The 57,671-nt window shown below is 48.7% G+C and carries 50 protein-coding genes, 2 tRNA genes and 1 other RNA gene (2 of these 53 running past the window's edge); 16 read left to right on the top strand and 37 right to left on the bottom strand.

The window, feature by feature from the left end; translation table 11 throughout:
* From MUB35_RS13470 to MUB35_RS13430, 9 genes are all read right to left on the bottom strand, one after another.
* A tRNA-Thr gene (locus tag MUB35_RS13470) sits at positions 1-54 on the bottom strand; it reaches 19 nt to the left of the window's first position.
* A gap of 46 nt (positions 55-100) precedes the next feature.
* Entirely contained in the window at positions 101-508 is a 408-nt protein-coding gene (locus MUB35_RS13465; RefSeq protein WP_033143478.1) for a Zn-finger containing protein, read from the bottom strand.
* A gap of 5 nt (positions 509-513) precedes the next feature.
* On the bottom strand, positions 514-1,038 hold the full coding sequence (gene bilS / locus MUB35_RS13460) for a flavodoxin family protein BilS (RefSeq protein WP_227210077.1): 525 nt from the start codon (positions 1,036-1,038) through the stop codon (positions 514-516).
* 82 nt (positions 1,039-1,120) lie between these two features.
* A complete protein-coding gene (locus MUB35_RS13455) occupies positions 1,121-2,209 on the bottom strand; it encodes an oxidoreductase (protein ID WP_033143480.1) in 1,089 nt (362 codons plus the stop codon).
* A 65-nt stretch (positions 2,210-2,274) separates the two neighbouring features.
* A complete protein-coding gene (locus MUB35_RS13450) occupies positions 2,275-2,973 on the bottom strand; it encodes a GerMN domain-containing protein (protein ID WP_244806367.1) in 699 nt (232 codons plus the stop codon).
* Complete coding sequence (locus MUB35_RS13445) at positions 2,970-3,857, bottom strand: mechanosensitive ion channel family protein (protein WP_103731890.1); 888 nt, start codon at positions 3,855-3,857, stop codon at positions 2,970-2,972. The genes MUB35_RS13450 and MUB35_RS13445 overlap by 4 nt, the downstream gene beginning before the upstream one ends.
* Positions 3,858-3,868: 11 nt before the next feature.
* Positions 3,869-7,093, bottom strand: a complete 3,225-nt coding sequence (gene glgB, locus MUB35_RS13440) for a 1,4-alpha-glucan branching protein GlgB (RefSeq protein WP_244806366.1) — start codon at positions 7,091-7,093, stop codon at positions 3,869-3,871.
* A gap of 150 nt (positions 7,094-7,243) precedes the next feature.
* A complete protein-coding gene (locus tag MUB35_RS13435) occupies positions 7,244-8,737 on the bottom strand; it encodes an IMP dehydrogenase (RefSeq protein WP_054352366.1) in 1,494 nt (497 codons plus the stop codon).
* A 277-nt stretch (positions 8,738-9,014) separates the two neighbouring features.
* Positions 9,015-9,596, bottom strand: a complete 582-nt coding sequence (locus MUB35_RS13430) for a LysE family transporter (RefSeq protein ID WP_054352365.1) — start codon at positions 9,594-9,596, stop codon at positions 9,015-9,017.
* Positions 9,597-9,851: 255 nt separating this feature from the next.
* Between MUB35_RS13430 and MUB35_RS13425 the strand changes: the two genes are divergently transcribed.
* The 4 genes from MUB35_RS13425 to MUB35_RS13410 all read left to right on the top strand — a co-directional run bounded on the left by MUB35_RS13425 (position 9,852) and on the right by MUB35_RS13410 (position 14,740).
* Positions 9,852-10,403 (top strand): helix-turn-helix domain-containing protein, encoded by a 552-nt coding sequence (locus tag MUB35_RS13425; RefSeq protein ID WP_033143486.1) that lies wholly within the window; start codon positions 9,852-9,854, stop codon positions 10,401-10,403.
* Positions 10,404-10,688: 285 nt separating this feature from the next.
* Positions 10,689-11,168, top strand: a complete 480-nt coding sequence (locus MUB35_RS13420) for an NADH-quinone oxidoreductase subunit NuoE family protein (protein ID WP_033143487.1) — start codon at positions 10,689-10,691, stop codon at positions 11,166-11,168.
* Entirely contained in the window at positions 11,165-13,039 is a 1,875-nt protein-coding gene (locus MUB35_RS13415) for an NADH-ubiquinone oxidoreductase-F iron-sulfur binding region domain-containing protein (protein ID WP_103731467.1), read from the top strand. Before MUB35_RS13420 ends, MUB35_RS13415 begins: the two co-directional genes overlap by 4 nt.
* A gap of 12 nt (positions 13,040-13,051) precedes the next feature.
* Positions 13,052-14,740 (top strand): [FeFe] hydrogenase, group A, encoded by a 1,689-nt coding sequence (locus tag MUB35_RS13410; protein ID WP_033143489.1) that lies wholly within the window; start codon positions 13,052-13,054, stop codon positions 14,738-14,740.
* Positions 14,741-14,858: 118 nt separating this feature from the next.
* Here MUB35_RS13410 and MUB35_RS13405 read toward each other — a convergent pair whose 3' ends face one another.
* From MUB35_RS13405 to leuB, 12 genes are all read right to left on the bottom strand, one after another.
* Positions 14,859-15,953, bottom strand: a complete 1,095-nt coding sequence (locus MUB35_RS13405) for an alkaline phosphatase family protein (protein ID WP_244806365.1) — start codon at positions 15,951-15,953, stop codon at positions 14,859-14,861.
* A 40-nt stretch (positions 15,954-15,993) separates the two neighbouring features.
* Entirely contained in the window at positions 15,994-16,485 is a 492-nt protein-coding gene (locus MUB35_RS13400) for a GNAT family N-acetyltransferase (RefSeq protein WP_033143491.1), read from the bottom strand.
* Positions 16,486-16,512: 27 nt separating this feature from the next.
* On the bottom strand, positions 16,513-17,697 hold the full coding sequence (gene hydF / locus MUB35_RS13395; protein WP_033143492.1) for a [FeFe] hydrogenase H-cluster maturation GTPase HydF: 1,185 nt from the start codon (positions 17,695-17,697) through the stop codon (positions 16,513-16,515).
* A 13-nt stretch (positions 17,698-17,710) separates the two neighbouring features.
* On the bottom strand, positions 17,711-19,132 hold the full coding sequence (hydG, locus tag MUB35_RS13390; protein WP_148392939.1) for a [FeFe] hydrogenase H-cluster radical SAM maturase HydG: 1,422 nt from the start codon (positions 19,130-19,132) through the stop codon (positions 17,711-17,713).
* 21 nt (positions 19,133-19,153) lie between these two features.
* Positions 19,154-20,212, bottom strand: coding sequence for a [FeFe] hydrogenase H-cluster radical SAM maturase HydE (gene hydE, locus MUB35_RS13385; protein ID WP_244806364.1), 1,059 nt, complete (start codon positions 20,210-20,212; stop codon positions 19,154-19,156).
* A 3-nt stretch (positions 20,213-20,215) separates the two neighbouring features.
* A complete protein-coding gene (locus tag MUB35_RS13380; RefSeq protein WP_244806363.1) occupies positions 20,216-21,451 on the bottom strand; it encodes a DUF1015 domain-containing protein in 1,236 nt (411 codons plus the stop codon).
* A gap of 13 nt (positions 21,452-21,464) precedes the next feature.
* A complete protein-coding gene (locus tag MUB35_RS13375) occupies positions 21,465-21,632 on the bottom strand; it encodes a hypothetical protein (RefSeq protein WP_156120899.1) in 168 nt (55 codons plus the stop codon).
* Between the two features lie 320 nt (positions 21,633-21,952).
* Positions 21,953-23,116 carry a phosphoglycerate dehydrogenase gene (locus MUB35_RS13370; protein WP_033143496.1) on the bottom strand — a complete coding sequence of 388 codons (1,164 nt, stop codon included), beginning with the start codon at positions 23,114-23,116 and terminating at the stop codon, positions 21,953-21,955.
* Between the two features lie 2 nt (positions 23,117-23,118).
* A complete protein-coding gene (gene serC, locus MUB35_RS13365) occupies positions 23,119-24,201 on the bottom strand; it encodes a 3-phosphoserine/phosphohydroxythreonine transaminase (RefSeq protein WP_103731469.1) in 1,083 nt (360 codons plus the stop codon).
* A gap of 153 nt (positions 24,202-24,354) precedes the next feature.
* Positions 24,355-26,040, bottom strand: coding sequence for a biosynthetic-type acetolactate synthase large subunit (gene ilvB / locus MUB35_RS13360; protein WP_033143498.1), 1,686 nt, complete (start codon positions 26,038-26,040; stop codon positions 24,355-24,357).
* 38 nt (positions 26,041-26,078) lie between these two features.
* Entirely contained in the window at positions 26,079-27,746 is a 1,668-nt protein-coding gene (gene ilvD / locus MUB35_RS13355) for a dihydroxy-acid dehydratase (RefSeq protein ID WP_244806362.1), read from the bottom strand.
* Between the two features lie 47 nt (positions 27,747-27,793).
* Positions 27,794-28,876 carry a 3-isopropylmalate dehydrogenase gene (gene leuB, locus MUB35_RS13350; protein WP_244806361.1) on the bottom strand — a complete coding sequence of 361 codons (1,083 nt, stop codon included), beginning with the start codon at positions 28,874-28,876 and terminating at the stop codon, positions 27,794-27,796.
* 320 nt (positions 28,877-29,196) lie between these two features.
* Between leuB and MUB35_RS13345 the strand changes: the two genes are divergently transcribed.
* Both MUB35_RS13345 and MUB35_RS13340 read left to right on the top strand, forming a co-directional pair.
* A tRNA-Gly gene (locus tag MUB35_RS13345) sits at positions 29,197-29,267 on the top strand.
* Positions 29,268-29,508: 241 nt separating this feature from the next.
* Complete coding sequence (locus MUB35_RS13340) at positions 29,509-30,039, top strand: ferritin-like domain-containing protein (protein WP_054352362.1); 531 nt, start codon at positions 29,509-29,511, stop codon at positions 30,037-30,039.
* 54 nt (positions 30,040-30,093) lie between these two features.
* On the opposite strand, the gene MUB35_RS13335 is transcribed toward MUB35_RS13340, so the two are convergent.
* From MUB35_RS13335 to tgt, 8 genes are all read right to left on the bottom strand, one after another.
* The gene (locus tag MUB35_RS13335) at positions 30,094-30,240 is read right to left on the bottom strand and encodes a hypothetical protein (RefSeq protein WP_181014583.1); all 147 of its coding nucleotides are present in this window, start codon (positions 30,238-30,240) and stop codon (positions 30,094-30,096) included.
* Positions 30,241-30,331: 91 nt separating this feature from the next.
* Positions 30,332-32,080 carry an NADH-dependent [FeFe] hydrogenase, group A6 gene (locus tag MUB35_RS13330; protein WP_118594048.1) on the bottom strand — a complete coding sequence of 583 codons (1,749 nt, stop codon included), beginning with the start codon at positions 32,078-32,080 and terminating at the stop codon, positions 30,332-30,334.
* On the bottom strand, positions 32,074-33,912 hold the full coding sequence (locus tag MUB35_RS13325; protein WP_148392947.1) for an NAD(P)-binding protein: 1,839 nt from the start codon (positions 33,910-33,912) through the stop codon (positions 32,074-32,076). The genes MUB35_RS13330 and MUB35_RS13325 overlap by 7 nt, the downstream gene beginning before the upstream one ends.
* A 287-nt stretch (positions 33,913-34,199) precedes the next feature.
* Positions 34,200-35,051, bottom strand: coding sequence for an AraC family transcriptional regulator (locus tag MUB35_RS13320; protein WP_244806360.1), 852 nt, complete (start codon positions 35,049-35,051; stop codon positions 34,200-34,202).
* A gap of 79 nt (positions 35,052-35,130) precedes the next feature.
* Entirely contained in the window at positions 35,131-36,006 is an 876-nt protein-coding gene (gene sdaAA / locus MUB35_RS13315; protein WP_244806359.1) for an L-serine ammonia-lyase, iron-sulfur-dependent, subunit alpha, read from the bottom strand.
* Between the two features lie 9 nt (positions 36,007-36,015).
* Entirely contained in the window at positions 36,016-36,684 is a 669-nt protein-coding gene (sdaAB, locus tag MUB35_RS13310) for an L-serine ammonia-lyase, iron-sulfur-dependent subunit beta (RefSeq protein ID WP_033141125.1), read from the bottom strand.
* 156 nt (positions 36,685-36,840) lie between these two features.
* A complete protein-coding gene (gene yajC / locus MUB35_RS13305) occupies positions 36,841-37,164 on the bottom strand; it encodes a preprotein translocase subunit YajC (RefSeq protein ID WP_033141126.1) in 324 nt (107 codons plus the stop codon).
* 210 nt (positions 37,165-37,374) lie between these two features.
* The gene (gene tgt, locus MUB35_RS13300) at positions 37,375-38,511 is read right to left on the bottom strand and encodes a tRNA guanosine(34) transglycosylase Tgt (protein WP_033141127.1); all 1,137 of its coding nucleotides are present in this window, start codon (positions 38,509-38,511) and stop codon (positions 37,375-37,377) included.
* A 281-nt stretch (positions 38,512-38,792) separates the two neighbouring features.
* On the opposite strand from tgt, the gene MUB35_RS13295 reads away from it, so the two are divergent.
* Positions 38,793-43,037: a 2-hydroxyacyl-CoA dehydratase gene (locus MUB35_RS13295; protein WP_103731377.1), complete on the top strand. Its 4,245-nt coding sequence runs from the start codon at positions 38,793-38,795 to the stop codon at positions 43,035-43,037.
* 84 nt (positions 43,038-43,121) lie between these two features.
* On the opposite strand, the gene MUB35_RS13290 is transcribed toward MUB35_RS13295, so the two are convergent.
* The 5 genes from MUB35_RS13290 to MUB35_RS13270 all read right to left on the bottom strand — a co-directional run bounded on the left by MUB35_RS13290 (position 43,122) and on the right by MUB35_RS13270 (position 48,586).
* The gene (locus MUB35_RS13290) at positions 43,122-44,756 is read right to left on the bottom strand and encodes a putative polysaccharide biosynthesis protein (protein WP_033141129.1); all 1,635 of its coding nucleotides are present in this window, start codon (positions 44,754-44,756) and stop codon (positions 43,122-43,124) included.
* Positions 44,757-44,770: 14 nt separating this feature from the next.
* A complete protein-coding gene (gene ung, locus MUB35_RS13285; protein WP_033141130.1) occupies positions 44,771-45,445 on the bottom strand; it encodes a uracil-DNA glycosylase in 675 nt (224 codons plus the stop codon).
* An 86-nt stretch (positions 45,446-45,531) separates the two neighbouring features.
* Positions 45,532-47,001, bottom strand: coding sequence for a sensor histidine kinase (locus MUB35_RS13280; RefSeq protein ID WP_033141131.1), 1,470 nt, complete (start codon positions 46,999-47,001; stop codon positions 45,532-45,534).
* A 3-nt stretch (positions 47,002-47,004) separates the two neighbouring features.
* On the bottom strand, positions 47,005-47,679 hold the full coding sequence (locus tag MUB35_RS13275) for a response regulator transcription factor (RefSeq protein ID WP_054352361.1): 675 nt from the start codon (positions 47,677-47,679) through the stop codon (positions 47,005-47,007).
* A gap of 145 nt (positions 47,680-47,824) precedes the next feature.
* Positions 47,825-48,586, bottom strand: coding sequence for a Tim44 domain-containing protein (locus MUB35_RS13270; RefSeq protein ID WP_052099416.1), 762 nt, complete (start codon positions 48,584-48,586; stop codon positions 47,825-47,827).
* A 210-nt stretch (positions 48,587-48,796) separates the two neighbouring features.
* Here MUB35_RS13270 and ssrA point away from each other — a divergent pair.
* The 9 genes from ssrA (at position 48,797) to MUB35_RS13225 (ending at position 54,970) form a co-directional block, all read left to right on the top strand.
* Positions 48,797-49,148: a transfer-messenger RNA gene (gene ssrA / locus MUB35_RS13265) on the top strand.
* A gap of 244 nt (positions 49,149-49,392) precedes the next feature.
* Complete coding sequence (locus MUB35_RS13260; protein ID WP_033141133.1) at positions 49,393-49,716, top strand: sporulation initiation factor Spo0A C-terminal domain-containing protein; 324 nt, start codon at positions 49,393-49,395, stop codon at positions 49,714-49,716.
* 89 nt (positions 49,717-49,805) lie between these two features.
* Positions 49,806-49,961 carry a hypothetical protein gene (locus tag MUB35_RS13255; RefSeq protein WP_156120842.1) on the top strand — a complete coding sequence of 52 codons (156 nt, stop codon included), beginning with the start codon at positions 49,806-49,808 and terminating at the stop codon, positions 49,959-49,961.
* Positions 49,962-50,115: 154 nt separating this feature from the next.
* Positions 50,116-50,781, top strand: coding sequence for a response regulator transcription factor (locus tag MUB35_RS13250; protein WP_054352358.1), 666 nt, complete (start codon positions 50,116-50,118; stop codon positions 50,779-50,781).
* Positions 50,782-50,783: 2 nt separating this feature from the next.
* Positions 50,784-51,863: a HAMP domain-containing sensor histidine kinase gene (locus tag MUB35_RS13245; protein WP_331477498.1), complete on the top strand. Its 1,080-nt coding sequence runs from the start codon at positions 50,784-50,786 to the stop codon at positions 51,861-51,863.
* Between the two features lie 117 nt (positions 51,864-51,980).
* Positions 51,981-52,133, top strand: a complete 153-nt coding sequence (locus MUB35_RS13240) for a hypothetical protein (RefSeq protein WP_181014410.1) — start codon at positions 51,981-51,983, stop codon at positions 52,131-52,133.
* Positions 52,130-52,978, top strand: coding sequence for an ABC transporter ATP-binding protein (locus MUB35_RS13235; protein WP_244806357.1), 849 nt, complete (start codon positions 52,130-52,132; stop codon positions 52,976-52,978). The genes MUB35_RS13240 and MUB35_RS13235 overlap by 4 nt, the downstream gene beginning before the upstream one ends.
* Entirely contained in the window at positions 52,975-53,967 is a 993-nt protein-coding gene (locus MUB35_RS13230; protein ID WP_244806356.1) for an ABC transporter permease, read from the top strand. The genes MUB35_RS13235 and MUB35_RS13230 overlap by 4 nt, the downstream gene beginning before the upstream one ends.
* Position 53,968: 1 nt before the next feature.
* A complete protein-coding gene (locus tag MUB35_RS13225; RefSeq protein ID WP_033141138.1) occupies positions 53,969-54,970 on the top strand; it encodes an ABC transporter permease in 1,002 nt (333 codons plus the stop codon).
* A 57-nt stretch (positions 54,971-55,027) separates the two neighbouring features.
* Here MUB35_RS13225 and MUB35_RS13220 read toward each other — a convergent pair whose 3' ends face one another.
* The 3 genes in view from MUB35_RS13220 to rnr are tightly spaced (at most 42 nt apart) and all read right to left on the bottom strand, a layout consistent with a single transcriptional unit that may run on beyond the window.
* Complete coding sequence (locus MUB35_RS13220) at positions 55,028-56,707, bottom strand: M3 family oligoendopeptidase (RefSeq protein WP_244806355.1); 1,680 nt, start codon at positions 56,705-56,707, stop codon at positions 55,028-55,030.
* A 42-nt stretch (positions 56,708-56,749) separates the two neighbouring features.
* The gene (gene smpB, locus MUB35_RS13215; RefSeq protein ID WP_033141140.1) at positions 56,750-57,217 is read right to left on the bottom strand and encodes an SsrA-binding protein SmpB; all 468 of its coding nucleotides are present in this window, start codon (positions 57,215-57,217) and stop codon (positions 56,750-56,752) included.
* Positions 57,218-57,221: 4 nt separating this feature from the next.
* Positions 57,222-57,671: the 3' portion of a ribonuclease R gene (rnr, locus tag MUB35_RS13210; protein WP_103731384.1), read on the bottom strand. 1,743 nt of this gene lie beyond the right edge of the window; only the last 450 of its 2,193 coding nucleotides appear in the window; its start codon lies beyond the right edge, outside the window — the gene reads right to left on this strand; the stop codon is at positions 57,222-57,224.

Genomic DNA, 57,671 nt, shown 5'->3' with positions numbered 1-57,671 from the left:
ACTCACGACCCCTTCATTACGAGTGAAGTGCTCTACCGACTGAGCTATTCCAGCTTGTGTTTCACACACAAGTGATATTATACACGATTTTGAGAAAATTTCAACTATTTTTTACAAATTCTGTCCCACATTTTGGACAGCGCACGCTTACCTTGCCTTTTCCCTTCGGAATACGAATCTTCTGCTTGCAGTTTGGGCAGGAATAAATGTGGTAATCCTTTCTCTGCTGCTGGATATATTTTTTCTGTCCGAAAAAATGGCGTACCTTGTTCTCCACAGCCAGATACTTCTGATTCTCAGCATAACGTTTCGTGAGATTTCTTGAAAACATTCTGATGTAAATAAAAACGATCAGCAGAATCTCCCAGGAAGTCAGCAGCATGGAAACATATCCATTTCTGATGAACATATTGATGACAGCACAGACCAGAAGTACGATCAGCATAAACTGGTTCAGCCTGTCTGTGCCGTAGCGTCCTGCCATAAACCTTGCAAATTTTTCTTTCATGATTCTTAATTCCCATCCTTCTCTAATGATTCATATATTTTGCTCACAAACTGTGCCGCATGCTCCAGATCATCCATATCAGGATGCAGCATGGCCATATCAAAATTCCGTATCATGGTGTCAATCTGCCTGTCATTATCCCCGTTTCTCATACGGTTGTATTTTTCCCTGACCTGAATCGGCATCTTGCCCTGGCAGATAAATGCGCCCAGATATTCATTGTCATCCTCTATGAAAACCCGGATGTTCTCCTCAATCTTCTTAAAATACTCCTGACTTTCTCCCATTCCGCAGGTGCCGAACAATGCGATCTTCTTTCCCTGCAGGGAGCCCAGATAATCCAGCACTTCTACGCTGGCGCTTCCTCTGTCTGTCCAGAAACCGATAAAATAAATGTCCGCCATATCATAGTCTGTCTGCCCGTCCAGCCGGGCAATGTCCTTATCCGAGCCCGGAACTGCTGCAAATATGGCCTTTGCCAGCTTTTCCGTGTTGCCCGTTCTGCTCTTATACAATACCTGCGTCTTCATGTGGTATCATCCTCTCTCATTTTTACGATATATTAATAATAGCACGATGACAGACAAATAGATATTTCCTGACTCTTAAAAATTATAAATTGTCTATAAATTCCTTTTTTCTTCTCAGATTTTTCTTAAGGACTTTTCTGCCGGCACAGGTTTCCGGATTCTCGCACCACAGACAGCGCCTGCAGTGCAGACATTTCCCTGTATCCCGGCCTTCTATGGCATCTTTAGCCCAATTATAATTCACAATGATCCCCCGCGCAATGTCGATCATATCCACATCGGTGCGCTCCAATACGTCCTGGGCCATCTGTGGGCTTGTGATACCATTTACCGCAAATACAGGAACGGACACGGCACGCTTGATCTCCGCTGCCGCGTAGATACATTTTTCATATGGAAAATCTACCGGTGCTTTCGGGTCATCTTCACCGGAAAAGCCATAGGACACATCAATAAAATCTATGCCCTCCTTTTCCAGTATCCTGGCATGCCGGATTCCGTCCTCCAGCCTTGGCTCAAATCCGCCCAGACGGATTCCCACCACAAAATCCTCCGGCACCCTTTCCCTAATGGCCCGCAGGATTTCCACTGCGAACCGTTCTCCGTGTTCCCCGTATGCGTCCTGCCTGCGGTTCACCCAGCGGTTAAAAAATTCACACATCAGGTACTGATGGCATCCGTGCAGTTCCACACCGTCATAGCCTGCTTTCCAGGCACGGACTGCCGCGTCTGTAAATTCCTGCTGAATCTTATGTATTTCCTCGGTTGTCAGTTCTTTTCCTGTTTTTTTGACCCCATCTTTATAGAAGCTGTAGTCACTGGGACAGGCAAGCTCCCCATCCAGACCTGAGACACCGGCATGATGGATCTGGATAAAGATGGGGCATCCTTCCCCGTGTACTGCGTCCACGATCCGGGAAAGTCCCTGGATCTGGCCGTCCTCCCAGATGCCCAGCTGATTTTCGGCAAGCTTTCCGTTCTTATCCACACAGGTAGCCTCCTGTATGATCAGGCCGGTCTGTCCTTTTGCCACATTTCTGTAATGTTCCACATTTTCCGGTGACACATAGCCGTCCCGGGAGCCCCAGGCATAGCATACCACCGGCGGAAAACAAATTCTGTTTTTTATCTGCACATTTTTTATCTGTAATGGTTCAAATAGTTTTTTCATAGCCAACCACTCCCATCCAATCTGAAAATGCAGCAGCCGGAATATCCCCGGCGCTGCACCTGTAGTTACTGATAATCCATATGTGTCATATAGCCCTCATAAACCTCGTGGCCTGTCTCCAGTGTACCACCGTCCACGGTAATCTGGATTGCTTCCGCCTGAAAGGTGTCCAGAAAAGAATTGACCACTGCACCAATGGTAAGAATCTCTCCGGCAGTCCCCATGGAACGGACACTGTCTTTAAAATTGGAGGACAGATCCAGTTTCAGGACATACTGCCCCTCCTCCTCTGTCTCCTCAAAATTCTGGACTGTAATGCTGTCCGTCAGAACGCCGGCGCCCACAAGCTGGCCAATCAGGGCATCTGCTGTCACCTGTGCAATCTCTACCTGATTGACATTCCAGCCCTCCGCATTGTCATCGGGAACATAGATAAAAGCCTGGCCTGCCTGGACCGGGGTGTTCTCCTCCTCAGGTTCCTGTGCATCAGCACTGTTCTTATCCGCATCTTTTTCTGTGTCTTTCTTTGCTGTCTCATCCGGATTCTCTTTTGCTTCCGTATTTTCTTTCTTATCTGTCTTGGTGTCCTCTTTTTTTGACTCCTTATCTGAGGTTTCTTTGTTTTCCTGGCCGCTGTCCTTTTGCTCTTCTTTTGCCTCTGTCTGGGTTTTCGCGTCTGTATCCTCGGCATTGCTGCATCCGGCCGCGCCAAATATCAGGACAGCGCCCAGCAGGATGGCAAGACATAATTTTCTGTGTTTCATAGGCTGCGCTCCTCTCTGCCGAAAGTTTCCGGCAATCCGGACTTGATATGCACATCAAGCTGCGGATATGGAATATCAATGTCTTCCTCGTCAAATGTCAGTTTAATCTCCTCGTTCAGCCTCCATTTTGCAGGCCAGTAGTCTTCTGTCTTCACCCATGCCCGGAGTCCCAGGATCACACCGTCATCTGCCAGTTCATCCACAAATACCAACATCTCCTGCTCCGACATAATGGCAGGATCTGCATGGAGCAGCGTTTCCAGTATTCCTTTAGCCTTTTTCAGATCCGACTGGTAGCCGATCATCACCTTGATCTCCAGTTTCCGCTTGTCCTGAGATGTCACATTCACAATGCTGGAATTGGTAATGTTTCCGTTTGGTATGGTAATCCTTCTGTTGTCCACGGTAGAGAGTGTGGTATAAAACAGATCAATTTTCACCACGGTCCCTTCCTGGCTGTTGGTGTTCTCTATAATGTAGTCTCCCACTGTAAAGGGCCTTAGAAGCATAATGATCACTCCGCCTGCCAGGTTTGACAGACCGCCCTGCAGTGCCAGACCAATCGCTACACCTCCGGATGCCAGTAATGCCGCAATGGAGGATTCCTTAATTCCAAAACGGACCGCAATACTTACGATCAGCAGGAAATACAGGGCCGTTTTTACAAAAGAAGTCAAAAACTGGATTACGCCGGTGTCTGCACCTGCTTTGTTCATGGCTGCCCGTATAAAGGCACATATCTTGACGATCACCTTGCTGGCTATAAAATAGATGACGATCGCCAGGATCACTTTCCATGCGAAAGCTTCCACAGCGGGAATCTGGGCACTGATGTGGTTCCAGATTTTTTCTAGGTTAATGCTTTTTGCCAAAATTCCTGTCATTTAGTTCATCCTTATTTTTTTCCGGTCGTCTTTCTCGTTGTTCCCTTTTTGGAAGCTGTTTTGCCGGCTTCCGGTTTTGCTGCTATTTTCTCGGCCTCTGGTTTTGCTGCTATCTTTTCAGCTTCCGGCTTGGCTTCTATCTTCTCCGCTTCCGGTTTTGCTGCTATCTTTTCAGCTTCCGGCTTCGCTTCTATCTTCTCTGCATCCGGCTTTGCCGCTATCTTTTTAGCTTCCGGCTTCGCTTCTATCTTCTCCGCGTCCGGCTTTGCCTCTATCTTTTTAGCTTCCGGCCTCGCTTCTATCTTCTCCGCGTCCGGCTTTGCCTCTATCTTTTTAGCGTCTGGCTTTGCCTCTATTTTTTCAGCTTCCGGCTTTGCTGCTATCTTTTTAGCATCTGGCTTTGCCTCTATCTTTTCAGCTTCCGGCTTTGCCTCTATCTTTTTAGCGTCTGGCTTTGCCGCTATCTTTTTAGCATCCGGCTTTGCCTCTATCTTCTCATTCTCCGGCTTAGCCATGGTTTTTTCAGCTTCCGCTTTCACTTCTACTTTCTCAGCCGCTGTCCCGGCTGCAGCTTTTTTAGCCTTAGCCCCGGCTGCCTTCTCTGTTCCCGTTTTGGCTGCCGCCTTTTTTGCTCTTGTTCCTGCTGTCTTCTTGGATGCTGTTTTTTTAGCTCCGGCTTTTGCTGTCAGCGCCTTGTCGTTCTTTCCTGCCTCAGCCTTACTGCTCTTTGCATTCGTCCCGATGTTTTCCGCCTCGGCGCCTATTCCTGTCTCCTTTTTGGATACCGCATCCGCTTTGACAGCCTCTGCTGCCGCCGCGATACTCAGCGCCTGCTGCTCCAGCTCCTTTTTACGCTCTTCTTCGATCTTCTGTTCTAACTCTGCCCGGACTTTTGAAACTGCAGGATTTTCCCGGCTCTCAGCAGCCTTTTCTGCTCTGGCAGCCCTGGTTTTACCCTTTTCCGCAGATTTTGCAGACGTTGTCTCCTTCACGGTTTTCTTTGCACCGGTCTTTGCTGTCGTCTTTTTCTCCTCTTTTATGTAGGAGAATATCTGTACAGACAACGGCGCAACATCAATAACGATAGAATTCTTTCTCTCGTCATGCTCTGCCCGTTTGGAGGATTTTGCTCTGGCATTTCTCACGCCGGTTCCGCCGAATTCTGCTGCATCACTGTTGAAGATTTCTTTATATTTGCCCGGATACGGAACGCCCATCTGGTATTTTTCGTACGAAAGAGGTGAGAAATTGCACACGATCACCAGCAACTCCTCTTTCTTTTTCGTCTTCCTGATAAAGGTCAGCATATTTTTCTCGGATTCCATGTGGTTGATCCACTCAAATCCCTCTGTATCGTAATCCATCTCATACAGAGCCGGCTGTTCCTTATAGAAGTTCCAGAGTGCCTTCACATAATTTTTAAACTGCTGATGATCCGGCTGTTCCAGAAGCTCCCAGTCAAGGCTTCTCTCCTCAGACCACTCTCTCTCCTGGGCAAACTCCTGTCCCATGAACAACAGCTTCTTGCCGGGATGAACAGCCATAAATCCATAGGCAGCACGGAGATTCGCGAACTTCTGCTCCTTGTCACCCGGCATTTTCATAAGAAGGGAGCCTTTTAAATGCACCACCTCATCGTGTGACAGACTTAAAAGGAACTTTTCACTGTAGGCATACACCATACTGAATGTAAGCTCATCGTGGGCACCGCCTCTGAACAGCGGATCCTTTTTCATATAGTCAATAAAGTCATTCATCCAGCCCATATTCCACTTCATATCAAAGCCCAGGCCGTCATCCTCAATGCTGCCCGTGATCTTAGGCCATGCCGTGGATTCCTCTGCTATGAGAAGTGCATCCGGATGTCTCTTCTTAAAAATGGAATTCAAATGTTTTAAAAATTCTATGGCTTCCAGATTCTCATTGCCGCCGTAAATGTTTGGAACCCATTCCCCGTCATTCTTTCCGTAATCCAGATACAGCATGGAAGCCACCGCGTCCATACGGATACCATCTGCATGGAATTTCTCTACCCAGAAAAGTGCATTGGAAATAAGGAAATTTCTAACCTGCGGCCTTCCGTAATTGTAGATCAGTGTTCCCCAATGGGGATGCATACCCTGTCTCGGGTCTAAATGCTCATACAGACAGGTGCCGTCAAAATTCGGAAGTCCCGGGGTATCTTTCGGAAAATGTGCCGGTACCCAGTCAAGGATCACACCGATGCCCTGCTGATGCAGATAATCCATGAAATACATAAAATCCTCACAGGTGCCGTATCTGCTGGTAGGCGCATAATATCCTGTCACCTGATATCCCCAGGAGGCGTCAAAGGGATGTTCCATAACCGGCATAAGCTCCACATGTGTGTAACCCATATCCTTTAAATACTCAGCAAGCTTTGGCGCGATATCCCGGTAATTACAGAACAGTTTTCCCTCTTCCTCAGGTTTTATCCAGGAACCGAGATGCATCTCATAGACCAGCATGGGCTTCTTCTCGTCATTGACACGTTTCCTGTCTTTTAACCACTGGTCATCCTGCCAACGGTAATGGTTCAGATCTGCTACTATGGAGGCTGTTTTCGGACGCAGCTCCGCCTGGTTTCCGTAGGGATCTGCCTTTAAGTATACCAGGGAACCTTTTGCCTTGATCTCATATTTATATAAGGCGCCCGGTTTGATCCCGGGTATAAATATCTCAAAAATCCCTGACACAGCCAGGCGGTTCATCTGATGCGCCCTGCCATCCCAGTGGTTAAAATCACCAACCACGGAAACACGAATCGCATTCGGTGCCCAGACTGCAAAATACACACCGGACACACCATTGATCGTCATGGTATGCGCGCCCAGTTTTTCATAGATATCATAACAGATGCCTGCACAGAACTGCTGTTCCTCGTCAAGGCTGATTTTAGATGTAAAAGCATAGGGATCATAAAACTGTTTTTTGTTTCCTTCCCCATCCTGGATTTCCACTTTATATTTCGGTATTTTATTTCCCGGAATCAGCACAGCGAAAAAGCCTGCCTCATCCTCCATGACCATATCGTAAGTCTCTTTTTCCTTTGTGAGCAGAATTCTTGCCTGCACAGCGCCCGGCACAAAACACTGGATCAAAATACCGTCTTCTGTCACTCTCGGTCCCAAAATACGGCGCGGTTCGCTTTCCTCAGAATATACAACAGCCTCTATTTCCGGCCAATCCATCAATTCATATAATTTGTCAGACATAAAACACCCTCCTTTTGTTACATTTTATCATTAAAGCGTTAAAAAGTAAACCTTGGATGAAAACGGCGCGCGATACCAGAAAAAAACAGATTCCGCAAAAGCAGGTTCCGTCATCAGAACCCCCTCTTTTACAGAATCTGTCTCATAAATTTATCTCTGATCCCGCAGCAACACATCATGTGCGCCGCCCTCAACAATACTTGTAGCGGAAACCAGTGTGATCTTAGCTTTTTCCTGAAGCTCCGGAATGGTGAGCGCTCCGCAGTTGCACATAGTAGAGCGGACCTTGCTCAGAGTCAGGTTTACATTATCCTTCAGACTTCCTGCATAGGGTACCAGAGAATCCACACCTTCCTCAAAAGAAAGTTTTTTCTCGCCTCCCATATCATACCGCTGCCAGTTTCTGGCCCGCGCGCTGCCCTCACCCCAGTATTCCTTCATATAGCTGCCGTTGATATTAACCTTCTTGGTAGGGCTTTCGTCAAATCTGGCAAAATACCTTCCCAGCATAATAAAGTCAGCACCCATAGCCAGCGCCAGGGTAATATGATAATCGTGGACGATTCCGCCGTCAGAGCAGATGGGAATATAGATTCCCGTCTCTTCAAAATACGCATCCCTGGCCTTTGCCACCTCGATCAATGCAGTGGCCTGTCCTCTGCCGATGCCTTTCTGTTCGCGGGTAATACAGATAGCACCGCCGCCGATTCCCACCTTGACAAAGTCAGCCCCTGCCTCAGCCAGGAAGCGGAATCCTTCCGCGTCCACCACATTTCCGGCACCTACCTTTACATCATTTCCATAATTTTTCCTGATATAGTCAATCGTGATCTTCTGCCACTCTGAAAAGCCTTCCGAGCTGTCAATACACAGAATATCGGCTCCCGCCCCGATCAGTGCCGGAACACGCGTCTCGTAATCCCTGGTGTTGATTCCTGCCCCTACCATGTAGCGCTTATGGCTGTCAATCAGTTCATTTTCATTTTTCTTGTGTGTATCGTAATCCTTCCTGAAAACAAGATACACCAGTTCCCGGTTCTTATTCACAAGAGGCAGACAGTTTATCTTGTGCTCCCAGATGATATCATTGGCCTCCTTCAGAGTCGTCTCCTCGTCTGCATATACAAGGTCGTCCAGTTTTGTCATAAATTCTTTTACCTTTAAGTCCAGGTTCATGCGGCTTACCCGGTAATCCTTATTGGTGACAATGCCGAGCAGCTTTCCCCCCGGTGAACCATCCTCCGTGACAGCTATGGTAGAGTGGCCCGTCTGTTCCGTAAGACGAAGCACATCCTGAAGGGTCATCTCCGGCGACACGTTAGAGTCACTGACCACGAAACCGGCACGGTAACGTTTTACCTTTTCCACCATCTCCGCCTGCTTTTCAACCGGCTGGGAACCGTAGATAAAGGAAATACCGCCCTCCTGGGCAAGGGCTACGGCCAGATTGTCATCTGAGACAGACTGCATGATTGCAGAGACCATGGGAATGTTGATAGTCAGTGCCGGTTCCTCCCCTTTTTTGTATTTCACCAGAGGTGTTTTCAGATCCACTTTGGACGGCACACAATGTGTGGACGAATACCCCGGAATCAGAAGATATTCGCTAAATGTTCTGGACGGCTCCTCATAATAAAATGCCATGTCAATTCTCCTTTTCTGACTGCTGGTTTTCCGACTGCAATTCGTATTTCGTTACCTTTTCAAAAATCCTGCGGCTTCCCGGCGCCTGGGAATGCCCAAAGGGTAACTGGTTATGTTTGATACTAGCACAGGCAGTTCTTCTTTGTCAATGAAAACAGGCGCACTCTTTTCCCTCCGTCCGGTGCCCCTGCCACACTGCATTTTGCCGCTCCGTTTTAACCTTTTCGCATCTCTTCCTCTTCACGGATATTTGCTCATCGGGACCACGGACAAAGGATCAAAGAAACAAAGAAACAGCGCAGTAAATAAGTAAAAGAGCCATAACAGCGTTTACCAGCTTCGTATGTCTGGAGAAGAATTTACAAAATGCCGCCCCGAAAAGCGCCCATATAAAAGAACCGGAAGCACCGATCAGAGACAGTACGGCAGTAAATCCGGCCAGTGCCGTGCCGGAATGATAAACCGGCAGGATATAAAGCGACATTGCCGTGATTGCGTAAATGTAAATTTTAGGATTGATAAATTGCAGTACCATGCCGGAAATAAAACCAGCCTCCTTCCCGCCTTCCGTATTTACCTCCGCAGAACTCTTCCAGACCTTCCATGCAAGGTACAGCATATAAGCAGCGCCCAGGATCTGCATGACCATCTTTACCTTAGGAAGAAAGGAATAGAGTGTTGCGCTGAAGACGGTGCAAACAGACATAACGACTGCAAATCCGGCCAGTATGCCCAAGTTAAAGCGAATGCTTCGGCGAAATCCCAGCCGTATGGCATTACTCATGGAAAGCAGATTGTTGGCACCCGGTGTGTAAGCCGTAATAAAACAATAAATCAGAAAATCGTATAAACGGAACATAATGCATCCTTTCTATTGCTCATTTCTACCGTATGTCCGCAGAAGAACCTCACAGCATTTTGAGCAGTCACCTTTGTTGTATTCTTTGAACATTTCACCTTCTTCTTCAAGATTTAGAATCATAGACATATCTCCTTTCCTCTTTACAAGCCCAAGCTGAAATCGTATAATGATACAAAACAGTTATTATATCGCACTAGTACGATATAATAATACATCATGTGCATTATATTGTCAAGAGAGGAGAACCATATCATGGATTCAATGAATACAATAGTTGCTAAAAATATTAAACGATTGCGTGAAGAAAAGAAATTAAGCATGGACGAGCTTGCAAAATTAAGCGGTGTCAGTAAGAGTATGCTTGCGCAGATCGAACGCGGTGACGGAAACCCGACGCTTTCTACATTATGGAAAATTTCAAATGGAATGAAAGTACCATTTGACGCATTGACCGTTCGCCCAAAGAGTCCATATGAGATCGTAAAAACATCTGAAGTGCAGCCATTGCTTGAAGATGACGGAAAAGTAAAAAACTACTCCCTTTTCCCGGATAACGAGAACCGTAGATTTGCAGTCTATTATCTGGAATTAGACCAGGGGAGTTATTGGGAATCCGAACCGCACTTAAAGGGAACCACTGAATTTATCACTGTCTTCTCGGGCAAAATCGAAATTCATGCTGACAGCCAGAGATTTATGGTCGAAAAGGGCGAAAGCATACGATTTAGGGCCGATACTGTCCATTCCTATAAAAATACCGGCAATGAGACCGCAATACTGCATATGATCCTTTTTAATCCCTGACGGAGCAGCCTGAAAGACATTCCGTATTTGGATCATCCGAACATCCTGCCGCTGCAAAATATAAAATATGCGCTGACGCGGATATTACCATTAACCAATTTGTATATTTCCGTGTTTTTTTCAAAATATTTATTGTGTATTTCCTCCCGGCATTATATAATTAGGGGAACAGGTATATGTGCAAAAATACCCAAAGCACATGCGGAAGTGTACTGTAGGCAACAGAAATCACCTGCGGTGAATTTACTGTTGTCATGAATGATTAAATCTAAAGGAGGTATCTGAATGCTTGACAAGAGCTACTACCAGAAGACGGACGAAATCATCAGCCATTACGGCCGCAAGCCAAGTGCACTGATTCCCATCATGCAGGACATTCAGGCAGAATACCGTTATCTGCCAGGCGAACTACTGACCTACGTGGCAAAAGAGATTGGGGTAAAAGAGGCCAAAGCCTACAGTGTTGCCACATTTTACGAAAACTTTTCCTTTGAACCCAAGGGAAAATACATTATCAAAGTCTGTGACGGAACTGCCTGCCATGTCCGCAAATCCATGCCCATTCTGGAAGCCCTTCAAAAAGAGCTGGGCCTGAGCAAGAAAAAACATACCACAGACGATATGCTTTTCACTGTGGAGACTGTTTCCTGCCTGGGTGCCTGCGGGCTGGCTCCTACACTCACCGTGAACAATGAAGTACACCCCACTATGACGCCGGAAAAAGCATTGGAATTACTCACAGAATTGAGAGGTGATAGCGTATGATTATCGAAAACAGAGAGGCTCTGAAAAGAGAGCAGGAGGCTGCACAAAAACAGATTGATTCTTATGAATGCCGTATCCTGATCTGCGCCGGAACCGGCTGTGTTGCTACCGGCTCACAGAAAATCTACGAAAAAATGCAGGAACTCTGTAAAGACATGCCCGGTGTTTCCGTAGAATTTGACGGCCATGTTCCTCACATCGGAGTTGTGAAGACAGGCTGCCAGGGTATCTGCGAACTGGGACCCCTGATGAGAATCGAGCCCCTGCATTATCAATATGTAAAGGTTCAGATGGACGACTGTGAAGAGATCTTCAAACGCACAGTCCTGAACAAAGAACCTGTGGAACGCCTGTTCTACAAAAAAGGCGAGGACTCCTTCCCCACACCGGATGACATCCCCTTCATTGCAAAGCAGACCAGGATCACTCTGGAAAACTGCGGACGTTTTGACGCGGAGTCTCTGGACGAATACATAGCATCCGGCGGTTACAGTGCCCTGTCAAAAGCCATCTTTGACATGTCTCCGAGAGATGTCATCGACGAAGTGGACAAATCCGGCCTGCGCGGAAGAGGCGGCGGCGGATTCCCCACCGGAAAGAAATGGAAACAGGTAGCTGCCCACACAGATGTAAAAGAACACTATGTTGTCTGTAACGGCGACGAGGGTGACCCGGGCGCATTCATGGATGGAAGCGTTATGGAAGGTGACCCCTACCGTCTGATCGAAGGTATGACCATAGCCGCCTATGCAGTGAATGCACAGGACGGTTATATCTATGTACGTGCGGAATACCCCCTCTCTGTAGAGCGGCTCACCCACGCCATTGCACAGGCTGAGGAAAAGGGCCTGCTCGGAGATAATATTCTGGGAACAGATTTCTGCTTCCATATGCATATCAACCGCGGTGCCGGTGCATTCGTCTGCGGTGAAGGTTCTGCCCTGACCGCTTCCATCGAAGGTGACAGAGGTATGCCCCGTGTTAAACCGCCAAGAACTGTAGACCAGGGACTCTGGGCCAAACCCACAGTCCTGAACAATGTGGAGACCTTCGCCAATGTGCCCGGTATCGTCATGAAGGGTGCTGACTGGTTCCGCACCATCGGAACAGAGGGAAGTCCCGGAACAAAGACCTTTTCCATCACCGGCTCCATTGAGAACACAGGCCTCATTGAGGTTCCCATGGGAACTACCCTGCGCGAGATGATCTATGATATCGGCGGCGGCATCAAGGGAGGCGGAGAATTCAAAGCCGTACAGATCGGCGGTCCCTCCGGCGGATGTCTTACGGCGGAGCATCTGGATGTAGGTCTGGATTTTGACAGTGTAAAAAAATACGATGCCATCATGGGTTCCGGCGGACTGGTTGTCATGGACGAAAACACCTGTATGGTAGAGGTTGCCCGTTTCTTCATGAGCTTTACCCAGAGGGAATCCTGCGGAAAGTGTGTTCCCTGCCGTGAAGGAACCAAACGTATGCTGGAGATCCTGGAACGCATCGTAGACGGCAAAGGCGTCATCGAGGATCTGGATACCCTGGAAGAGCTGGCAGCCATGGTTAAGAATATGGCTCTGTGCGGACTCGGAAAGAGTGCTCCGCTTCCTGTTATCAGCACATTAAAGACCTTCCGAAATGAGTATGAGGAGCACATTTTAGACCACAAATGCGCTGCCAAATGCTGTACTGCTATGCGCCGCTTTGTCATCAATCCTGAGTTCTGTAAAGGCTGCGGTAAATGTGCCAAGAACTGCCCGGTTGGTGCCATCACCGGTGTGCGCAAGCAAGCTTATAATATTGACAACGAATTGTGTATCAAGTGCGGTGCCTGCAAAGACAACTGTGCCTTTGATGCCATTTACGTGGAAGCATAGGAGGGTTTTAATATGGGATTTATGACGATTGACGGTAGAAAAGTTGAATTTACCGACGAAAAAAATGTGCTTTCCGTCATCCGGAAAGCCGGGATCAATCTTCCGACACTCTGCTATCACTCTGAGGTTTCCACCTTCGGCGCCTGCCGGCTCTGTACTGTGGAGGATGACAGGGGACGTACCTTTGCCTCCTGCTCAGAGGTTCCCAGAGATGGAATGGTCATCTATACCAATTCCGGAAGGATCAAAAAATACAGAAAACTGATTGTGGAGCTTCTGCTCTCCGCCCACTGCCGTGACTGTACCACCTGTGTAAAGAGCGGCGAGTGCGTACTGCAGGATCTGGCCCACAGAATGAATATTACGGATGTGCGTTTCCAGAACACAAGGGAAATCCGTCCGCTGGATACCAGCTCTCCCTCCATTGTCAGGGACCCCAACAAATGTATTCTCTGCGGCGACTGTGTGCGTGCCTGTTCCGAGATTCAGGGACTGGGCGTCTTAGGCTTCGCGTTCCGAGGAACAGACGCCATGGCAATGCCGGCCTTTAACAAGACTCTGGCAGAGACCGACTGCGTAAGCTGCGGTCAGTGCCGTATTTACTGTCCTACCGGCGCGATCAGCATCAAGACCCATATGGACGAAGTATGGGAAGCGATTGCTGATCCGAATACAAGAGTTGTGGCTCAGGTAGCGCCTGCCGTACGTGTGGCAGTCGGCGATGCCTTTGGCCTGGACAAGGGAAACAGTGTTATGGGCAAACTGGTAGCCGTTCTGCACCGCATGGGATTTGATGAAGTTTACGATACCGCGTTCAGTGCGGACTTAACCATCATGGAAGAATCCAAGGAATTCCTGGAGCGTCTGGGAGACAGTTCCAAGCTTCCTCTTTTCACCTCCTGCTGTCCGGCATGGGTGAAATTCCTCTGTGACCAGTATCCGGAATACAAAGACAATCTTTCTACCTGCCGTTCTCCTCAGGAAATGTTCTCCGCAGTCATCAAGGAATACTACAGGGGATATGAGAAAAACCAGGGCAAGAAGACCGTTGTTGTGTCCATCATGCCGTGTACAGCCAAGAAGATGGAGGCCATCCGTCCAAACAGCTTTACCCACGGAGAGCAGAACACGGATATTGTCATCACAACAACAGAATTGATCCGTATGATCAAAAACTCCGGCATTGAGTTCCCGACTCTGATTCCGGAAGCCTGCGACATGCCATTCGGCTTTGGTTCCGGCGCCGGTGTTATCTTCGGCGTAACCGGCGGTGTGACAGAAGCCATGCTCCGCCGTTTTGCAGACAAACACGACAAGGCAACCATGGATACCGTAGCTGAGACAGGTGCCCGCGGGGAAGAGGGCATCAAGGAATTCTCTGTCACCTACAAAGGTATTCCGCTGAATGTATGTGTTGCCAGCGGCCTGGCCAATGCACAGAAGGTTATGGAGAAGATCAAGAGCGGCGAAGCCCACTACCACATTGTGGAGATCATGGCATGCCGCCGCGGATGTATCATGGGAGGCGGACAGCCGCCGAGAGCCGGAGACCGCACAAAAGCGGCCAGAAAAGACGGCCTCTACAAAGCAGACAATGTGACCAGTATCCGCAAGGCGGATGAGAACCCGCTGGTTATGTCTCTGTATGATACCCTGTTAAAAGGAAAAGAGCACGAACTGCTGCACAATGACAGCTATTAAAGCTGCTGTATAAAAATGGCTGCTGTGAGATCCGGAAAGGTTTCACAGCAGCAAAAAAAGGACATGCTGACAACGTTTTTGGGTCATCAGCATGTCCTTTTTCCTGTTATATCAGAAATTATTGCTTTTCCACTACAATGAGCGGTACCATCATTTCCTGTTCTGTCATGCCCGCATGGTTTGAACGAAACATGGGCAGATTTCTGGACCAGGCAAATCCCTTATCCGCAGTTGCCACAGCCAGAAAATCACCGGCCAGTTCACGAAACCTTTCACGGGGTGTCCCATCACCGAATATCTGCTTCTCCCGCATCTCCTTGGCGGAGAAAAGCAGAAACTCCTCTCCGAAATGTCTGAGGAATCTTTTTGGAAATTCTTCCCTGAATTCCTCCTTCACATAGAAGGCCGCTGCCCTGGCCTCCACAGATATGGGAAGCCTCAGCATTTCCAATATGTCCGGATAGTCTGTGAGAATATAATGCGACAGATCTATATGCCCATGGTCTGCTGTCACGATCAGAAGTATATCCTCCAGTCTGTCGGACATCCGGGCGATTTTCCCTTCCAGATACTCTAATTCCCTTGTCACACATTCACTGTGGCATCCCTGGTCATGCATGGTGCTGTCCGGTTCCTCCCAATAGGCATAGATGTACTTTTCGTCCTCCTGCCCGCATAGCCTCTGTATCTCCTCACACATTTCATCCAGGGTTTCTATTTTATTCGTGCCGAAATGGGACACACTGTATCCATGTCCGACTCCCGCCCGGTTTATCTTGTCATATATCTTTGTGTAAGGGATAAAACGGCTGGCAACATGGTAATCTTCCGCTGCGCACCTTTCATATTGGTCTTGATTGGTAAAGGCATTCACAACTTTATGGATTTCGCCAAAATACAGGCTCCATCCCAGCCATCCATGCTCTGCCGGTGTCAGACCGCTCTCCATAGTCGTGGTGGCAGCCGTTGTCGTAGGCGGAAAGACGGAGGAGATCCCGCATCTGTAATGGCTTCTGAAGAATCCATCCTCTTTCAGATGGAAGTCAATCGCCTCGCATCCCATGCCGTCCAGCAGGACCACAACAACGTTCCTGAATCCCTTTCCCATCCATTCATCCGCACAGGGCAAAGTCTTATGACCGTATTCTGCGCCGAATCTTTTTAATACAGAGCAGGATAAATTCACCAGGCTATTGCTGTAATCTGCAAACAATTTTTATCCTCCCCTTTCTTCCTTTCTGCTGCCGGATTCTTTATCTGTTCCTTCCCGGCTGCAGATCCATCGCAAATTCAATCTCATGCATCAGCAAAATTCCATTTGCCCCAATCAGAGGGATCTCCGGTTTCAGCTTTCTTGAAAAGTTCAGGGCATTGTGGTACAGATGTGACATATCAAATCCGCAGCGCTGGTAAAAGCGGATAGCCTGAATGTTGTCATTTGTGGTGATCACCACAAGCCTTCTGCATTTTTTCTTTTCTGCTGTCTCTTTTACCTTTTCGATCAGGTTTCTTCCGATCCCCCGGCCCTCCTGACGGCTGTCCAGGGATATGATCTCACAGATACCGTCCCGGATCAGGTATGTGAGAAGGCCCACAATGTTTCCCTTTTCCCAGACAACAATGCCGTCTGTCCCGGTCATATCCACAACTCTGCCGCGAATGACCATCTCTGTTGTGAGCCACTGGCTCTCTATGAATTCATTGACGCGTTCCCGGTTTGTCTCATCAATTGGAACATACTCCATTAAACTGCCCTCCCGCATATTTACTGATCACCGGAATATTTCCAGGCTCCGCTGCAAAATACCGTTCATATGCGCAATGGCTATACCGTAATTTGTCATAGGCACACCCTGCAGGCCAGCCTGGTTCCTGCGCCACTGCATCTCCCGCTCATTGAGCATACAGCCTCCGCAGTGTACCACCAGCCGATATGGTGTCAGATCCTCCGGAAAACCGGTTCCTGAGGTAAATGCAAAGTCAGGCTTTTTCCCGGTATGCGCCTCAATCCAGCGGGGCATTTTCACCGTACCGATATCATTGCACTGCCGGTGATGGGTACAGCCCTCACTGATCAGCACTTTGTCCCCGTCCTCCAGACGGTCAAGGGCATAGGCACCCTCCAGCGCGCCGTCCAGGATCCCTTTATACCGTGCGAACAGTATGGAAAAGGAAGTAAGAGGGATATCAGCCGGAACCGCTTTGTCCACCTTCCCGAACACCTGGCTGTCTGTAATGACAAGCCGCGGTTTTTCTCCCAGACGTCCAAGTACATCCTCCACCCTGTCATCCTGCACGGCAAGGGGAACTGCACCTGTATCCAACAGTTCTCTGATCACCTGCTGCTGAGGCAGGATCAGCCTCCCTTTCGGTGCCGCTTTATCAATGGGGATCACCAGGAGCACAAAGTCCCCCGGTGACACCAGGTCTTTTACAAGAGGACGTTCCTGCCCTTCCTTTGCAAGGCTTCCCAGCTTTTCCTTCAGTTCAGTAATGTGAACACCCTGTCCGGCACTCACGTAGATTTCATGATCTGTCTTCGGTTCTCTCTCCTCTGCCAGCAGATCCATTTTATTGTATACCACAAGATACGGCAGCTTTCTCTTTTCAAAGAGATCTATGAGCTGTAGTTCCATGGGGACCAGTTCTTTTCCCGCCTCCACCACCAGGACTGCCACGTCTGTTTTGTGGAGCACCTGCTCCGCCTTTTTTACCCGGAGAGCGCCCAGGCCTTCCTGGTCATCATCCATACCCGGCGTGTCGATAAACAAAACAGGACCTATGGGCAGAAGCTCCATGGCTTTCTGCACCGGGTCGGTGGTGGTTCCCTTCACATCCGATACCACTGCCATCTCCTGCCCTGTGACTGCGTTGAGCAGACTGGACTTTCCGGTGTTGCGCCGCCCGAAAAAGCTGATATGTACCCTGTTTGCAGAGGGTGCTGCGTTCAGGCTCATGTATATCCTCCTCTCAGAAACGGAAATCTCTCTCCCCGTTCTCAATCTTTGCCAGGCGTTCCACCACGATCTCTCTTGTTCTTTCCCTTGGAATGTTCACAAGTTCTGACCGGATCAGTTCTTCTCCGATTTTTCTTGTCTCAGGGCTTGCGTAATCCATAAGGAACTCTTTCAGGGTCATCAGGGCATTGGGGTGGCAGCAGTTCTGAATCTGTCCTGTCTTGCACAGGCTCATGAAACGATCACCGGTTCTTCCTTCCCTGTAACATGCAGTACAGAAGCTGGGGATATATTTCATGTCCATCAGCCAGTGCACCACCTCATCCAGGGTTCGCTTGTCTGACACATCAAACTGCTCGGAGTTCTCATCCTCCGGTTCCGGTTCGCTGTAGCCGCCCACGCTTGTCCTGGAAGCACCGCTGATCTGGGAAATGCCAAGGTGAAGCACTCTCTCCCTGCACTCCTTACTCTCTCTTGTGGAGATGATCATACCGGTGTAAGGCACTGCGATTCGGATGCAGGCAACCAGTTTCGCGAAAATATCATCATCAATACCGTTGTCAAAAGCAGACGGATCGATATCATCTGCGTGTTTTACCCTCGGAACGCTGATGGTATGCGGGCCGACTCCGTGAACCGCCTCCAGATGCTCCGCGTGCATGAGAAGACCGGCAAATTCATAGCGGTACATCTCAAGCCCAAACAGTACACCTAGTCCCACATCGTCAATGCCGCCCTCCATGGCTCTGTCCATGGCTTCTGTGTGGTAATCATAATTGCTCTTCGGTCCTGTGGGATGCAGTTTTTTGTAGCTCTCCTTATGGTAGGTCTCCTGGAACAGAATATAGGTACCGATGCCGGCGTCTTTTAATTTCCTGTAATCCTCCACTGTGGTGGCCGCGATATTTACATTGACACGGCGGATTGCGCCGTTTTTATGTTTGATGCTGTATATGGTCTTAATGCTCTCCAGTATGTATTCAATGGGATTGTTGACCGGGTCCTCCCCTGCTTCCAGAGCAAGGCGCTTGTGGCCCATATCCTGCAGAGCGGTTACCTCTTTTACGATCTCTTCCTGCGTCAGTTTCTTTCTGGCTATGTGTTTGTTTTTTCTGTGATAAGGACAGTACACGCAGCCGTTGATACAGTAATTGGACAGATAAAGGGGCGCAAACATAACAATCCGGTTTCCGTAGAAATCCTTTTTAATCTGTTCAGCCAGTTTGTAAATCTCCTGGTTTTTCTCCTCTATGTCGCAGTCAAGCAGTACGGATGCCTCCCTGTGGGTGAGTCCCTTTCTGAGCTTTGCCTTCTCAAGGATCTGGTCAATAAGCGCTTCATTGTGCTTATTTGCCTCAGCGTAGGCAAGTGTCTCTTGGATTTCCTCATGGGAAATAAATTCCTCTGCTTTCAGTGATTTCGGATTGTAATTCATTTTTACCCTCTCCTTTTCTCTTTACCGGGTGTACATTTTGGTGTCCCCCCGGTCTACAGTCACTTCACAGCCGATTTTCTTCATTCGGCTGCGAAGAAGTTCCAGTTCGGCGGCATTTTCTGCGCCGGTATAAATTTTATGGTCGTACAGTTCATATTTCCCCTGTACCAGTGAAGCCGATAAATTCGGCATAACCACATTGGCTCCTGCCAGTATGCCTTTCTCCCGCCCGTCATCGGAAATGGTTCCAAGGGCAGTTGTGGCCGGAAGCAGGACTTTCGGAAGCAGCAGGCGGATCAATCCCAGAAGATACAGAGTAAGCTCTGCACTCCCCGGGGCCTTTGTTCCAAATGGAGTGTCCCTGTGGGGGATGAAAGGCCCGATTCCCACCATGGCAGGCTGGAATTCTTTCAAAAACAGCAGTTCATCAGCCAGGTTCTCAGCCGTCTGCCCCGGCGTTCCTACCATAAATCCGCATCCTGTCTGAAATCCAATGTCCTTTAGATTTCTCAGACATTCCTGTCTGTGAGCATAAGACATGGAGGGGGGATGCAGCGTGCGGTAATGTTCCTCGCATACAGTCTCATGCCTGAGCAGATATCTGTCTGCCCCTGCATCAAAAAACTTCTGATAAGCTTCTCTCTCCTTTTCCCCCACGGAGAGCGTCACTGCGCAGTCGCTGTGCTCCTTTTTTATGTCCCGGACCAGCTCTGCGATCCTGTCATCCGTATACCAAGGGTCCTCTCCGCCCTGCAGCACAAAAGTTCTGAACCCAAGAACATAACCTTTCCGGCAGCACTCCAGGATTTCCTCCCTGCCCAGGCGGTAACGCTCTGCCTTTCGGTTTCCTTTTCGGATTCCGCAGTAATAACAGTCATTTCTGCAGTAATTGGTAAACTCGATCAGCCCTCTGATATAAATGCGGTTTCCGTAATATTTCTCCCGCATCCCGGCTGCTTTGCCGAACAGATATCCGGCAAGTTCCTCATTCCGCTTTTCGATCAGCGCGATATAGCTCTCCCTGTCCAGGGACTCTCCTGCCTCTAAGCGGTCAATTTTATCAAATAAATTCTCTGTCATAGTCTATATCCTGTGAATAAACAGCCCGCTTCTCAGCTTTGGCTCAAACCAGGTGGATTTCGGCGGCATCAGCTTTCCTGCGTCCGCAACCGCAAAAAGCTCTGCCATGGAAGTGGGATACATGGAAAAGGCTGCCTTACAGTCTGTCTGCACACGTTTTTCCAGCTCACCCAGTCCCCGGATTCCCCCGATAAAATCAATCCGGGGGTCTTTTGCCGGCTCCCGGATCCCCAGCACAGGTTCCAGAAGGTTATTCTGAAGCAATGCCACATCCAGTCCGTCCACCACATCTGTAGCCCGGTATTCTTCCTTTATCTTAAGTTTATACCATCTGTCCTCCAGATACATACCGAATTCGCCTTTTTCCCGGGGCGATACTGCCTCTGTTCCCGGTTCGGACACGGTAAAGCGCTCCTTTATTTTTTCCAGGAACTCTTCCGCGGAATATCCGTTTAAGTCTTTTACCACACGGTTGTAATCCAGGATTTCCAGTTCCTCATCTGCAAACAGGGTACACAGAAAGTAATTAAAGGGCTCCCTGCCCGTATAATTGGGATTCTCCCGGCGTCTCTTCAGACCTGCTTTGATGGCTGAGGCCGCCCTGTGATGGCCGTCTGCGATATATATGCTGTCCATGGCCTGAAAGGTCTTCTCTAACTTGTGGATCATGGCTGACTCATAGATCATCCATCCTCTGTGACGGATGCCGTCCTCTGATACAAAGTCGAAAATGGGAAAATCCTTTTTCTTCACATCCATCAGATGCTTAAAATCCGCATTGGCACGGTAGGCCAGGAAAATAGGCCCTGTCTGCGCCTCCAGCACATCCACATGGCGGATGCGGTCCAGCTCTTTTTCCACTCTGGTGTTCTCATGTTTTTTGATGACACCGTTTAAGTAATCGTCAATCGACGCACATGCCACGATTCCTGTCTGCACATGCCCGTTTCTGGTAAGCTCATATAGATAAAAATTGGGGTCCACATCCTGCAGAAAGTCCCCGTCCTCCATCATCTTCCAGAATATCCTGCGGGCCTGTTTGTACACCTCAGGAGCGTACATATCCGTATCATCCGGAAACTGTGTCTCCGGACGGTCAATCTTCAGAAAGGAATATGGATTTTTTTCGGTCTCCTCTTTCGCCTCTTTTCTGTTATATACATCATATGGCAGTGCGGCAATTTTAGATGCCAGGTTCTCCTGGGGACGCACTGCACAAAATGGTTTAACTACCGCCATTATCAAATCTCCTTTATAGTTTTTTCTCCATAACGCGGGCAGCAACTTCGCAGACACCATTGAATACCTTTCCCAGACGCCTGCGGTTTCTGCCAAGCGCGCCAAAAAAAGATTTCATCCGCTTTGCACTGCGGATTCTCTTCTGTATGAATGTTTTCGGTTTTTTTATTTTTCTGCTCATTTTCACACCCCAAATATATTGATGCCTATTTATAACGCCATAATAAAATTATACCGTATATAGTCTTAAAATACAATGAAATAGGCACAATAATTTGCACACTTTCCGGCGGATTTATGACTGACAGAGGTATTAAAAAAACACCAGACGGGGATTGCCTTGACTCTTTCCCCGCTGGTGCTTTTTTCGACCCTGGTTTATTTATCTCCATAGTGGTAACGACAGGATAATATATATAATTTCCGGAATATCCACAAAAGGGCCCGCCCTGAAACCACAGTCTCAGGACAGGCCCATATCCGTCTATTCTTTTAAAAGGGTCATTTCACAATACGCACGCGGTAAACACCATGAATCTTTTTCAGCTCTTTTGCCACGTCTCCGGAAATCGGTGTGGAAACGTCGATCATAGTATAGGCGAAATCGCCTTTACTCTTGTTGGTCATGTTGGAGATATTCACGCCTGCATCACCCAGCACTTTTGTGAACTGGCTGATCATGTTCGGAATATTTTTGTGGTTGATCGTCACTCTTCCCACGTCCACACAGGCCCCTGTATCACAATCCGGATAGTTTACGGAATTCTTGATATTTCCGTTTTCCAGATAGTCCATAAGCTGTCTGACAGCCATGACAGCACAGTTGTCCTCGGATTCCTCTGTGGATGCTCCCAGATGAGGAGTTACCAGGGTATTCGGGGTACTGGTCACAAGAGGGTTGGCAAAGTCTGTCACGTATTTTTTCACTTTTCCCTCTTTCAGGGCCTCCGCCAGAGCTTCCTCATCCACCAGAAGATCTCTTGCGAAGTTCAGGATAACCACGCCCTCTTTCATCTGGGCGATCTCATCCGCGCCGATCATCTTTCTTGTGGATTCCATCAGCGGCACGTGAATGGTGATATAATCGCATTCCTTGTAGATCACATTCAGGTCATTGATGTGGTGAATGCTTCTGGAAAGGTTCCACGCAGCATCCACGGAGATGAAGGGGTCATATCCATAGACTTCCATTCCCAGATGTACCGCGGCATTTGCCACTTTTACACCGATGGCGCCAAGACCGATGATACCCAGCTTTCTGCCGCTGATCTCACAGCCGGCAAACTGTTTTTTCTTCTTTTCAGCCAGCTTTCCGATATCCTCTGTGGCTTCCTGGTGCTCCAGCCACTCGATACCGCCCACTATATCCCTGGATGCCAGCAGCATTCCGGCAATGACCATCTCCTTTACACCATTGGCATTTGCTCCCGGTGTGTTGAAGACTACCACGCCGTCCTTTGCGCACTCTTCCAGCGGAATATTGTTGACGCCGGCACCTGCTCTGGCAATGGCAACCACATTCTTCGGAAGCTCCATCTCATGCATGTTTGCACTTCTCACCAGCACGGCATCCGCATCAGACATATTGTCCGTGCTCTCGTATTTTGCCGGGAAATGCTCCAGTCCTACGCTGGAAATGGGATTTAAACAGTGATATCTGTACATGATCAAGCATTCTCCTTTTCAAATTTTTTCATAAAGGCAACCAGAGCCTCCACGCCCTCTATGGGCATGGCATTGTAAATGCTGGCACGCATGCCGCCTACGCTTCTGTGGCCTTTCAGATTCACAAAGCCTGCCGCCTGGGCCTCTTTGATAAATTTCGCATCCAAATCCTTATCTCCTGTGACAAAGGGAACATTCATAAGGGAACGGGAAGCCGGTTCCACGGTACCTTTGAACATTACGCTCTCATCCAGGAAATCATACAGGATCTTTGCTTTTTTCTCATTGTGCTCTTTCATGGCTTTCAGGCCGCCCTGTTTTTTCAGCCACTGAAATACCTTGCCACACATGTAAATGCCGTAGCAGTTCGGTGTATTGTATAAGGACTCCGCGTCCGCATGTGTCTTATAGGTCAGCATGGTCGGTGTTCCCGGAAGCACATCCTCTGTGATCAGATCCTCACGGATGATGGCGATCACCACACCTGCAGGGCCGATATTCTTCTGCGCGCCGCCGTAAATAATACCGTATTTCTCCACGTCCATCGGTTCGGAGAGGAAACAGGAGGAAACGTCCGCCACCAGGGTCTTGCCCTTTGTGTCCGGCAGTGTTTTAAATTTTGTTCCGTATATCGTATTGTTCTCGCAGATGTACACATAATCCGCATCCGGGCTGATGGGAAGGTCGGAACAGTCCGGAATGTAGGAGAAAGTTTTATCCTCAGAGGACGCAATCTTGTTGGCTGTCCCGTACTTCTGTGCCTCCTGCCATGCTTTTTTCGCCCACTGGCCTGTTACGATGTAGTCAGCCACTTTGTTTTTCATCAGGTTCATGGGGATCATGGCAAACTGCTGATGGGCACCGCCCTGCAGAAATAATACTTTATAGTTATCCGGAATATGCAGCAGCTCTCTCAAATCTGCCTCCGCAGTATGTATGATATCCTCGAATGCTTTGGAACGGTGGCTCATCTCCATAACAGACATGCCTGTTCCTTTATAATCCAGCATCTCTTCTGCCGCTTCCCGCAGCACTTCCTCCGGCAGAACAGCCGGTCCTGCTGAAAAGTTATAAACTCTGCTCACTTGTTGTTTCCTCCTCTGTTGATTTACTCTTCAAAACGGTTACGCCACATGCCCCCTCTGGGGACACGTGGCATAAATTGCTTGACAAGAAGTATTCTACCTCTTTGTTATATTATTGTCAATAAAAACATTTGTCTTTCTACAAAAGACATATTATTTCTGTTTTGCTTTCAGGTCTTCCTCGTCGAACGCATCCTCAATGTTGGCCCCTGCCGGTACCATTGGGAATACCTTATCATCACTGTCGATCATGCAGTCCAGAACCACCGTTGTATTTAACCGGATGGCTTTTGCAAGGGCTTCCTGCAGCTCCTCTTTTGTGGTCACGCGGATACCCACTGCTCCCATGGCCTCTGCCAATTTGACAAAATCAACTTTGTCTTTTAATACTGTATTAGAATATCTGCCCTCATAGAACAGCGTCTGCCACTGACGTACCATTCCCAGCACCTGGTTATTGATGACCACTTGGATAAGAGGTACATCATTTCTGGTGGCTGTTGCGATCTCATTCATGTTCATACGGAAACAGCCGTCTCCTGCCACATTGATGACCACCTTGTCCGGATTGCCCATCTTGGCGCCGATGGCTGCCCCAAGGCCGTAGCCCATGGTTCCCAGGCCGCCAGAGGACAGGAAGGTGCGGGGTGTTTTATATTTGTAATACTGGGCAGCCCACATCTGGTGCTGTCCCACCTCTGTTACAATTATGGCATCGCCTTTTGTCTGGCGGTAGATCTCCTCGATAATGGCAGGACCGCTTAAGCCCTCCTGGTTGTAGCGCAGAGGATATTTTTCTTTCAGCTCCTCTATGTATCCCAGCCACTCTTTATGTTCTTTCTGCTCCAGCATATCATTCAGGCGTTTCAGAACTTCTCTGGCGTCACCCACAACGCTGCAGTCAACCAGCACATTTTTATTGATCTCCGCTGCATCCACATCTATCTGGATCACCTTCGCATTTCTGGCAAAGTTTCTGGTATTGCCGGTCACACGGTCACTGAATCTGGCACCCACGGTGATCAGCAGGTCACATTTTGTCACACCCAGATTGGAGGCTTTGGTTCCGTGCATCCCCAGCATACCGGTATACAGCTCATCCTCGCCGGAAAATGCGCCTTTTCCCATAAGGGAATCGGTCACAGGAGCCTGGATCTTGTGTGCAAGTGTGCGCAGCTCCTCCCAGGCGTTGGACGCGATGGCTCCGCCGCCCACAAAGATAAAGGGACGTTTTGCCTCCCGGATCATATCTGCTGCTTTAGCCAGATCTGCTTCTTCAATCTCAGCCACATAGGGTTTCACCGGCTTTGGCACTGTAGTTTCAAATTCTGTCTTGGCTGCAGTCACATCCTTGGTGATATCCACAAGGACAGGGCCGGGCCGTCCGCTCTTTGCAATGACAAAAGCACGACGGATGGTCTTCGCCAGCTTTTTCACGTCTTTTACGATAAAGCTGTGTTTTGTGATCGGCATAACCACACCTGCGATATCTACCTCCTGGAAGCTGTCTTTTCCCAGAAGGGGAACACCTACGTTACAGGTGATGGCAACCACAGGCACAGAATCCATATGTGCTGTGGCAATACCTGTTACCAGGTTGGTGGCGCCGGGGCCGCTGGTTGCAAAACACACACCCACTTTCCCTGTGGAACGGGCATAGCCGTCCGCTGCATGGGCTGCACCCTGCTCATGGGATGTGAGTACGTGATGAATCTCATTGCTGTGTTTATATAACTCATCATAAATGTTCAGAATCGTTCCGCCCGGATAACCGAAAACGGTATCTACACCCTGCTCTTTTAAACATTCGATTACTATTTCTGCTCCTGTCAACTGCATATTGAAATCCTCCCAACCGTTATCTTTTCTTTTTCTTTTTATTTCTGGATTTCCAGAACAGCCCCTCTGTTGCCGCTGGTCACCATAGCCGCATAGCGTGCCAGGTATCCTGTGTTCACCTTAGGCTCTCTTGGCTGCCACTCAGCCTTTCTCCTTGCCAGCTCCTCATCCGATACGGCCAGTTCCAGTTTGTTTTCCGGAATATTGATGCGGATGGTATCTCCCTCCTTAACAAGGGCAATGGGGCCGCCTACGGCTGCTTCCGGGGAAATATGTCCGATGGAAGCTCCGCGGGATGCACCGGAGAAACGTCCGTCCGTGATCAGTGCCACGCTGGAGCCGAGTCCCATACCTGCAATGGCGGAAGTGGGGTTTAACATCTCTCTCATACCCGGGCCGCCTTTTGGTCCCTCATAGCGTATCACAACTACATCACCTGCCACGATCTTACCGCCCTTAATGGCGTCAATGGCATCCTCCTCGCACTCAAATACCCTTGCAGGGCCTTCATGTACCATCATCTCCTCGCAGACCGCGGAGCGTTTTACCACGCCGCAGTCCGGAGCCAGGTTGCCTGTGAGAACCGCAAGGCCGCCGGTCTGGCTGTAGGGATTTTCTACAGGGCGGATCACCTCCGGATTTCTGTTTACACAGTCCTTGATATTTTCACCCACTGTCTTTCCTGTCACTGTCATGCAGTCCAGGTTCAGCAGATCTTTTTTGGTCAGTTCATTCATGACCGCATACACGCCGCCGGCCTCATTCAAGTCTTCTATGTAGGTGGGGCCTGCCGGTGCCAGATGGCACAGGTTCGGTGTCTTTGCGCTCACTTCATTTGCAAATGTAATGTCAAAATCCCATCCGATCTCATGGGCAATTGCCGGCAAATGCAGCATACTGTTGGTAGAACATCCGAGTGCCATATCCACAGTCAGGGCATTCATGATGGCGTCTTTTGTCATGATATCCCTTGGACGGATGTTCTGTCTGTACATTTCCATTACCTGCATGCCCGCGTGTTTTGCAAGCTTGATCCTCTCGGAATATACAGCCGGAATGGTGCCGTTTCCTTTTAATCCCATGCCCAGCACCTCTGTCAGACAGTTCATGCTGTTGGCAGTGTACATGCCGGAGCAGGAGCCGCAGGTGGGGCAGACTTTATTTTCAAATTCTTCCACTTCCTCCGCTGTCATGGTTCCTGCGCTGTAGGAGCCCACGGCCTCAAACATGGAGGAGAGACTTCTCTTCTGGCCATGCACACGGCCTGCCAGCATGGGGCCGCCGCTCACAAATACAGTGGGGACATTGATCCTGGCTGCTGCCATCAGAAGTCCCGGCACGTTCTTGTCACAGTTTGGCACCATGACCAGGGCGTCAAACTGATGGGCCATAGCCATAGCCTCTGTGGAATCCGCGATCAGATCCCTTGTCACCAGGGAATACTTCATTCCCGTATGTCCCATGGCAATGCCGTCGCAGACAGCAATAGCCGGAAACATAATGGGCGTTCCGCCTGCCATAGCAACACCTAATTTTACGGCATCCACGATTTTGTCCAGATTCATGTGACCCGGCACAATCTCATTGTAGGAACTCACAATACCTACCAACGGCCGTTCCAGTTCCTCTTTTGTCATTCCCAGGGCATTGAACAGGGAACGGTGCGGTGCCTGCTGCATACCTGTTTTTACTGCATCACTTCTCATATCATTCACAATCCTTTCTGTTGTCCGTTATCTATCTCATTCCAATCTCAGATCCGCTCTGCGATCAAATCTCCCATCTCTTTGGTTCCCACCTGCTTCATACCTTCTGCCATAATATCCACTGTGCGGTATCCCTCTGTGAGGACTTTCTGTACGGCTGCCTCCACGGCATCTGCCTCTTTGTCCAGGTCCAGGGAATAGCGCAGCATCATAGCCGCAGACAGAATGGTTGCCAGGGGATTGGCGATGCCTTTTCCCGCAATGTCAGGCGCTGAACCGTGGCTTGGTTCATAAAGGCCGAATTTTGTCTCATTTAAGCTGGCTGATGAGAGCATTCCGATGGAACCTGTCACCATGCTGGCCTCATCAGACAGAATATCGCCGAACATGTTCTCTGTGAGGATCACGTCAAACTGACCCGGGTTATGGACAAGCTGCATAGCGCAGTTATCTACCAGCATGTGTTCCAGTGTCACTTCCGGATAGTTCTTTGCCACCTCTTCCACTACTTTTCTCCAGAGTCTGGAGGAGTCCAGTACATTGGCTTTGTCCACGCTTGTAACTTTTTTGCTTCTCTTCATGGCAATATCAAATGCCTTGACAGCGATTCTGCGGATTTCATTTTCATTATATGTAAGTGTGTCAACGGCTGTAGTTACACCGTTTTCCTCCACAGTCTTTCTCTCACCGAAATACAGGCCGCCGGTCAGCTCCCTGACAATGATCATGTCAAATCCGTCTCCGATGACTTCCTCTTTCAGGGGGCAGGCACCTTTCAGCTCATCATACAGATACGCCGGGCGCAGATTGGCAAACAGATTCAGGGCTTTTCTAATAGCTAAAAGTCCTGCCTCAGGGCGTTTTGACGGCTCCAGTTTATACCAGGGAGAAGTCTTGGCATCCCCTCCGATGGAACCCATCAGCACTGCGTCAGAAGCCTTTGCCGTCTCCACAGCCTCCTCTGTCAGCGGTACACCGTGTACATCAATAGATGCCCCGCCCAGCAGCACTTCCTCATAGGAAAAGCTGTGTCCGTATGTTTCACAGACCTTATCCAACACTTTTTTGGCCTCTGCCACAATCTCCGGTCCGATTCCGTCACCCGGTATCAATGCAATTTTATAGTTCATGAGATTCTCCTCCTGTCGTACAATTGTCATATGTTATCGCATTATAGTATTTTAATTATGATAATCCTTTTTCGCTTATATTTCAAGGCATAATAAGGCAGTCTGCTATTCTTTTTCGTTATATAAGCTATAACAGTTTAAAAACCCTCTTGCAAATAAAAATAATTTGGATTATAATATTTTCAACGCATCAGTTCCGGGAGGAGTGCGGTTACGCCCGTATCTGCGGTGTCTCGGTTCACACATATGAATATCCCGGAGGAACACGCGCAGGCTGGTGCATGCCTGGAAATGTTCAGGTTCCTCAATTATACATGTATGCAGATATAGTTCATCGGTAGAACGCCAGCTTCCCAAGCTGGAGAGGCGGGTTCGATTCCCGTTATCTGCTGTTAAGTGTTTGCAGTAAAAATCTTGAATTTAAAGGTTTTTACTGCTTTTTCTTTGCTTCTTCATTAATGTAATTCCGTTAAATATCCTATTGGACTTATAGCCAAATAAAAATGGACTCAGCAGTGCTGCTGGGTCCGTTTTTATACTGCCTGTTGAGTTATCCGGAACTACCTGCAAATATAGTTCTATCCCGGAACCTTCCCACATAAAAATTATTAATCCCATTTAGGAAATCAAATATGAATAAATACCAGTATAATATCCATGCTAATCCCGATTCCATACCAGTGAAATACTCTAACTGGTATCCCCCGGTCAAAGTCACTGAAAAAAATACAGATTACGCACAGCTGCTCATGCCGGATCTTGCATCTGCGGTCAGTGAAATGACAACTGTACATCAATATCTATTCCAATCCTGGACAATCAATAACGAATACGGTAATATCCGCCGTATAATCAAACGCATTGCCGTGGTCGAGGAACACCATTTCTCTGTCATTGGACAGTTGATCGCCCTTCTCGGCGGACAGCCGGAATGCCGTTCTTCAGAATCCAAATCTTTCTGGTGCGGGGATATGGTGGATTACAGCCCTGATATTTACACCATACTTGCAGTTAACGCTAAATCAGAGAAGTTTGCTGCCAAAGCATATCTGGAACAGTCAAGAGAAATAAAAGATCCTCTTGTTTCAAAAATGCTGGCAAGACTGGCCCTCGATGAAAAACTGCACTATAATATTTTCAGTGACTTTTTGTCACAGATATAATTGTTTGACACTGCTTTGTGAAAGGGGCGGCATTCCGCCCCTGCCGACAGCTCTTTATACCTGTCTGATCTTCGGCTCCACGGCCTCAGACCTGGCATTGTGCTGCTGATTCTGGTTTTCCGGTTTTACCTTCTGGGTAATGCTGTTGAAAGTCTCGTTTGATCTCTTTCTGTTTAACGCTTCCTGCTGCTTTTTATCCATCTTATTCACCTCGGCATTAAAGTGTTTTTACATATTATTCTTACACTTCAGTATTCCCAAAGGCTATGGTTTTTATGTATGCCGCTTAAGCTCACGTTTCTCCCGGCATTTTCCATCCGTGATGGTCTGTATGCAGCAGCTCGTGGGCTTTGTGGGACAATGGTTTTTCCAAAAAATCTTCGTAGCATTTTATCACAGAGGGATTTTCATGTGAGAACCGGATGTGACTGACCTTATCCAGGCCGTATAGGATCTGTCCCCTGTCCCCGGCAAGCTCCCGGCCGTCGTGGATAGGCTGGCCGCCTCCGCCTGCGCATCCGCCTGGACATGCCATGATTTCCACAAAATCATAGGAAACCCTGCCCTTTCTTAGCGCTTTCATCAATTTCCTGGTATTGCCCAGTCCGCTGGCAACCGCCACCTTTAAAATCGTGCCTGCCAGATTAAATTCTGCCTCCTTCCAGCCGTCCATGCCCCGGACTGCCCGGAAGGCATCCGGTTCGGGATTCTTACTGGTCACCAGATAATACGCACTGCGCAGTGCAGCCTCCATAACACCGCCTGTGGCGCCGAAAATGACGCCTGCGCCGGAGCCCACGCCCAGAGGCATATCCAGCTCCTCCTCTCTAAGCGTCTCAGGAAGTATATGGAACATACGAATCATCCGGTCTATTTCCCTGGTAGTCAAAGAAGCGTCCACATCCTGCCCTGCACCCGCATCCCTCATGGTCGGAAGGGCACATTCCTGTTTCTTGGCTACGCACGGCATCACAGACAAGCAGAAGATCCGCTCCGGGTCCACATCCAGCAGCTTTGCATAATAGGTCTTTGCCACAGCCCCGAACATCTGCTGCGGTGATTTGGCTGTGGAAAGCTGGTCCACCATATCCGGATACTGGGATTTCATAAACCGGACCCAGCCCGGACAGCAGGAGGTAAACATAGGGAATGTCTCATTTTCTCTGTTCTTCAGTTTCTCCAGAAACTCACTGCCTTCCTCCATGATTGTCAGATCCGCACTGAAATTCGTATCGAAGATATAGTCAAATCCCATTTTGCGCAGAGCCGAGGCCAGCCTTTTTACGGTTGCAAATTCCGGCGCCAGGCCAATGGATTCTCCCCATGCCGCACGCACGGCAGGCGCGATCTGAACTACTGTGATCTTGTCCTTATCGGCAATGGCATCCAGTACATGCTCCGTATCATCCCGCTCTCTAAGCGCCCCCACCGGACAGTGGGTGATGCACTGGCCGCACACAGCGCAGTCCGATTCTTCAATTTTCCGGTTGCCTGACACATCCACTGTGGTTCTTGAGCCTGTATTCACCACGTCCCAGATATTAACAGACTGGATTTTATCACAGATTTGTACACAGCGCATACATTTGATGCATTTCGTATAATCCCTGATCAGCGGAAACTCCATATTCCAGCAGTTTTTCGGCAGCTCCTTAACAAAAGGAACATCCATGATGTTCAAATCGTTTGCCACGCTCTGCAGGGAACAGTTCCCGCTCCTGACACAGTAGGCGCAGTTGCTGTTGTGCTGAGATAAAATAAGCTGCACATTTGTTCTTCTGGTTTTCCGGGCTTTGGGGCTGTTCGTATGCACCATCATTCCCTCTTTTACCCGGTTATTGCAGGCCGTGACCAGCTTTGCGTAACCTTCCACCTCCACAACACAGACACGGCAGGCTCCAATCTCATTGATACCCTTCAGATAGCACAGAGTGGGAATCCGGATTCCTGCAAGGGCAGCCGCCTGTAGGATCGTGCTGCGTCTGTCGGCCTCTATCTGTATGCCGTCAATCGTAAGTTTAACTCTCTCTGTATTCACCATTTTTCCACCCTGCCTCCCTTAAACACACCGAAACCGAAGTGGTCACAGCGCAGACAGCGTCTTGCCTCCTGGGAAGCCTCCTCAGAAGTCATACCGCATTCGATCAGTTCCATATCCTTCACTCTCACGGATGCCTCGCGCTCCTTCATATTCACACGGCCGCAGGTGGGACGGTCATGGAGACGGACCCTTGGAATCTCCACACCGCTTGTGATCGTATGGTTATATCCCAGAAATTCGTCAATATTGGCTGCCGCCACTTTCCCCGCCGCAATGGCACGGATCACAGTCGCCGGACCGGTCACACAGTCACCTCCGGCAAATACGCCGGCAGCATCCTTCACACCGCTCCAGTCAAAGGCGTCAATGGCAGCACCTCTTGTAATGGGAATACCGGATTCCCCGAAATGCCGGGAGTCAATCCCCTGTCCTATCGCCACCAGGATCCGGTCACAGGGCAGACGGAGCTTTGCCACATCCGCGTCTCCCGGTGTGGGTCTTCCGTTTTTCATTTTACCGATGATCTGAGGCTGTACCCAGAGCGCGGAAACCTTGCCCTGTCCGTCCTTCTCTATAGACAGCGGCGCATGAAGGTCCAGCACCTCGCACCCCTCCGCAATGGCTCCTTCCACTTCCTCCGGAAGAGCCGTCATATCCACTTTCCTTCTTCTGTAGGCAATACGCACACGTTTTGCACCCAGACGCACCGCGGAGCGCGCCACATCCATAGCCACATTGCCGCCGCCGATCACAATGATATCCCTGTCCTTAAAGTCCGGCATCTCTCCGTCACCGATGCTTCGCAGCATTTCCACTGCGGACATAACGCCCTCGGCATCCTCGCCCTCCATTCCTATCTTTCGGTCTGTATGGGCACCGATGGCTATGTAGACGGCATCATACCGGGGACGGATATCCTGTATCAGATACGGCTCCTCCCCCACATCTGCCCCGGTGACCACGTCAATCCCCACGCTCAAAAGCCGGCTTATTTCCCCATCCAGAACCTCTCTGGGAAGCCGGTAGCTGGGAATGCCGTATCGCAGCATGCCGCCCAGTTGTTTTTCCTTTTCATAGATTGTCACCTTATGGCCCATTAAAGCCAGGTAATACGCTGCGCTGATGCCTCCCGGACCGCCCCCGATCACTGCAACTTTCTTACCCGTTGCAGGGGCTGTCTTTGGTACCGGCACTTCCCCTGCCTGCTCCACTGCAAAACGTTTCAGTCCCCTGATATTGATGGGGTCATCCAACATGGTCCTGCGGCACCGCACTTCACAGGGATGCTCACAGATAAGGCCGCAGACTGCCGGCATGGGATTGTCCTTCCGGATCAGGCGCACCGCATCTGCATACCTGCCCTCCCTGACAAGGGCAATGTAACCGGGAATGTCCACACCAGCCGGACACTGGGATACACACGGCACGGGCTGGTTCAGGTTACAGGAGCACCTCCCCCTTAAAATATGCTCTTCAAAATCCTCCCTGAATCCCCGGATTCCCTTCAGCACCATCTTGGCGGCCTCATAACCGATGGCACAGTCCGCGGAATAGAAGATACTCCTGGCTGTCCGCTCAATAACCGCAATGGTCTCCAGAGTGGCATCACCATCCAGCACATCATCAAATAATTTTTCCAGCTGCCCCAGTCCGACACGGCAGGGAACACACTTTCCGCAGGACTGAGCATGGCACATTTTCAGGAAAGATGCCGCCATATCCACCGGACATAACCCGGGCGGGCTGGCAACAATCCGCCGTTCCAGGTCCTTATAGAGTTCCTCCACTGTCCGCTGCGCGCTGTTTTGCGTAATGATACTTAATCTGCTCATATCTACCTCCAATTGCTTCTGTATACCTGGCAGTTCAGATAACTGTTCTGAACTGCCGCCCATATACATTCCGGGCTCCATATGATCTCAGAATGATATGACAGTTACCCTTTCGCTTTATCATATTAACGGGATATAGTTATAATTTAAAATTACCATTTTACAGCTTTATCATCAATACTATTTCAGTTATTTTTATTTATTTTCCAATAATAATGCTTTATTATCTATATTTTTCATATAAAAATACCCCATATCTTTTTACAGATATGAGGCATCCTTCTTTTTCAATATTTCACCGGTATCCAGACTTCCACTTCTCCCAAATCTTCCGCCTCGATCCAGAAAACGTACTTTTCAATGGTGGGCAGTCCGCACTTGTCATACTGGCTCTGCGGAAGAAATTCCTGATTGATCTGCCGCCACAGATTTCCCAGAACATTGTCAGAAATCTTACCCCTGGCCTGAAAAATAAGCCACGTTGCCGGGGGATACTGATATGTCACAAAACCATCTATCTCCGGCCCGTCCCATAAAACAGCGCACATATAATCATTGCTGCCATCCTCCTGAAATCCGAAACACAGTCCCAGATCAAAGAAATCTCCGCTTACGGCTTTCATTTTCTCATTGGTGCCGTCACTTTTGACCACTGCCCAGGTACCGCCGCCATACGGCGTTGTCATTCTTGTTCCCAATACCCGGAAAGCCCCTTTTTCCTCAATCGTATACTTCATAGACTCCACTCCCTTCACAGTCACCTGAAATTCCAGCCTGCAGTAAAACATCAGCGGAACAGCACTCTGCCTTACCTCTGAGGGATTGACGCCGTGCATTTTGCGAAACGCCACCCGGAAGGCATCACCTGACTGATAGCCATATTTTAACGCGATATCTATTACCTTTTCCTCTGTATTCTGCAGATCATAGGCTGCCATGGTAAGCCTGCGTCTTCTCACATATTCAGAAAAACTGATATTAGTCACCTGTCCGAAAAGACTCTGAAAATTCTGATACGGACACGCCATGATCCTGCTGACTTCCTCCTCATCCACATCATCCCGGAGGTGGTCCTCCACATAATCCATCACCCGGTTGATTCGCTGCATCCACTCCATTTTCTCACCTGCCTTACGCATAGTATAAGCTATCCAGATTCTGTCTGCCCGACAATTTTTCTACGGAAAATATCGGCACGGAAAATGCGTCTGTCCGTTTTCAGCCGCCGAAGATCTCACAGGTACGCCTGCATGCCGCCGGGGTTGCCGCACAGCCTCCCAGCGCGCTTTCCCGCAGCTCAAAGGGAAGGCTTCTGCCCACATGATACATGGCCTGTGCCATTTCGTCGAAGGGAATAAGAGCCGGAATCCCTGCCAGTGTCTGCTCCGCGCAGATCAGCGCATTGGCGGCTCCCACACTGTTCCGGTTCTGACACGGGTATTCCACAAGGCCGGCTATGGGGTCACAGACCAGGCCCAGCAGGTTGGACATTGCCACAGAAGCCGCGTCCAGGCACTGCTTTGGTGTACCGCCCATCATCTCCACCGCTGCCGCGGCAGCCATGGCGGACGCGGCGCCCACTTCTGCCTGACAGCCAGCTTCCGCGCCTGCCACAGAGGCATTCCTCATAAGCAGATATCCCACAGCTCCTGCTGTGTACAGCCCGTTTAAGATCACCTCTTCCGACAGATCATACGCCTCCTCCAGAGAGAGGAGCACGCCCGGCACCACACCTGAGGAGCCCGCTGTGGGCGCAGCCACGATCACACCCATGGAGGCATTGACCTCCAGAACCGCCATGGCGTATGTGACCGCACGCTGCAGCACAGTCCCGCAGACAGATTTTCCTGCCTCTGCATGGCGGTGAAGCTTCCCGGACTCTCCGCCGATGAGACCGCCCACGGACGGTTTTGGATTGGTCAGAGGTTCTTTTGCGGAACGGCGCATGATCGCCAGGGATTTCTTCATTTTCTCATCCACTTCCTCCTCAGAAATCCGGGAAAACTCTGTCTCCCTCAGCTTCATGACCCTGGAAATGGGTATGTTCTTCTCACTGCATATCTCTAAAAGCTCACTGCCCTGATTGAATTCCATCCTATCCTCCTATATCTGTACCAGAATCACATTGGAGACACAGGGATTTTCCCTGATCTTCTCTGTCACATCTTCCGGTATTTTCTCATCCGACTCCACAATGGTATATGCCCTGGCTCCTCTCTCCTCCCGGTAGAGGCGCATGAACGCAATATTCACATTTCTTTCGCTCAGTACCTTGGTGATATGGGCCACCACACCCGGCTTATCCGTCTGGCTCACCACCAGGGTACTGTACTCCCCTGTAAAATCCACCTCTATCTGGTTCAGCCGGACGATCTTTACCTTACCGCCGCCCAGCGACACACCCCGCACAAAGAGATGCTCCCCGCCGGTACCCTCCATATCCATATCCGCGGTATTGGGATGTTCGTCGCCAAGCTTATCACTGATGATAAACTCATAATCAAGTCCCTGTTCACGGGCAAGTGTCAGGGAATCCCTGATCCGCAGGTCATCCGTCTGAAATCCCATGATTCCCCCGAGTAGTGCACGGTCTGTGCCGTGTCCCCGGTATGTCTGGGCAAAGGAGCCATACAGAGTAAAGCGTACCTTCTTTATTTTCCCCGGAAAAAGCCTCCGCGCAAGAAGGGCCATTGACGCCGCTCCTGCCGTGTGAGAGCTGGAAGGCCCTACCATATTGGGACCGATCACATCAAATAAACTGATAAATGCCATATGTTTATTTCTCCATTTCTGATTCATCTCCACAGCCTGTATCCCATTTGGCGAAGACTGCAGAACACTATTTTCAAATACCTTCTGACAGACGAAAAAACAGGCGCCGCAGAACTATTTTTCCTGCAACACCTGTCTTACTTTTCAATCTTCTGATCACTCTTTTTCTGCGATTCCGTCTCCGGCTTTCTCAACTTCTGCGATTGCCGCTTTTCTCATGGGAATTCTGCAGTTTCTGTTGTTTCCGAATTCTACGATCACATCTTCATCTGTAATATCAATTAAGATTCCGTAAAAACCGCTTGTTGTTACCACGCTGTCTCCCACTTCCATAGAGGATAACATGGATTTTACTCTCTGCTGTTCCTTTTTCTGCGGTCTCATAATCATGAAATACATTAAAAGAAAAAATACAACCAGGGGCAGTAACATAGTTGCCCATGCGCCTGCACCGCCTGCGCTTGCCTGTCCTAAAAACATTTTAGCTCCTCCTGCAAAATAAACTTTTTAGTTCTTTCAACTTATATGCCGAGTTCCCATATAAACTCGGTATGAAACAGCAGCTACACCGCTGTTTCATCCGATCACCCGGACTGCTATATTGAACGCTATTACAATAATACACAATTTCTCTTATTTCTTCAAGTGTTTTTCAGGTTTTTTTATATATTTTACACATTTTTTCTGTTTTTATGCCTTTGGGCCTGCTGCCATGCGCTCCAGTTTCTGCTGTTTATAGTCCTCATAGTGCCCTTCATCAAGTGCCTGCCTGATTTCCGTCATCATTGTATTGTAGAAGTACAGATTGTGAAGCACACACAGACGCATGCCCAGCATCTCCTTTGCCTTCAGCAGATGTCGGATATATGCCCTGCTGTAGCTTCTGCAGGCAGGACACTGGCAACCTTCCTCAATGGGACGGGAATCCAGCTCATATTTGGCGTTGAACAGATTCAGTTTTCCAAAGTTGGTGTACACGTGGCCATGGCGTCCGTTCCGGCTTGGATATACGCAGTCAAAGAAATCCACGCCCCTGGAAACACCCTCCAGAATATTAGCCGGTGTTCCCACACCCATCAGGTATGTGGGCTTGTCTGCCGGAAGATAGGGAACCACACTGTCCAGGATCCGGTACATCTCCTCATGGCTCTCTCCCACGGCCAGTCCTCCCACCGCATAGCCGTCAAGGTCCATTTTGGCGATCTCTTTTGCGTGGGCAATACGGATATCATCATACACTGCGCCCTGGTTAATGCCGAACAGCATCTGCTGGGGATTGATGGTGTCCTCCTTCGCATTCAGCCTTGCCATCTCATCCTTACACCTTGCAAGCCACCTTGTGGTTCGATCAACAGAATCCTGGACATATTTCCGGTCCGCCACAGAGGACGGGCACTCGTCAAAAGCCATGGCAATGGTGGATGCCAGATTGGACTGTATCTGCATACTTTCCTCCGGTCCCATGAAAATCTTATGACCGTCAATGTGGGAATTGAAATAAACCCCCTCCTCTTTGATCTTCCTTAACTTTGACAGGGAAAACACCTGAAATCCGCCGGAGTCCGTGAGGATCGGCCTGTCCCAGTTCATGAACTTGTGGAGGCCGCCCAGCTTCTTCACCACCTGGTCACCGGGACGCACATGGAGATGGTAGGTGTTTGACAGTTCTATCTGGGTTCCTATTTCATGCAGGTCTGTTGTGGCTACAGCGCCTTTGATGGCTGCCACTGTGCCAACGTTCATAAAGACAGGTGTCTCCACTGACCCGTGCACAGTTTCAAAATGGGCGCGTTTTGCCATGCCTTCCTGTTTCAATATCTTATACATACAGCAATTTCCTCTTTCTAAAAATAATTCTTCTGCCGGCTGTTTCCGGCATCTGTGTCTGGCTTATTCTACCATATGGAAAATATAAACGCAACCGGAAGGAATATTTTCTTTCAGCCATATATATAACTAAAATAATCCAATTTCAAATTAGCAATTGTATTTTTAGAAATATTGTCGTATAATGTTAAATGATTTTCTATAGCACTATATAAATAAGAAGAAACGCATATATGACGGCTTGAAAACCGTCCATTTTTTATGAAGGAGGTCTCCTGACTATGTCAGCAGATAATAAAAATACTGCAGCCGCATACCGTCTTGGCATTGATATCGGTTCCACCACGGTAAAAATTGCAGTTTTAAATGAAGAAAAAGAAATCCTTTTCTCTGATTATGAACGCCACTTTGCAGACATTCAGAATACACTGGCTGGGCTGCTTGACAAGGCATACAGACAATTGGGGGAATTTTCAGTCCTCCCTGTCATCACCGGTTCCGGCGGACTGACACTTGCAAAGCATCTGGAGGTTCCCTTTGTACAGGAGGTTATCGCTGTATCCTCCTCCTTACAGGAACTGGCACCCAAAACCGACGTGGCTATAGAGCTGGGCGGTGAAGATGCAAAGATCATTTACTTTGAGGGTGGAAATATTGAACAGCGTATGAATGGTATCTGCGCCGGCGGTACCGGCTCTTTTATTGACCAGATGGCTTCTCTGCTGCAGACAGATGCTGCGGGGCTGAATGAGTACGCAAAGAATTACAAAGCCCTCTATCCCATTGCAGCCCGCTGCGGTGTGTTCGCCAAGACAGACATCCAGCCGCTGATCAATGAGGGCGCCACCAAAGAAGACCTTTCCGCCTCCATTTTCCAGGCTGTGGTAAACCAGACCATCAGCGGTCTTGCCTGCGGGAAACCCATCCGCGGCCATGTGGCATTTCTGGGCGGTCCGCTTCACTTTTTATCTGAACTCAAGACAGCGTTTATCCGCACACTGAAGCTGGATGAGGAGCACACTATTGTGCCTGACAATTCCCATCTGTTCGCGGCTATCGGTTCCGCGCTGAATGCGAAAAAAGAAACGCCTGCTGTCTCTGTCACTGCCATGCGCGACAGGCTGTCAGCCAATATACATATGGAATTTGAGGTGAACCGTATGGAGCCTCTGTTCGCCTCCAGGGAGGATTATGACAAATTCAATGAGCGCCAGAGCCACTACAATGTCATAACCGGAGACATTTCCAGCTACAGCGGAAACTGTTATCTGGGCATTGACGCGGGTTCCACCACAACAAAGGCAGCCCTGGTCGGTGAGGATGGTTCCCTGCTCTATTCCTTCTACAGCAACAATAACGGCAATCCCCTGGCTACCAGTATCCGCGCCATCCAGGAGATTTACAGCCACCTTCCGCGGGAAGCAAGGATCGCCTACTCCTGCTCCACCGGATACGGCGAGGCACTGATAAAAGCCGCTCTCCTTCTGGACGAAGGGGAAGTGGAGACTGTTTCCCACTATTATGCTGCCGCCTTCTTTGACCCGGAGGTGGACTGCATCCTGGATATCGGCGGACAGGATATGAAATGTATCAAGATAAAGAACAAGACCGTAGACAGTGTGCAGCTCAACGAAGCCTGCTCCTCCGGCTGCGGCTCCTTTATTGAGACTTTTGCAAACTCCCTGAACTACAGTGTGCAGGATTTCGCAAAAGCTGCCCTGTTTGCCAAAAACCCCATTGACCTTGGAACACGATGTACTGTTTTCATGAATTCCAAGGTAAAACAGGCACAGAAGGAGGGTGCCGAGGTGTCGGATATCTCAGCGGGCCTGGCTTATTCTGTCATCAAGAACGCACTGTATAAGGTAATCAAGGTATCCGACGCCTCCGAACTTGGAAAACACATTGTGGTACAGGGCGGAACCTTCTATAATGATGCTGTTTTAAGAAGCTTTGAGCGTATTGCCGGCTGTGAGGCCATCCGTCCGGATATTGCCGGGATCATGGGAGCTTTCGGTGCTGCCCTGATCGCCAGAGAGCGCTATACGGCAGGACAGGACACTACCATGCTGCCCATTGAGAAGATCAACAGCCTTCAGTATAAGACCACTATGGCAAACTGTAAGGGCTGTACCAACAACTGCCGTCTGACCATCAACAAATTCTCAGGCGGACGCCAGTTCATTTCCGGCAACCGCTGCGAGCGCGGCATCGGCAAGGAGAAGAACAAGGATCATATTCCCAACCTGTTTGACTATAAATATAAAATGCTGTTCTCCTATGAACCGCTGACAGAGGACAAAGCCCCCAGAGGAAAAGTGGGAATCCCCAGGGTCCTCAACATGTTTGAAAATTATCCCTTCTGGTATACCTTCTTCACCAGACTGGGATATCAGGTGGTGCTTTCTCCCACCTCCACAAGAAAGATTTATGAGCTGGGCATTGAGTCCATCCCCAGTGAGTCCGAGTGCTACCCGGCCAAGCTGGCCCACGGACATGTGTCATGGCTGATCAAACAGGGCGTGAAATACATTTTCTACCCCTGTATCCCATACGAGCGTGAGGAATTTGAGGACTCCATCAACCATTACAACTGTCCAATCGTCACCTCCTACGCGGAAAATATTAAGAATAACATTGACGAGCTGAATGACCCGGAAATCAAATTCCACAATCCGTTTTTAGCCATGACGAATGAGGAGACCATCACAGAGCGACTGCTGGAAGAATTCCAAAACATTCCCTCCACGGAAGTCTCTGACGCCGCCCACGCTGCCTGGAAGGAAATGGCCAGATGCCGGGAGGATATCCGCCGAAAGGGCGAGGAAACCCTGCGCTACCTGGATAAGACAGGAAGACACGGCATTGTGCTGGCAGGAAGGCCATACCACATTGATCCGGAAATCCATCACGGCATCCCGGATCTGATCAATTCCTACGGTATCGCCGTACTGACTGAGGATTCCGTTTCCCATCTGGCTCCCATTGAACGCCCGCTTCGTGTCAATGACCAGTGGATGTACCACACCAGACTTTATGCGGCTGCCAACTTTGTGAAGGAAAAAGATAATCTGGATCTGATCCAGTTAAACTCCTTTGGCTGCGGCCTGGATGCCGTGACCACTGACCAGGTAAATGAAATTCTGGCTGGCAGCGGCAAGATCTACACCTGCCTGAAAATTGATGAGGTAAACAACCTGGGCGCTGCCCGTATCCGCGTCCGCTCCCTGATTGCTGCCCTCCGCGTCAAGGAAGAGCAGCATATCAAACGGAAAATATCACCCTCCTCCATCAAAAAGGTGGTGTTCACACCGGAAATGAGAAAAAAATATACCATTCTCTGCCCCCAGATGTCACCCATCCATTTTTCTATCCTGCAGGCAGCTTTCAACGCCAGCGGATACAATCTGGAGGTGCTTCCCAATGACAACAAGGAAGCCGTGGATGTAGGCTTAAAATATGTGAACAATGATGCCTGCTATCCTTCCCTCATGGTGGTGGGCCAGATCATGCAGGCACTTCTGTCAGGCAAATACGATCTGCACAAGGTAGCGATCATCATGTCACAGACAGGAGGCGGATGCCGTGCCTCCAATTACATCGGATTTATCCGAAGGGCACTTGCCAAGGCAAACATGTCCTACATACCGGTCATCTCCATCAACTTAAGCGGGCTGGAAGAAAATCCGGGATTTAAGATCACGGCAAAACTGGCCACCAGGCTGGCTTTCGGCGCAGTGTTCGGTGATATCCTGATGAAATGCATTTACCGCATGCGCCCCTACGAAGCAGTCAAAGGCTCCGCAAATGCCCTGCACCGCAAATGGGAGAAACGCTGCATCCGTTTCCTGAGCGCGAAACATATCACCTTCGGACAGTTTAACCGTATCTGCCGCCAGATGATCCGGGAGTTTGATACTCTCCCCATCACCGGTGAGAAAAAACCGAGGGTCGGCATTGTAGGTGAGATTCTGGTCAAATTCCTTCCGGCTGCCAACAATCATCTGGCAGAACTTCTGGAAAAAGAAGGCGCAGAGCCTGTATGCCCTGATCTCATAGACTTTTTATGCTACTGTTTCTACAACCAGAACTTTAAGGCAAAATATCTCGGCTTCAAGAAATCTTCCGCGAAAACCGCCAATCTGGGTATCAAAGCCATTGAGTTTATCAGAGGCGCCGCCAACAAAGAATTTGCCAAAAGCAGGCACTTTACGCCCTCTGCCAGCATTGAAGATCTGGCAAAAATGGCAGCACCCATTGTGTCCATCGGCAACCAGACCGGGGAAGGCTGGTTCCTGACCGGAGAAATGATGGAGCTGATCCACAGCGGAGCGCCCAATATTGTATGTACACAGCCATTTGGCTGCCTGCCTAACCATATTGTGGGCAAAGGTGTCATCAAGGCTATCCGCAAGGATTACCCTGACGCCAATATCGTTGCCATTGACTATGACCCGGGAGCCAGCGAGGTAAACCAGTTAAATCGTATTAAGCTGATGCTCTCCACTGCATTCAAAAAAATGTAAATGCTCCGGAATATAAAAAAAGCCTTCGGGCCGCCGTCTTCTATGCGGCCCGAAAGCTTTTTTCTGTTTGCAGATTTATTTTTCTTAAATGATCTTCAGTTTCTGAGCCAGCACAGCCAGCTTTGTTCCTCCCGGCAGAGACAAAAGTTCCTGTCTGGATGGTTTCGCAATAAAGAGATATGCAATAAAATACACAGCAACAGCCAGCGCAATGGAGGGAATCAATGCCAGCAAATTGGAATGGGGCAGAGCTTTTGCCAGAAACCGCACTCCCTTGTACACCCCGAATGCCACTGCTCCCATGGGAATGGTAGCTAAAAGCGGAGGCAGATAAGCATATCTCCAGGGATTCTGATATCCCAGATATTTCTTCAGCGCCCTGTCATTGAGCACACACATCACTATGGCATAGACAATCATGGCAATAACCACGGCATAGATGCCCGCATTGGTGAAAAACAGCAGTACCGCAAGAAAAACCACGTCCACAGCCAGGGAAACAGCTGCGTTGATCATAGGAATATTGGCCCTTCCGATTCCCTGCAGCACACCATTTGATATATTGGATGTACTGTTTAAAATAACCGTGATGACACCGAGCACCATGAGCTTTCCTGCCACGCCTTCTGTGGAGGGGAACAGCAGGGAGGTCACCGGCTGTGCCAGCACAGCAAGACCCACAGAGGCCGGCATGGAAATCAGCATACTGATCCATGTGGCATTGTTTATCTTTTCAATAGCCCCCTTCACATCACCGGTGGCATAGTGGGCAGAGACCTCCGGAATCATGGAGGTTGGCGCCGTACTTGCCAGTGTCAGGGGGATATTGATCAGCGTCATGAAAAATCCAAACTCCGCGTACAGCACCTTCACCTGGCTGTTGTCCATCCCTCTGAAATCGGAAATGCTTGTGTACATCACACCATTGATATAGCCGTTCACATTGTAAATAAAGGCGCTGAGAATAATGGGAGCCACAATCAGCACAATGTTTCTCATAACCTGCTGATAACTCTCATCCACAGACACTTTGTCCCTGGCAATCCGGCGGTTGATGGTCTTCCTGTTCACACTGTATACAAACAGCATAAAAAGAAGCGCTGCCGTAACACCTGCGCCCGTACCGATGGTCGCTCCGGCTGCACTCCATCTCTGCAGCGTATCCTCACCTGCGCCTGCGAAATGGTGAACCATAAAGTTTGCCATCAAAAGCGCCACTACCGCAACTGCTATCTGCTCCACGATCTGTGAGATCGACGTGGGCATCATATTCCTGTAAGCCTGGAAATATCCGCGGAACACACCCAGGATACCCGAAATGAAAATGGTGGGGGCCAGCATCTGAAGCGCCAGTCTGGCATTTGCCACACTGTCCGGCACTAAGACAGAAGCGCCGAACACACATATGAGCGCCACAATGCCTCCTGCTATGACTGCATATAAAAGGGCACCTTTAAAAACCCTCTGCGCGTCCCTGTACCGTTTGAATGCGATCCTCTCTGACATGATCTTGGATACAGCCTGCGGAATACTGAAGGATGCGATCATCAACAGAATAAAATAGACATTCTGCGCAAACTGAAAGCAGGCAAAGCTCTCTCTTCCCAAAAGAGAAGACAGCGGACTTTTGTAAATCATTCCGATGATCTTTGAAATCAGTGCTGCAACCATTAAGAAAGACGCGTTTTTTACTAATGTATTACTATTCTTTTTACCCATTTGTCCAAATTCCTCTATCTGTTTTCTATCTGCCAGTCAATTGGCTCCAGGCCTTGCTCCTGCAGAAAAGCATTTGCCTTGCTGAAATGACGGCATCCGAAAAATCCGCGAAACGCAGACAGCGGACTGGGATGAGGTGCTTCCAGGATCAGGTGGCCGGGATTGTGCAGCATACTCTTTTTCATCTGCGCCGGTCTTCCCCATAAAAGAAATACCATGGGCCTGTCCTGTTCATCCAGAATACGGATCGCTGCGTCCGTAAACTCCTCCCAGCCGATCCCTCTGTGGGAATTTGCCTGATGGGCGCGCACAGTCAGCACTGTATTCAGAAGCAGTACGCCCTGCTTTGCCCATTTTTCCAGATATCCATTGTTGGGTATATAACAGCCGCAGTCCTCCTGCAGTTCCTGGTAAATATTCACCAGGGAAGGAGGAATCTCCACATCCGGCTTCACAGAAAAACACAGGCCGTGAGCCTGTCCGTCATTGTGATAAGGATCCTGTCCCAGTATGACCACTTTCACCTGGTCCAAGGGGGTAAAATGAAATGCATTGAAAATATCGTCCGGTGCGGGGAATACCTTTCTTGTCTGGTATTCCTGCCCCACCTTCGCGAACAATTGTTTATAATATGGTTTTCCGAACTCCGGCTTTAAAGCCTCCAGCCATTCTCCCTGTAAAGGCGGCATAAAAACATCCCTCCTGCATTTTTATCATGTCCTCTAGTTTAGCAGAATCCATCGAAAAATGCAAGGAGCTGTCGCAGAACCCCCGGTTACTTTTCTTCCAGCTCAAACCAGAATTCCACCCCGTTGTCATAGTTCACAACGCCGAACTTCTGGTGCATTCCCTCCATAATAGCCTTGACAATTGACAAACCGATACCGCTTCCGCCGTATTCCCTGGTACGGGCTTTGTCCACTTTATAGAATTTTATCCAGATCTTATCAAGATCCTCCTCCGGAATGGGTCTGCCTGTGTTGAAGACGGAGAGGCGCACATGATTGTCTCTTCTTCTCATCTTCACCTCGATCTTCATATCCCCATCCACGTGATTCAGGGCATTGGACACATAGTTGGTCACCACTTCCTCCACCTTGAACTCATCGCCCCACACATATACAGGCTCATCCTGAGGGAAGGAAATCTGCGCGCCTTTCTGGTCTGCCAGAAGCTGCGCAGACTGCACGACGCCTCTCACAAGGTCCGTCAGATCAAAACGTTCCATGGCAGTCTGGTCATTGCCGAACTCCAGTTGGTTGAGAGACAGCAGCTTTTTCACCATATTGTTCATTTTGGCAGACTCGTCCATAATGACATCACAGTAAAATTCCCTGCTCTCCGCATCGTCATTGATACACTCCTTCAGGCCCTCCGCATAGCCCTGGATCAGAGCGATGGGCGTCTTCAGCTCATGGGATACATTGGAGAGAAATTCCTTACGCATCTCATCAATCTGTTTCTTCTGCTCAATGTCCTCCTGCAGCTCATTGTTGGCGGTCTTTAACTCGGATATGGTATGTTCCAGCTCCTCGGACATCTTATTAAAATTCTGCCCCAGAGTGCCGATCTCATCCTCCCCGCCGCCTTCATATCTGGCCTCAAAATCAAGATTGCTCATACGCCTGGAGATTTCCGTCAGTTCCAAAAGAGGCTTTGTGATCCGCTTGCTCATAAACCAGATGATCCCGCTGCTTATCATAATCACGAGAAGCCCGATATAGACGTAAAACATATTGGAGATTTCCACACTGTCCCGGATACTCGCCATGGGCATACGAATCAGAAACGCGCAGTTTCGGTTTTCCATCACGCCCCACATATCCAGATACACCACATTTTCCTTATCATCTGTGTTCTGCTCCAGCGTATAGGAATCATTTGCCGAGATGACTTCCCTGTTTTCCGGCATCATGCCCCAGATATATCCAAAGAGAAGCCTGGTTGCCAGCAGATCCGGATTCCGGCCGTCATTGGCTATGATGGTCCAGTCCTGAGAGCTCACGTCCACGAGTACCCAGGATATATTCTTTTCAATACAGAGCCCCTGCAGATGCGTCCTGCCCTCCGGGTCATTGAAGGCCTGCTCATTCAATGCTTTATAGACCGTTTCCAGCGAGTCCGCTTTTCTGGAAATGTAATATTTCTCCAAGAACAGCCGGTTTACTGCCGTTATGGACAAAAGAGACAAAAGCGTGATCCCGATAAAAGAAACTGCCAGACGCACCTTAATTGATTTTCTCATGTCTTATACCTCAAACTTATATCCCATGCCCCAGATGGTCTTGATGTATTCACCCTTGTCCCCCAGTTTACTGCGAAGTTTCTTTACATGGGTATCAATGGTGCGGGCATCGCCAAAATAATCGTAATTCCATACAGAATTCAGAATCTTCTCCCTGGAAAGCGCAATTCCCTGGTTTTCCAGGAAATAGGTCAGCAGCTCAAATTCCTTATAACTCAGCTCCATGGGCTGCCCGTCAATGGTTGCAATATGGGATGCCTTATTCACCTCAATACCGCCTGCTGACAGAACATCACTGCTTCCGCAGATATTTGCTCTTCTCAGGATAGCCTCCACCCTGGCAACCAATATCTTCGGACTGAAAGGCTTTGCAATATACTCATCCACGCCCAGCTCAAATCCCAGAAGCTCGTCCCTCTCATCTCCCCTGGCTGTCAGCATAATAATGGGCACCTTTGACTCCCTGCGTATTTCTCTGCATACCTCCCAGCCATCCATCTTCGGCATCATGACATCCAGGATCAAAAGGGCAATGTCCTTTGTGGCATAAAATATATCCAGTGCCTCCTCACCGTTGCCGGCCTCCAGCACCTCAAAATCTTTCTTAACCAGGAAATCGCGCACCAGCTTGCGCATCCTGCTCTCATCATCCACTACCAGTATTTTGCATTTTTCCATATCCGTTCCCTCTCTATTCCTACAGACTATTTCTGTCTGTTTTTTATGTACCTGTTTGACTCGTACTACCGGCAGAAACCGTAATATCCCTGCCATTTCAGTTAAATATAGCAGAAAAATTTGTTGAATTTGTGAACAAATGCTTTTATACAAACTGATCGATATCTATTTCATCCTGCTGTCTGATCTCCTGGAGAACCCACCGCTCATTCCGGTAAATAAATTTCCAGTATTCATAAAAGCTCTCTTTTTTCGTGTTGCCGCGCACACAGATTTTTGTGTTCCTGTTAATATAGTACCCCACCATGCTGCCGTGAATCAGATACCAGATACAGTCATTCTCCTCTCCCAGTTCGTCATAGGCACCTACCGGCACTGCGCTCAGAAGCTTTACATGCTTCTGTACCACTTCTTCCTCCCTCACTTCCATCCACTGAATCTTCATATTAAAATCTTCCAGCAGTTCCTCACTGAGATAGGCAGCCGCATAACCGGCGTCCATCCGTCTCCAGCACTCCTGTATTTGATAATAAGCCTCCTCCACCTGACGCTGTACTTCCCGGTAATCCCAGTTTCCTCCGATTTTTTCATATTGGCGCATAAGATTTCTGCTTTTTGCAGCAGCTTTTTTGGCTTTTATTGTAAACGCGATTGCTCCGCCGCAGGTAACGACAATAGCATTCACCCCGAAAAGAATATTCCCCGTCAGATTGCTGCGGGATGAGGAGCGGCCGCTGTGGTAACTGCCTCCCCCGGAACTTCCGCTGTGTCCGCCGCCTCCGCCCGAACTTCCGCCGCCGGCCCGTCCCCAGACAGGCACAGCCAGAGCAGTCAGAAGTATTCCAAGAAGTAAACAGCTGTGCCAGAACTTCCTATACTTTCTTTTCTTATTTGATAACTTCATCATCTCTTCTGTCTGCAGGGAAACTGTCTCCCATGGGCCCTCCCCCTGCTTTCCCCTTGTGATTCATTTAAATTCAGTCTATCCCAGACAGATTTATCTGTCAAGCCTGCTGCTTCCCTCCTATCCACAAAACAATTTTTTTACGCTTTTCCCTTGACAAAACCATAAAAAGACGCTATTCTATAGTATACTTCCACAGTGAAGTCCAGTTATGGGCTTGTACTGGTTTCGACGGGGGTTTTGAAGTTGGGGAAGCCATCCGCAGACTCCGGGACTGCGCAACAACCTGGAACTTAAATATAAACGCAGACAATAATAATTTAGCGTTAGCTGCCTAATTGCAGCTTGTCGGCCCCGGGTCACCTGCTGCCCGGGAATCCGGCATCGACTTTGCAGGGCCCTTTACTTTCAAAGCTTTGAGAAAGTAAAAGATTCATGAAGCTACTAAGTACATCAGCCTGTCATCCGGCGGTTGTATGAGGGAATGTTAAAAGAATGACTGTGATGGGAGATGCCTCAAGGGATAGACTTTCGGACGCGGGTTCGATTCCCGCCAGGTCCACTTAATAGTGCCATCCGAATCCGGAGTGTTCGGATATTGACTTATCAGCTCCACTTTTATTTTACCCGGAATGCCTGGTTTTACCGGCATCCGGGTCTTTTTTTATTTCCAGGACACTCTGCATTTTCATTCCCTTTGTACATTCAGTGTAACGAAGGTCTTTTTTTGCATTATAATGTCGAACTTTCCTTTCTCTATACGAATCTCCTTTATAATATTATAGAACATATGAGGAGGGTAAATAATCATGCATACAAAAGATAAAATCATAAGGCAATTTGGCATTACTTCAAAATATAAAGGATACCGCTATCTGCTGGACGCAATTCACATTGCTGCCGAGAATTACGATGAATGTCTCAAGGTGACAAAGGATGTCTATCCTGTCATTGCTCATAAGTATGGGGTTACCAAAGTCAGTGTAGAACGTGACATAAGAACTGTGATCGAGAAGTGCTGGGACAACAATAAAACATATCTGCAGGAGCTGTCCGGCTACAAGCTTTCCAGATGCCCCTCAAACAGCGAATTTATAGATATTATCGCCTACACTGTATACCGGAATCAATAGACTGCCTCGGATGGCAGTCTGCTGTTTCCATTATTTACCAGTTTATCTGTCAGACTTACGGTTTTATAATGGAGGCAGGGGTGATTTGATTGGAAAACTCTGATAAAAAGGCAGACAAAGCATTTGAAGCGTGGATCGCCGAAACAGTCAGACGCGAAGCTGTTCCTAAAGAGACGCAGAGCGAACAGGAGCTGTTTGACAAGATATCCGCTGAAGCAAAACGCCGCGGACTTTTCCATGAATGATTACGGCTCTGCCGTGAACAGTAACATAGGGCTGTCCGCATAGGGCAGCTCTTTTTCATTCTGTTTGCATTCCCTTTTGGAACGTAATATAATAAAATCTGATCAGGCAGTTATAAAAGCCTGTACTAAAGAACAAAAACAAAAGGAGACAAAAATGGCACTGATCTTAATTGCTGAGGATGAAAAAGGTATGCAGGATATCCTGACAGACTATATGCGCCACGGAGGACACACCTGTATAACGGCAGATGACGGCATAGACGCTGTGACGATCCTGAAAAATAATCCTGTGGATCTGGCTGTCCTGGATATTATGATGCCCCATCTGGACGGCTTTTCCGTATGCCGGATCGCCAGGGAAATGTGCAGTATCCCTATTATATTTCTCACGGCAAAAGACAGCGAGACAGACAAATTAAAAGGCTATGAATACGGCGCCGACGATTATATCACGAAGCCCTTCAGTCCCAAAATACTGCTCGCCAAAATCAATGCCCTCCTGCGCCGCGCTGCGTCTGTCCATCCGCAGGATATCCTAAGCGCCGGAGACATAGTGCTGCAGCTCTCCTCCCATACAGTTACCGTCAGCGGCACGGAAACTGTACTGACCCATAAAGAATTTGAACTGCTGCGCCTTTTCATGCTGAACAAAAACCAGGTCTTTTCCCGGGAACAGCTCCTCAACCGTATCTGGGGATATGATTTTGAAGGGAATACAAGAACTGTGGATACCCACATCAAAACTCTGCGCCAAAAGCTCGGCAGCGAAGGAGAGCATATTGTAACCCTCATCCGTTCCGGTTATAAGTTTGAGGTATGACTATGAAAAAAATACTATCTGCATTTCAACTGACCACGATCCGTAAAAAAACACTTTTGCTCTCAAAACTCATGGGTGGAAGCATTGTCTTATTCTATCTGCTCACTTCGGAGCTGCCTGCAGACAGCAGTCTTTCTTTTCTCATATGGTTCTGCCTTATGGCAGCCGTTATCATCTGTGTGGATATTCTGCTGGGGCGCCTCATCTCCACCCCCTTAAACGAAATCAACCGGGAGGCAGAGCGGATGGCACATCTGGACTTCACAGCACGCTGCCGCATAAACTCCAACGACGAATTCGGCAGACTCTCTCAAAGCCTGAATACCATGTCCGCCAATCTGCAGGACGCACTGCAAAAGCTGGAGCAGGCAAATATCCAGCTTGAAAAAGATGTGCAGAAAGAGCGTCTTCTGCAGGCTCAGAGAAAAGAGCTGACCGATAACCTGTCACACCAGATGAAAACACCCCTTGGACTCATACGCGCTTATACGGAAGGCTTAAAGGATGAGGTGGATGAGACAAAAAAACAGCAGTATCTGGATGCCATACTATCTGCCGAAGACCGAATCAGCCATATGCTGGTATCCCTGCTGGATCTGTCCGCACTGGAGTCCGGTTCCGCGGAACTTTCTGATGAAACCTTTGATTTTATTGAAATGGCAGAGACGTGTGCCGGACGCCTGCTCCTCGGCACCCCGGGCGGAAATTACCATTTCACTTACCGGCTTCCTGATACTCCTGTTCTGATTCGGGCAGATTCAAAACGCATGGAACAGGTGCTGGACAATCTCATTGAAAATGCGAGAAAAAATGTCCGGGAAGGCGGTGAAATCCGCCTCACTATAAGCTGTTTTGAAAAGGAGGTGTCCTTTTCCCTGTTCAATCAGTGCGCCCCCATTCCGGAGCCGGAACTTCCAAAAATCTGGTCCAAGTTCTACCGCGGACAGAATACTGCCGGCAGCGGTTCCGGACTGGGGCTGGCGATTGTAGCCCAGGTGCTCTCAGCATACCGGGTTTCCTATGGCGTCCGTAATCATAAGAACGGAGTGGAATTCTATTTTTCTTTCCCTATTATCACATGATTCCCGGACAACGATTCCCCTTTTGCAGCGGACAGTTATTTCACATGAACTTCACAGCAGTCCCACACTGACTTCACCTTCCCTGTATAGACTATCTTATACAAGGGAGGTGATTTTATGTTCTTTGGTCTTGCATGGTATTGGTGGCTCATAATCGCTGTGATTTTTGCACTTTCCATACCTCTGAAAGTGAAATTTATGAGATGGTGGAACAAACGCAGAGTGGAAAAAAGAAAGTTCGATAACGACAAATGGGGGGATGAATCATGATTGATGTTAAGAATCTTCGTTTTTCTTATAAAAAGGGCCATGAAACGCTGCGCGGTCTGACGTTTGCTGTGGATGACGGAGAAATTTTCGGTTTTTTGGGGCCCAACGGTTCAGGCAAATCCACAACACAGAAAATACTGACAGGGATTCTTGGCGGTTATTGCGGCGAAGCACTCCTTTTTGGGCAGAAACCGGATGCACATCCCATGGATTTCCGAAGTCAGATCGGTGTGCTCTTTGAATTTCCTTACCTGTATACAAATCTGAGTGCTCTTGACAATCTGAATTATTTTGCTTCTTTCTATCCCGCCGGAAGACGCAGAAATGCTGCAGAACTTTTGGAAATGCTGGAATTTAAAAAGGATTTTCTGCGAAAGCCGGTATCTTCCTATTCAAAAGGCATGAGGCAGCGGGTCAGCATGGCAAGAGCGCTGATACACAATCCCAGGCTGCTGTTTCTGGATGAGCCGACCAGCGGGCTTGATCCATCCGGAGCTGTGCTGTTTCGGAAAATCATTGAGGAGGAACGCCGAAAAGGAACTACCGTCTTTCTTACCACCCATAATATGCTGGATGCCGACCTGCTTTGCGACAGGGTCGCATTTATAGCGGACGGGGAGATCAATGCACTGGATACGCCGCAAAAGCTGAAAGAACAAAAGAACAGCAATATGGCAGAGGTCACTTATCTCTATGAAAATAAGCGCTGTACTGTCAGCGTGGAGCTGTCCCGCCTATCCCGGGTTTTCCCTTTCCCACATGATAAAATCATCAGTATCCATACAAAGGAACCCACTTTGGAAGATATCTTTATCCAATATACAGGGAAGGGGCTGATTTCATGAGATATGTTGTATTTTCTCTTCTCAAAAAAGATTTCCGCCTGATGCTGGCATCAAAATTTTTCCTGCTGGCACTTGGATCCCTTATTCTCTATTCCTGTTATATTAACCTGGTCTATGTCCGTTTGGACCAGGAAATCTACCCTGTATACCTCTATGACCCCATGGGGGTTCAGAGCACTGCCTCCTCTGCAGCTATAAGATCAGAGAGTGCAGAGCAAATGCATCAGGCCTGTTCAGACGGTTATTCTGTAGGGATTGACGCCTCCGGCCGTGTTCCCCGCATCTACATGGTCTCCTCCGGTATCAGGCGCACCGACAACAGCAGGGCAGCCTATGCGGTATCCCTGCTTTTCCCAGATTCTGAAACGAAAACTGTAGTCATAGGCACCAATACAAAGGAAATGAAAAACAGGCGGGAGATCACCTGTGAATTTCTCTTCTTTGAACTGTCTGCAGTGGGATTTCTCGGACTGGCTTCCACCCTGTTTAAAGAAAAGCAGATGGGTGTCATCCGGGTGCACAGTACGCTGCCGGTCAGTCAGACTTACATAGTGCTCTCCAAACTGGTGCTCTTTCTCGCGGCAGATTTGATCTTCGCGGCATTACTGACTTTAGTTAATCTTGGTGTTTCACAGGGACTATCCGTACTGCCTGCTGTTATGATCCAGGCAGGTATTCTGTCCGTTGTCATGGCACTTACAGGTTTTTTCTGCGCCGTATGCCTGCAGGGTTTCCGGCAGTTTTCCCTTCTGTATCTAATACTTGCCGTATTTGTCACAACACCGGTTTTTCTTGCGGGGCAGACCGGTATATCCTGGAAATGGATCAGATACCATCCTATGTATCACTTGTTTATGGCTCTGAAAAACGCATATTTCGGCATGAAACCTGCAGGTAACATATATTATGCAGTCTGTGCAGCAGCGGTTCTGTCACTGTTTATGCTGATCTGCCGGACTCTGAAACATGAAATGGCAAAGGAGGGGTAACATGACAGGAATAACCTTTCAGTTAAAAAATGTCCGCCGCGATAAAATGTGTATCCTGACCTTTCTGCTTCCCATCCTTGCAGGACTGGCTGTCAACCTGCTGTCAGGTATAAACTTATCCTCAGTCAGTGAGACAGGTTTCGCCGCAGTCAAAGACAGCCTCACCTCTGACGCTGTCCATTGGCTCCGCAGCATGGGGCGTTTGGAAATGTATGAAAACAGACAGTCTATGGAAACTGCAGTCAACCAGCCAGCCTCACAGTTGATCGGTGTGATCCAAAACGGAGACAGCCTCACTGCCGTTCTCTCCGGAGATGAACTGGAAGTAAATACCGTAATCGGAAATACCCTTCCTAAGATGTATGAGGAGCGGGCAGCACTTTCCTCCTACGAGATAGATATTGTGCCGGGAGGCAGCAGTGACAGCTTAAAACCGCTGCTGACAGCCATCACCATGGCAACTGCTCTGTTCATGGGATGTACATTCAACGCTATGAATATGATCAATGAAAAGGAAGAGGGAATCGGATTTGTGAATGAAGTGATGCCTATGACTAAGATGGGCTATATGCTGCAGAAACTCTCTCTGGGATATATAGGTGCCGTTCTGTCCGCCGCGCTTACTGCCTTTATCTGCATACGCATATCCCCGGATATGATAATCCCGCTGCTTCTGGTCATTTTATTGTCTGCTTTTCTTGCCGCTCTTGCGGGATTGTTCATCGGACATTTTTCAGACGGGCTAATGTCCGGGATTGTCTGTATTAAAATGGTTATGATACTGTTCCTTGCACCCCCGGTGCTGTTCTATCTGGTCATTCCGGAAGACAGTTTCCTGCATACCATAACATATCTGCTTCCCTCAAGCGCTGCTTTTTATGGCATCCTGGACCTTATAAACGGATACTGCGGACATATGCAGGAATACATCCTTGTACTTCTGCTGCACAGTATCATCTGGCTGGCTGCGTATCTTCTTATGTGCCGCCAAAGAAAGTCATAGCATACATCTGATCACTGCTTTACAGCGGCCGGAATCCTATCCCGGCCGCAGCTTTTCTTACCTGGTGATATCCTTCTTCAGTTTATCCACGATTTCCTGAATGCATCCATCCTCAAAGGGGGAGCTCAGTCCGGCTTTCCGCAGAAGATTTTCAAAATAATCCGAAGCAGACAGTCTGCAGAGCTGCAGATAGCTTTTCCACGCTTCCTCATAATTCTCCTGCATCTTATTTTTGAACTCAAAGGCACAGAGCTGTGCAATCACATAGTCAATATAATAGAGAGGGAAGCTGTAAATGTGATGCTGCCGCTGCCAGTAACCGCCCTCTGCAAAGAACTGCAGACTGCCATAATCCAAATGCGGTTTATAGGTCTTCTCCAGCTCTTTCCAAACGGCTTTTCTCTCCTTTGGCGTCATATCCGGATCATCATAGACCCTGTGCTGGAACTCATCCACCATACAGCCGTAGGGAATGAATAATACCGCATCTTCCAGATGCATCTCCCGGTATGCCTCAGCCTTGACTCCGGCAAAAAACAGAGGATACCAGGGCTCCGTGAAAAACTCCATTGACATGGAATGGATTTCTGCAGTCTCCATACCGATATCAGCATGCTCCCGAATAGGGTCCTCTGATGCCAGATACCCCTGAAAAGCATGCCCGCACTCGTGTGTAATGACATTCACATCATCACTGGTTCCGTTAAAATTGGCAAAAATAAACGGAGATTTATAATCCGGTATATATGTCATATATCCGCCCACTGCCTTTGTCTTTCTACCGAACACATCCAGAAGCTCGTTCTCCATCATGAAGTCAAAAAATTCCCTTGTCTCTTTTGAAAGCTCTCCGTACATTTTCTGTCCGGCTTCCAGAATCTCTTCCGGTGTCCCAAACGGCTGGGGATTTCCATCCTTTCCATAGACCTGTTCATCTGAAAAATACATCTTATCCAGACCCAGGCGCTCTCTTCTGTTCTCATACAGACTCTCCGCAAATGGCACAAAGACCTCTTTTACCTGCCGTCTCAGATTTTCCACCTGTTCTCTCTGGTAGCTGTTCCGCTGCATACGCAGATACCCCAGCTCTGTATAACTCTCAAAGCCCAGCTCTTTTGCCTGGCGTGTCCTGTTCTTTACCAGCTTGTCGTACAGCTCATCCAGTTTATCCGCAATACCCATGAAGAATGCATTCTGCTTTTCATATGCCCGTCTTCGGACTTCCGGGTCTTTATGCTTGAGATAAGGACCTAAAAGAGACAGATTTAATATTTCCCCATCCCAGTCTATTTTGGCACTGGCCAGGAGTTTTTCATATTCTGTCACCAGCGCGTTTTCCTCCTGCATGATCGGTATCACGGATTCATTTACGCAGCGGAAGGAAAGCTCCATATTTTTAAATGCTACAGGCCCGATGATCTGCTCCAGCTCTTCCCTGAACCGGGAATGATACAGCAGTTTCAAATACTCCACAGACAGGTTGCTGTAAGCAGGCACCTGCTCATCGTAGTAAGCCTTTTCTTCTTCATAAAACGCATCTGTGGTATCCATGCTGTGCCGGATGGATGCCAGGGTGACCTGTGTGGAAACCCGGTCAGAGAGGGCATAATACTTTTTGTGGATCTCAAACTGTTCCTGTGCACTTTCTGCCATTTCAAAAGCCTTCATCAGTCCCAGCAGTTCCTCTTTTACTTTTCCAAAGTCAATTCTCTCATACGGCATATCACAAAATTTCATGTTGGTTTCCTCGCTTTTCACTGAATTTATTCCCGCGCTTTTTTATAAGTTTTTTACTTTAAATTCCCGCTCAGCTTCTCTTTTCTGATCCTTCTTGGCAATGTCCTGCCTCTTGTCATACAGCTTCTTGCCTTTCGCGATGCCGATTTCCACTTTCACAAGGCTGCCTTTGAAGTAAACCTTAAGCGGTACCAGGGTATAACCCTTCTCTGCTATTTTTCCTGCGATCTTACGGATCTCATACTGGTGCAGGAGAAGCTTTCTGGTTCTCAGAGGATCTTTATTGAAGATATTCCCTTTCTCATAAGGGCTGATATGCATGCCGTAGACAAAGACCTCGCCTCTGTCAATCTGAATAAAGGACTCCTTAATGCTGCATTTTCCCATGCGCATGGACTTTACCTCAGTGCCTGCAAGCTCGATACCCGCCTCATAGGTATCTTCTATAAAATAATCATGATAGGCTTTTTTATTGTTTGCGATCAGACGAATCCCTGATTCTTTTCCCATAATTTTAATCCTTTCCTCTCACCATTTCTTCACTTTCCCCGATCACAGGTGAAAAATCCACTGCTTTTGTGACAATATCCGCATTTTCAACCCGCACCTTTACTTTCTGTCCCATGATATATTGTCTTTTTGTCGTTTCGCCGGTCAGGCTGTAATGCTCCCTGTCGAAGATATAGTAGTCATCGGTCAGTGTATTGACATGCACCAGCCCTTCCACTGTATTTGACAGTTCCACGTAAAAGCCCCATTCCATAACGCCGGATATGGTGCCCTCAAAGATTTCGCCCAGATGAGATTCCATGTATTCTGCTTTCTTCATCTTCACAGTTTCCCGCTCCACTTCCTCTGCTCTGCGCTCCAAGGTGCTGGACTGATTGGCAACCGCGTCCAGGAGATCCCCATAATGTTTTTTCTTATCCTGGGTCATTCTTCCATGGATGGTCTCCTTGATGAT

Origin of the sequence: Blautia sp. NSJ-175 (genome assembly GCF_022867815.1) — a bacterium.
In the GTDB taxonomy this organism is placed as follows: Bacteria; Bacillota; Clostridia; order Lachnospirales; family Lachnospiraceae; genus Blautia; species Blautia celeris.
The sequence above is the reverse complement of the archived record's forward strand: the minus strand, read 5'-3'. Positions and strand labels throughout refer to the sequence as shown.

Coding starts and splice junctions, on each gene's coding strand:
- MUB35_RS13465 (WP_033143478.1), bottom strand. CDS start 508: ATGAAAGAAAAATTTGCAAGGTTTATGGCAGGACGCTACGGCACAGAC.
- bilS (WP_227210077.1), bottom strand. CDS start 1,038: ATGAAGACGCAGGTATTGTATAAGAGCAGAACGGGCAACACGGAAAAG.
- MUB35_RS13455 (WP_033143480.1), bottom strand. CDS start 2,209: ATGAAAAAACTATTTGAACCATTACAGATAAAAAATGTGCAGATAAAA.
- MUB35_RS13450 (WP_244806367.1), bottom strand. CDS start 2,973: ATGAAACACAGAAAATTATGTCTTGCCATCCTGCTGGGCGCTGTCCTG.
- MUB35_RS13445 (WP_103731890.1), bottom strand. CDS start 3,857: ATGACAGGAATTTTGGCAAAAAGCATTAACCTAGAAAAAATCTGGAAC.
- glgB (WP_244806366.1), bottom strand. CDS start 7,093: ATGTCTGACAAATTATATGAATTGATGGATTGGCCGGAAATAGAGGCT.
- MUB35_RS13435 (WP_054352366.1), bottom strand. CDS start 8,737: ATGGCATTTTATTATGAGGAGCCGTCCAGAACATTTAGCGAATATCTT.
- MUB35_RS13430 (WP_054352365.1), bottom strand. CDS start 9,596: ATGTTCCGTTTATACGATTTTCTGATTTATTGTTTTATTACGGCTTAC.
- MUB35_RS13425 (WP_033143486.1), top strand. CDS start 9,852: ATGGATTCAATGAATACAATAGTTGCTAAAAATATTAAACGATTGCGT.
- MUB35_RS13420 (WP_033143487.1), top strand. CDS start 10,689: ATGCTTGACAAGAGCTACTACCAGAAGACGGACGAAATCATCAGCCAT.
- MUB35_RS13415 (WP_103731467.1), top strand. CDS start 11,165: ATGATTATCGAAAACAGAGAGGCTCTGAAAAGAGAGCAGGAGGCTGCA.
- MUB35_RS13410 (WP_033143489.1), top strand. CDS start 13,052: ATGGGATTTATGACGATTGACGGTAGAAAAGTTGAATTTACCGACGAA.
- MUB35_RS13400 (WP_033143491.1), bottom strand. CDS start 16,485: ATGGAGTATGTTCCAATTGATGAGACAAACCGGGAACGCGTCAATGAA.
- hydF (WP_033143492.1), bottom strand. CDS start 17,697: ATGAGCCTGAACGCAGCACCCTCTGCAAACAGGGTACATATCAGCTTT.
- hydG (WP_148392939.1), bottom strand. CDS start 19,132: ATGAATTACAATCCGAAATCACTGAAAGCAGAGGAATTTATTTCCCAT.
- hydE (WP_244806364.1), bottom strand. CDS start 20,212: ATGACAGAGAATTTATTTGATAAAATTGACCGCTTAGAGGCAGGAGAG.
- MUB35_RS13380 (WP_244806363.1), bottom strand. CDS start 21,451: ATGGCGGTAGTTAAACCATTTTGTGCAGTGCGTCCCCAGGAGAACCTG.
- MUB35_RS13375 (WP_156120899.1), bottom strand. CDS start 21,632: ATGAGCAGAAAAATAAAAAAACCGAAAACATTCATACAGAAGAGAATC.
- MUB35_RS13370 (WP_033143496.1), bottom strand. CDS start 23,116: ATGTACAGATATCACTGTTTAAATCCCATTTCCAGCGTAGGACTGGAG.
- ilvB (WP_033143498.1), bottom strand. CDS start 26,040: ATGCAGTTGACAGGAGCAGAAATAGTAATCGAATGTTTAAAAGAGCAG.
- ilvD (WP_244806362.1), bottom strand. CDS start 27,746: ATGAGAAGTGATGCAGTAAAAACAGGTATGCAGCAGGCACCGCACCGT.
- leuB (WP_244806361.1), bottom strand. CDS start 28,876: ATGAACTATAAAATTGCATTGATACCGGGTGACGGAATCGGACCGGAG.
- MUB35_RS13340 (WP_054352362.1), top strand. CDS start 29,509: ATGAATAAATACCAGTATAATATCCATGCTAATCCCGATTCCATACCA.
- MUB35_RS13335 (WP_181014583.1), bottom strand. CDS start 30,240: ATGGATAAAAAGCAGCAGGAAGCGTTAAACAGAAAGAGATCAAACGAG.
- MUB35_RS13330 (WP_118594048.1), bottom strand. CDS start 32,080: ATGGTGAATACAGAGAGAGTTAAACTTACGATTGACGGCATACAGATA.
- MUB35_RS13325 (WP_148392947.1), bottom strand. CDS start 33,912: ATGAGCAGATTAAGTATCATTACGCAAAACAGCGCGCAGCGGACAGTG.
- MUB35_RS13320 (WP_244806360.1), bottom strand. CDS start 35,051: ATGCGTAAGGCAGGTGAGAAAATGGAGTGGATGCAGCGAATCAACCGG.
- sdaAA (WP_244806359.1), bottom strand. CDS start 36,006: ATGGAATTCAATCAGGGCAGTGAGCTTTTAGAGATATGCAGTGAGAAG.
- sdaAB (WP_033141125.1), bottom strand. CDS start 36,684: ATGGCATTTATCAGTTTATTTGATGTGATCGGTCCCAATATGGTAGGG.
- yajC (WP_033141126.1), bottom strand. CDS start 37,164: ATGTTTTTAGGACAGGCAAGCGCAGGCGGTGCAGGCGCATGGGCAACT.
- tgt (WP_033141127.1), bottom strand. CDS start 38,511: ATGTATAAGATATTGAAACAGGAAGGCATGGCAAAACGCGCCCATTTT.
- MUB35_RS13295 (WP_103731377.1), top strand. CDS start 38,793: ATGTCAGCAGATAATAAAAATACTGCAGCCGCATACCGTCTTGGCATT.
- MUB35_RS13290 (WP_033141129.1), bottom strand. CDS start 44,756: ATGGGTAAAAAGAATAGTAATACATTAGTAAAAAACGCGTCTTTCTTA.
- ung (WP_033141130.1), bottom strand. CDS start 45,445: ATGCCGCCTTTACAGGGAGAATGGCTGGAGGCTTTAAAGCCGGAGTTC.
- MUB35_RS13280 (WP_033141131.1), bottom strand. CDS start 47,001: ATGAGAAAATCAATTAAGGTGCGTCTGGCAGTTTCTTTTATCGGGATC.
- MUB35_RS13275 (WP_054352361.1), bottom strand. CDS start 47,679: ATGGAAAAATGCAAAATACTGGTAGTGGATGATGAGAGCAGGATGCGC.
- MUB35_RS13270 (WP_052099416.1), bottom strand. CDS start 48,586: ATGATGAAGTTATCAAATAAGAAAAGAAAGTATAGGAAGTTCTGGCAC.
- MUB35_RS13260 (WP_033141133.1), top strand. CDS start 49,393: ATGCATACAAAAGATAAAATCATAAGGCAATTTGGCATTACTTCAAAA.
- MUB35_RS13250 (WP_054352358.1), top strand. CDS start 50,116: ATGGCACTGATCTTAATTGCTGAGGATGAAAAAGGTATGCAGGATATC.
- MUB35_RS13245 (WP_331477498.1), top strand. CDS start 50,784: ATGAAAAAAATACTATCTGCATTTCAACTGACCACGATCCGTAAAAAA.
- MUB35_RS13240 (WP_181014410.1), top strand. CDS start 51,981: ATGTTCTTTGGTCTTGCATGGTATTGGTGGCTCATAATCGCTGTGATT.
- MUB35_RS13235 (WP_244806357.1), top strand. CDS start 52,130: ATGATTGATGTTAAGAATCTTCGTTTTTCTTATAAAAAGGGCCATGAA.
- MUB35_RS13230 (WP_244806356.1), top strand. CDS start 52,975: ATGAGATATGTTGTATTTTCTCTTCTCAAAAAAGATTTCCGCCTGATG.
- MUB35_RS13225 (WP_033141138.1), top strand. CDS start 53,969: ATGACAGGAATAACCTTTCAGTTAAAAAATGTCCGCCGCGATAAAATG.
- MUB35_RS13220 (WP_244806355.1), bottom strand. CDS start 56,707: ATGAAATTTTGTGATATGCCGTATGAGAGAATTGACTTTGGAAAAGTA.
- smpB (WP_033141140.1), bottom strand. CDS start 57,217: ATGGGAAAAGAATCAGGGATTCGTCTGATCGCAAACAATAAAAAAGCC.